The organism is Streptomyces gottesmaniae, from assembly GCF_031845845.1.
Lineage (GTDB): Bacteria > Actinomycetota > Actinomycetes > Streptomycetales > Streptomycetaceae > Streptomyces > Streptomyces akebiae.
Genome location: NZ_JAVRFJ010000019.1, coordinates 113,852 through 170,535, shown reverse-complemented (window position 1 = coordinate 170,535; position 56,684 = coordinate 113,852). Strand labels below are relative to the sequence as shown.

The 56,684-nt window shown below is 71.2% G+C and carries 51 protein-coding genes and 1 riboswitch (2 of these 52 running past the window's edge); of the genes, 20 read left to right on the top strand and 31 right to left on the bottom strand.

The features are described 5' to 3' along the window. On the bottom strand, positions 1-229 hold the 5' portion of the coding sequence (locus tag RM704_RS22595; protein ID WP_033528160.1) for a metallophosphoesterase family protein. 527 nt of this gene lie to the left of the window's left edge; 229 of the gene's 756 nt are visible here — the first part of the coding sequence; its start codon is at positions 227-229; the stop codon falls past the left edge of the window. 355 nt (positions 230-584) lie between these two features. Here RM704_RS22595 and RM704_RS22590 point away from each other — a divergent pair, with 355 nt between their 5' ends. After that, positions 585-2,381, top strand: coding sequence for an AMP-dependent synthetase/ligase (locus tag RM704_RS22590; RefSeq protein WP_033528161.1), 1,797 nt, complete (start codon positions 585-587; stop codon positions 2,379-2,381). 18 nt (positions 2,382-2,399) lie between these two features. Here the strand turns inward: RM704_RS22590 and RM704_RS22585 are convergent, their stop codons facing one another. Both RM704_RS22585 and RM704_RS22580 read right to left on the bottom strand, forming a co-directional pair. Next, positions 2,400-4,022 carry a GMC oxidoreductase gene (locus RM704_RS22585; protein ID WP_498076438.1) on the bottom strand — a complete coding sequence of 541 codons (1,623 nt, stop codon included), beginning with the start codon at positions 4,020-4,022 and terminating at the stop codon, positions 2,400-2,402. A 156-nt stretch (positions 4,023-4,178) separates the two neighbouring features. Beyond that, complete coding sequence (locus RM704_RS22580; protein ID WP_033528163.1) at positions 4,179-5,321, bottom strand: glycosyltransferase family 4 protein; 1,143 nt, start codon at positions 5,319-5,321, stop codon at positions 4,179-4,181. 143 nt (positions 5,322-5,464) lie between these two features. Between RM704_RS22580 and RM704_RS22575 the strand changes: the two genes are divergently transcribed. Next, positions 5,465-6,832, top strand: coding sequence for a glycosyltransferase 87 family protein (locus RM704_RS22575; RefSeq protein ID WP_078937182.1), 1,368 nt, complete (start codon positions 5,465-5,467; stop codon positions 6,830-6,832). Positions 6,833-6,908: 76 nt separating this feature from the next. Here RM704_RS22575 and RM704_RS22570 read toward each other — a convergent pair whose 3' ends face one another. The 5 genes from RM704_RS22570 to RM704_RS22550 all read right to left on the bottom strand — a co-directional run bounded on the left by RM704_RS22570 (position 6,909) and on the right by RM704_RS22550 (position 12,481). Further along, a complete protein-coding gene (locus RM704_RS22570) occupies positions 6,909-8,174 on the bottom strand; it encodes a Cif family virulence factor (protein WP_033528164.1) in 1,266 nt (421 codons plus the stop codon). Between the two features lie 54 nt (positions 8,175-8,228). Then, on the bottom strand, positions 8,229-9,260 hold the full coding sequence (locus RM704_RS22565) for a C40 family peptidase (protein ID WP_033528165.1): 1,032 nt from the start codon (positions 9,258-9,260) through the stop codon (positions 8,229-8,231). A 310-nt stretch (positions 9,261-9,570) separates the two neighbouring features. Further along, the gene (locus RM704_RS22560; RefSeq protein ID WP_033528166.1) at positions 9,571-10,605 is read right to left on the bottom strand and encodes a C40 family peptidase; all 1,035 of its coding nucleotides are present in this window, start codon (positions 10,603-10,605) and stop codon (positions 9,571-9,573) included. Positions 10,606-10,864: 259 nt separating this feature from the next. Continuing rightward, a complete protein-coding gene (locus RM704_RS22555; protein WP_033528167.1) occupies positions 10,865-12,208 on the bottom strand; it encodes an NYN domain-containing protein in 1,344 nt (447 codons plus the stop codon). Between the two features lie 33 nt (positions 12,209-12,241). Next, the gene (locus tag RM704_RS22550) at positions 12,242-12,481 is read right to left on the bottom strand and encodes a hypothetical protein (protein ID WP_033528168.1); all 240 of its coding nucleotides are present in this window, start codon (positions 12,479-12,481) and stop codon (positions 12,242-12,244) included. A 197-nt stretch (positions 12,482-12,678) separates the two neighbouring features. On the opposite strand from RM704_RS22550, the gene RM704_RS22545 reads away from it, so the two are divergent. The 7 genes from RM704_RS22545 to RM704_RS22515 all read left to right on the top strand — a co-directional run bounded on the left by RM704_RS22545 (position 12,679) and on the right by RM704_RS22515 (position 19,151). Next, on the top strand, positions 12,679-13,434 hold the full coding sequence (locus RM704_RS22545) for a rhomboid family intramembrane serine protease (protein WP_033528169.1): 756 nt from the start codon (positions 12,679-12,681) through the stop codon (positions 13,432-13,434). After that, the gene (locus RM704_RS22540) at positions 13,431-13,712 is read left to right on the top strand and encodes an Lrp/AsnC family transcriptional regulator (RefSeq protein WP_033528170.1); all 282 of its coding nucleotides are present in this window, start codon (positions 13,431-13,433) and stop codon (positions 13,710-13,712) included. Before RM704_RS22545 ends, RM704_RS22540 begins: the two co-directional genes overlap by 4 nt. Positions 13,713-13,795: 83 nt before the next feature. Further along, complete coding sequence (locus RM704_RS22535; protein WP_033528171.1) at positions 13,796-14,089, top strand: hypothetical protein; 294 nt, start codon at positions 13,796-13,798, stop codon at positions 14,087-14,089. After that, a complete protein-coding gene (locus RM704_RS22530; RefSeq protein WP_078937183.1) occupies positions 14,076-15,512 on the top strand; it encodes a sensor histidine kinase in 1,437 nt (478 codons plus the stop codon). The genes RM704_RS22535 and RM704_RS22530 overlap by 14 nt, the downstream gene beginning before the upstream one ends. Before the next feature lie 40 nt (positions 15,513-15,552). Next, positions 15,553-16,224, top strand: a complete 672-nt coding sequence (locus tag RM704_RS22525; protein WP_033528172.1) for a response regulator transcription factor — start codon at positions 15,553-15,555, stop codon at positions 16,222-16,224. A gap of 97 nt (positions 16,225-16,321) precedes the next feature. Further along, positions 16,322-17,737: an SLC13 family permease gene (locus RM704_RS22520; protein WP_033528173.1), complete on the top strand. Its 1,416-nt coding sequence runs from the start codon at positions 16,322-16,324 to the stop codon at positions 17,735-17,737. Positions 17,738-17,801: 64 nt separating this feature from the next. Further along, on the top strand, positions 17,802-19,151 hold the full coding sequence (locus RM704_RS22515; protein ID WP_078937184.1) for a glycerate kinase family protein: 1,350 nt from the start codon (positions 17,802-17,804) through the stop codon (positions 19,149-19,151). Here RM704_RS22515 and RM704_RS22510 read toward each other — a convergent pair. The 6 genes from RM704_RS22510 to ctaE all read right to left on the bottom strand — a co-directional run bounded on the left by RM704_RS22510 (position 19,112) and on the right by ctaE (position 26,360). After that, entirely contained in the window at positions 19,112-20,473 is a 1,362-nt protein-coding gene (locus tag RM704_RS22510; RefSeq protein ID WP_033528174.1) for an aminotransferase class V-fold PLP-dependent enzyme, read from the bottom strand. The genes RM704_RS22515 and RM704_RS22510 overlap by 40 nt on opposite strands. A 119-nt stretch (positions 20,474-20,592) precedes the next feature. Beyond that, positions 20,593-20,708: riboswitch (SAM riboswitch) on the bottom strand. Positions 20,709-20,975: 267 nt separating this feature from the next. Further along, entirely contained in the window at positions 20,976-22,040 is a 1,065-nt protein-coding gene (gene trpD / locus RM704_RS22505) for an anthranilate phosphoribosyltransferase (RefSeq protein ID WP_033528175.1), read from the bottom strand. A 101-nt stretch (positions 22,041-22,141) separates the two neighbouring features. Further along, positions 22,142-23,782 carry a cytochrome bc1 complex cytochrome b subunit gene (gene qcrB / locus RM704_RS22500; protein WP_033528176.1) on the bottom strand — a complete coding sequence of 547 codons (1,641 nt, stop codon included), beginning with the start codon at positions 23,780-23,782 and terminating at the stop codon, positions 22,142-22,144. Next, positions 23,779-24,834 carry a cytochrome bc1 complex Rieske iron-sulfur subunit gene (qcrA, locus tag RM704_RS22495; protein WP_033528177.1) on the bottom strand — a complete coding sequence of 352 codons (1,056 nt, stop codon included), beginning with the start codon at positions 24,832-24,834 and terminating at the stop codon, positions 23,779-23,781. Before qcrA ends, qcrB begins: the two co-directional genes overlap by 4 nt. Beyond that, positions 24,831-25,640 (bottom strand): cytochrome bc1 complex diheme cytochrome c subunit, encoded by an 810-nt coding sequence (qcrC, locus tag RM704_RS22490; RefSeq protein WP_033528178.1) that lies wholly within the window; start codon positions 25,638-25,640, stop codon positions 24,831-24,833. The genes qcrA and qcrC overlap by 4 nt, the downstream gene beginning before the upstream one ends. 99 nt (positions 25,641-25,739) lie before the next feature. Further along, complete coding sequence (gene ctaE, locus RM704_RS22485) at positions 25,740-26,360, bottom strand: aa3-type cytochrome oxidase subunit III (RefSeq protein WP_033528179.1); 621 nt, start codon at positions 26,358-26,360, stop codon at positions 25,740-25,742. A gap of 144 nt (positions 26,361-26,504) precedes the next feature. Between ctaE and RM704_RS22480 the strand changes: the two genes are divergently transcribed. Next, a complete protein-coding gene (locus RM704_RS22480; RefSeq protein ID WP_033528180.1) occupies positions 26,505-26,906 on the top strand; it encodes a response regulator in 402 nt (133 codons plus the stop codon). Here the strand turns inward: RM704_RS22480 and RM704_RS22475 are convergent. The 4 genes from RM704_RS22475 to ctaC form a co-directional block, all read right to left on the bottom strand. Continuing rightward, positions 26,903-28,150 carry a L,D-transpeptidase gene (locus tag RM704_RS22475; RefSeq protein WP_033528181.1) on the bottom strand — a complete coding sequence of 416 codons (1,248 nt, stop codon included), beginning with the start codon at positions 28,148-28,150 and terminating at the stop codon, positions 26,903-26,905. The genes RM704_RS22480 and RM704_RS22475 overlap by 4 nt on opposite strands. A gap of 144 nt (positions 28,151-28,294) precedes the next feature. Further along, positions 28,295-28,693: a cytochrome c oxidase subunit 4 gene (locus tag RM704_RS22470; RefSeq protein WP_033528182.1), complete on the bottom strand. Its 399-nt coding sequence runs from the start codon at positions 28,691-28,693 to the stop codon at positions 28,295-28,297. Beyond that, positions 28,690-30,432: an aa3-type cytochrome oxidase subunit I gene (gene ctaD / locus RM704_RS22465; protein ID WP_033528183.1), complete on the bottom strand. Its 1,743-nt coding sequence runs from the start codon at positions 30,430-30,432 to the stop codon at positions 28,690-28,692. Before ctaD ends, RM704_RS22470 begins: the two co-directional genes overlap by 4 nt. After that, a complete protein-coding gene (gene ctaC / locus RM704_RS22460; protein ID WP_033528184.1) occupies positions 30,429-31,388 on the bottom strand; it encodes an aa3-type cytochrome oxidase subunit II in 960 nt (319 codons plus the stop codon). Before ctaC ends, ctaD begins: the two co-directional genes overlap by 4 nt. Positions 31,389-31,670: 282 nt before the next feature. Between ctaC and RM704_RS22455 the strand changes: the two genes are divergently transcribed. After that, positions 31,671-33,053, top strand: a complete 1,383-nt coding sequence (locus RM704_RS22455) for a cysteine desulfurase/sulfurtransferase TusA family protein (RefSeq protein ID WP_033528185.1) — start codon at positions 31,671-31,673, stop codon at positions 33,051-33,053. A gap of 146 nt (positions 33,054-33,199) precedes the next feature. On the opposite strand, the gene RM704_RS22450 is transcribed toward RM704_RS22455, so the two are convergent. Continuing rightward, entirely contained in the window at positions 33,200-34,174 is a 975-nt protein-coding gene (locus RM704_RS22450) for a carbohydrate kinase family protein (RefSeq protein WP_033528186.1), read from the bottom strand. A gap of 134 nt (positions 34,175-34,308) precedes the next feature. Between RM704_RS22450 and RM704_RS22445 the strand changes: the two genes are divergently transcribed. After that, positions 34,309-34,518, top strand: a complete 210-nt coding sequence (locus tag RM704_RS22445) for a hypothetical protein (RefSeq protein WP_033528187.1) — start codon at positions 34,309-34,311, stop codon at positions 34,516-34,518. Between the two features lie 84 nt (positions 34,519-34,602). Continuing rightward, complete coding sequence (locus RM704_RS22440; RefSeq protein ID WP_033528188.1) at positions 34,603-36,459, top strand: hypothetical protein; 1,857 nt, start codon at positions 34,603-34,605, stop codon at positions 36,457-36,459. 122 nt (positions 36,460-36,581) lie between these two features. Here the strand turns inward: RM704_RS22440 and RM704_RS22435 are convergent, their stop codons facing one another. Further along, on the bottom strand, positions 36,582-36,938 hold the full coding sequence (locus tag RM704_RS22435; RefSeq protein ID WP_033528189.1) for a HesB/IscA family protein: 357 nt from the start codon (positions 36,936-36,938) through the stop codon (positions 36,582-36,584). Between the two features lie 314 nt (positions 36,939-37,252). Between RM704_RS22435 and nadA the strand changes: the two genes are divergently transcribed. Beyond that, the gene (gene nadA / locus RM704_RS22430) at positions 37,253-38,437 is read left to right on the top strand and encodes a quinolinate synthase NadA (RefSeq protein WP_033528190.1); all 1,185 of its coding nucleotides are present in this window, start codon (positions 37,253-37,255) and stop codon (positions 38,435-38,437) included. A 51-nt stretch (positions 38,438-38,488) separates the two neighbouring features. On the opposite strand, the gene RM704_RS22425 is transcribed toward nadA, so the two are convergent. The 6 genes from RM704_RS22425 to RM704_RS22400 all read right to left on the bottom strand — a co-directional run bounded on the left by RM704_RS22425 (position 38,489) and on the right by RM704_RS22400 (position 47,528). Then, a complete protein-coding gene (locus RM704_RS22425; RefSeq protein WP_033528191.1) occupies positions 38,489-40,750 on the bottom strand; it encodes a serine/threonine-protein kinase in 2,262 nt (753 codons plus the stop codon). A gap of 120 nt (positions 40,751-40,870) precedes the next feature. Next, positions 40,871-44,005, bottom strand: a complete 3,135-nt coding sequence (locus tag RM704_RS22420; protein WP_033528192.1) for an efflux RND transporter permease subunit — start codon at positions 44,003-44,005, stop codon at positions 40,871-40,873. A gap of 204 nt (positions 44,006-44,209) precedes the next feature. Then, positions 44,210-44,899: a response regulator gene (locus RM704_RS22415; RefSeq protein ID WP_033528193.1), complete on the bottom strand. Its 690-nt coding sequence runs from the start codon at positions 44,897-44,899 to the stop codon at positions 44,210-44,212. 56 nt (positions 44,900-44,955) lie between these two features. Then, positions 44,956-46,197: a sensor histidine kinase gene (locus RM704_RS22410; protein ID WP_033528194.1), complete on the bottom strand. Its 1,242-nt coding sequence runs from the start codon at positions 46,195-46,197 to the stop codon at positions 44,956-44,958. A gap of 143 nt (positions 46,198-46,340) precedes the next feature. After that, complete coding sequence (pspAA, locus tag RM704_RS22405) at positions 46,341-46,619, bottom strand: PspA-associated protein PspAA (RefSeq protein WP_033528195.1); 279 nt, start codon at positions 46,617-46,619, stop codon at positions 46,341-46,343. Positions 46,620-46,646: 27 nt separating this feature from the next. Then, positions 46,647-47,528: a PspA/IM30 family protein gene (locus RM704_RS22400; protein WP_078937185.1), complete on the bottom strand. Its 882-nt coding sequence runs from the start codon at positions 47,526-47,528 to the stop codon at positions 46,647-46,649. 294 nt (positions 47,529-47,822) lie between these two features. Here RM704_RS22400 and RM704_RS22395 point away from each other — a divergent pair, with 294 nt between their 5' ends. Beyond that, a complete protein-coding gene (locus RM704_RS22395; RefSeq protein ID WP_192829689.1) occupies positions 47,823-48,452 on the top strand; it encodes a DUF3043 domain-containing protein in 630 nt (209 codons plus the stop codon). A 158-nt stretch (positions 48,453-48,610) separates the two neighbouring features. Then, on the top strand, positions 48,611-49,246 hold the full coding sequence (locus RM704_RS22390; RefSeq protein WP_438828943.1) for a class I SAM-dependent methyltransferase: 636 nt from the start codon (positions 48,611-48,613) through the stop codon (positions 49,244-49,246). Positions 49,247-49,433: 187 nt separating this feature from the next. Here the strand turns inward: RM704_RS22390 and RM704_RS22385 are convergent, their stop codons facing one another. After that, positions 49,434-49,646, bottom strand: coding sequence for a hypothetical protein (locus RM704_RS22385; protein WP_033528198.1), 213 nt, complete (start codon positions 49,644-49,646; stop codon positions 49,434-49,436). Between the two features lie 123 nt (positions 49,647-49,769). Between RM704_RS22385 and RM704_RS22380 the strand changes: the two genes are divergently transcribed. Then, a complete protein-coding gene (locus RM704_RS22380; protein ID WP_033528199.1) occupies positions 49,770-50,972 on the top strand; it encodes a bifunctional adenosylcobinamide kinase/adenosylcobinamide-phosphate guanylyltransferase in 1,203 nt (400 codons plus the stop codon). Here RM704_RS22380 and RM704_RS22375 read toward each other — a convergent pair. Further along, entirely contained in the window at positions 50,961-51,869 is a 909-nt protein-coding gene (locus RM704_RS22375) for a class I SAM-dependent methyltransferase (protein WP_033528200.1), read from the bottom strand. The two genes, RM704_RS22380 and RM704_RS22375, sit on opposite strands and share 12 nt — an antisense overlap. A gap of 163 nt (positions 51,870-52,032) precedes the next feature. Between RM704_RS22375 and cobT the strand changes: the two genes are divergently transcribed. Next, positions 52,033-53,148, top strand: coding sequence for a nicotinate-nucleotide--dimethylbenzimidazole phosphoribosyltransferase (cobT, locus tag RM704_RS22370; RefSeq protein WP_033528201.1), 1,116 nt, complete (start codon positions 52,033-52,035; stop codon positions 53,146-53,148). A gap of 180 nt (positions 53,149-53,328) precedes the next feature. Then, entirely contained in the window at positions 53,329-54,051 is a 723-nt protein-coding gene (locus tag RM704_RS22365; protein ID WP_052146116.1) for a hypothetical protein, read from the top strand. Here RM704_RS22365 and RM704_RS22360 read toward each other — a convergent pair. Beyond that, a complete protein-coding gene (locus RM704_RS22360) occupies positions 53,991-54,758 on the bottom strand; it encodes a hypothetical protein (protein WP_033528202.1) in 768 nt (255 codons plus the stop codon). The two genes, RM704_RS22365 and RM704_RS22360, sit on opposite strands and share 61 nt — an antisense overlap. A gap of 70 nt (positions 54,759-54,828) precedes the next feature. Here RM704_RS22360 and RM704_RS22355 point away from each other — a divergent pair, with 70 nt between their 5' ends. Further along, complete coding sequence (locus RM704_RS22355; RefSeq protein ID WP_311591082.1) at positions 54,829-55,638, top strand: adenosylcobinamide-GDP ribazoletransferase; 810 nt, start codon at positions 54,829-54,831, stop codon at positions 55,636-55,638. A gap of 36 nt (positions 55,639-55,674) precedes the next feature. Here the strand turns inward: RM704_RS22355 and RM704_RS22350 are convergent, their stop codons facing one another. Beyond that, complete coding sequence (locus tag RM704_RS22350; RefSeq protein ID WP_033526482.1) at positions 55,675-56,484, bottom strand: endo alpha-1,4 polygalactosaminidase; 810 nt, start codon at positions 56,482-56,484, stop codon at positions 55,675-55,677. Then, positions 56,481-56,684: the final stretch of a spherulation-specific family 4 protein gene (locus RM704_RS22345; RefSeq protein WP_033526489.1), read on the bottom strand. 444 nt of this gene lie beyond the right edge of the window; 204 of the gene's 648 nt are visible here — the last part of the coding sequence; its start codon lies beyond the right edge, outside the window; the stop codon is at positions 56,481-56,483. Before RM704_RS22345 ends, RM704_RS22350 begins: the two co-directional genes overlap by 4 nt.

Here is a 56,684-nt window from a genome sequence, read left to right as displayed (position 1 = left end):
CGCCGGCCCAGAGCCGGGCCCCGAGTTCGCGCGCCTCCTCGAACCGCCGGGCGGTGCGCAGTTCGACGAGCCGGGTGGCGTTCTCGGCGCCGAAGAGGTCGGGGAAGATGCCGCGGGAGTGATCGGCGTAGTCGAGGAAGAGGACGAGATCGCCCAGGCACACCAGGGCGTCGGCGCCCTCACCCGCCGAGGCCAGGTCGTGCGCGTTGCCGTGCACGTCGCTGACCACGTGAATGCGCGTTCTGCCGTTACCGTCCGGTGTGCGTGCCATGACGATCAAGCGTAGGCGTGTGCGGCATACGTGAACAGAGCCGGTCGCACGTGCGGTTACTGGCCAGTCAGCAAGTGAGAGGATTATTCTTCCCGGGGAGAGCCCCCATGTGTGACGCGGAGAACATCTCACCGGACCCCCCTCGCGGAGAGGCCATACCGACGGGTAACGTCCGGGCAGTCCAGTTGTGCTCAGGTTTTCAACCAGTCAGACCCAAGGAACCACGCGGGACCTGAGCGCTCGCCCAGCCTTGGACCGCACCGTCGCAGCAACACAGAGTCGTGGCGCCGGCGCCCTATGAGGAGCAGCAGTCTTGCGCGAGTTCAGCCTTCCGGCTTTGTACGAGGTCCCGACGGACGGCAATCTGACCGACATCGTCCGCAGAAACGCCGCGCAGCATCCCGATGTCGCCGTGATCGCCCGCAAGGTGGGCGGCGCCTGGCAGGACGTGAACGCCGTCCAGTTCCTGGCGGAGGTGCGCACCGCGGCCAAGGGGCTCATCGCCGCCGGGGTCCAGCCGGGCGACCGGGTCGGCCTGATGTCCCGCACCCGTTACGAGTGGACCCTGCTGGACTTCGCGATCTGGACGGCCGGCGCGGTCACCGTGCCGATCTACGAGACCAGCTCGCCGGAGCAGGTGCAGTGGATCCTCGCCGACTCGGGCGCGACCGCCATGATCGTGGAGCTGGACGGGCACACGGCCGCCGTCGAGTCGGTGCGCGACCGGCTGCCGGCGCTGAAGCACGTCTGGCAGATCGAGGGCGGCGGGGTGGAGGAGCTGGGCCGCCTCGGCCAGGACGTCACCGACGCGGCCGTCGACGAGCGCAGTTCGCTGGCGAAGGCCGACGACCCGGCGACCATCGTCTACACCTCCGGCACCACGGGCCGCCCGAAGGGCTGCGTGCTCACCCACCGCAGCTTCTTCGCCGAGTGCGGGAACGTGGTGGAGCGGCTGCGGCCCCTGTTCCGTACGGGCGAGTGCTCGGTCCTGCTCTTCCTCCCGCTCGCGCACGTCTTCGGACGGCTCGTGCAGGTCGCGCCCATGATGGCGCCGATCAAGCTGGGCACCGTGCCGGACATCAAGAACCTCACCGACGAGCTGGCCTCCTTCCGTCCGACGCTGATCCTCGGTGTGCCGCGGGTGTTCGAGAAGGTCTACAACTCGGCGCGGGCCAAGGCGCAGGCGGACGGCAAGGGCAAGATCTTCGACAAGGCCGCGGACACGGCGATCGCGTACAGCAAGGCGCTGGACAGCGCGTCGGGCCCGGCCCTCGGCCTGAAGATCAAGCACAAGGTGTTCGACAAGCTCGTCTACAGCAAGCTGCGCGCGGTGCTGGGCGGCAAGGGCGAGTTCGCGATCTCGGGCGGCGCCCCGCTGGGCGAGCGCCTGGGCCACTTCTTCCGGGGCATCGGTTTCACGGTCCTGGAGGGCTACGGCCTCACCGAGTCCTGTGCGGCGACCGCGTTCAACCCCTGGGACCGGCAGAAGATCGGTACGGTCGGGCAGCCGCTGCCGGGATCCGTCGTCCGGATCGCGGACGACGGGGAGGTGCTGCTGCACGGCGAGCACCTGTTCAAGGAGTACTGGAACAACCCGGGCGCGACCGAGGAGGCGCTGGCCGACGGCTGGTTCCACACCGGTGACATCGGCACCCTCGACGAGGACGGCTATCTCCGGATCACCGGCCGCAAGAAGGAGATCATCGTCACCGCGGGCGGCAAGAACGTCGCCCCGGCCGTGATCGAGGACCGTATCCGCGCCCACGCGCTGGTCGCGGAGTGCATGGTGGTGGGTGACGGACGGCCGTTCGTCGGCGCGCTGGTCACCATCGACGAGGAGTTCCTGGGCCGTTGGGCCGCCGAGCACGGCAAGCCGGCGGGCTCCACCGCGGCGTCGCTGTGCGCGGACGCCGATCTGAACGCGGCCGTCCAGGCCGCGATCGACGACGGCAACGCCGCGGTGTCGAAGGCGGAATCGGTGCGGAAGTTCCGCATTCTGTCCTCCCAGTTCACGGAGGAGTCGGGCCACCTGACGCCGTCCCTGAAGCTCAAGCGCAACGTGGTGGCGAAGGACTACGCGGACGAGATCGAGGCGATCTACCAGAAGTAGTTCAGACGCGTACGACGGTCATGGCGCGGTGTCCTCCACGAGGACCCGCGCCATCGTGCGTTCCGCGAGCGCGGTGATCGTGACGAACGGGTTCACCCCGATCGAGCCGGGCACCAGCGAGCCGTCGGTGACGTACAGCTTCGAATACCCCTTCACCCTCCCGTAGCCATCGGTCGCCTTCCCCAGCACACAGCCGCCCAGCGGGTGGTACGTGAAGTCGTCGGCGAACACCTTGTTGGACGAGCCGAACAGGTCGTACCGGTACATCGTGGAGTTGGCGGAGTTGATCCGGTCGAAGAGCTTCTTGGCCATGGACGAGGAGACCGCGCTCTGGGCGGCACTCCAGCCGAGCTTCGCCGAGTCGCCGGCGGCGTCGTAGGTGAAGGAGGCGCGCTCGGTGTTCTTGGTGATCGCCAGGTAGAGGCTGACCCAGTGTTCGAGGCCGGTGGGCAGCGGGGCGATCTCGGCGAAGACGGGGTTGGCGGTGTTGGCCCAGTCGTCGATGCCCATGACCGGCATGGTCGACTGGTTCGCCCCGACCGTGTCCCACAGGTGGTTGGCCCGGCCGAGCATCACGTTGCCGTTCGGGCCCCAGCCGGCGCCGACACTCGTGTCCAGCGCGGGGAGGGTGCCCTTCGCCCGTGCGCGGACGAGGAGTTCGGTGGTGCCGACGCTGCCGGCGCCGAGGAACAGGTAGGTGCAGCCGTACTCCTTGGTCTCGACGACCGTGCCCGTGCCGTCGATACGGTCGACGGTGACGACGTACGTGCCGTCGCTCAGCCGGCGGATGCCCCTGGCCCGTTCCAGGGTGTGGAGGGTGACGTTGCCGGTGCCGAGGGCGGCGGCCAGGTACGTCTTGTCGAGGCTCTTCTTGCCGTGGTTGTTGCCGTAGATGACCTCTCCGGCGAGGGCCGACTTCGTCGCCGTGCCGGCGGCCTCGCGCTGCATGTGGCCGAAGTCGTAGACGCTGGGCACGAAGGTGGTCCTCAGGCCGGTCTTCTCGGCGTGGGCCCGGGAGATCCGGCTGAAGCGGTACCACTCGGTGGACTCGAACCACGCGGGGTCGATGGTGTTGACGCCGAGCATGGCGCGGGCGCGCGGGAAGTACGTCGAGTACATCTCGGCGGTGTCGACGGTCGGGAACTGCTCGGCGAAGTACGACCGCAGCGGGGTGACGGCCATGCTGCCGTTGACGAGGGAGCCGCCGCCGACGCCCCGGCCGAGGAAGACCGACATGTTGGCGTAGCGGACCCGGTCCAGCACGCCGGGGTGGGGGCTGATGTCCTGGTTGACGACGTCCAGCCAGAGGAACGTGGCGAGCGGGGCCTCGGTCCGGGTCTTGAACCACATGGACCGCTCGTCCGGTTCCCTGGTCGAACAGAAGATCTTGCCGTCGGAGCCGGGCGTGTTCCAGGCCTTGCCCATCTCCAGGACGAGGGTGCGGATGCCGGCCTGGCCGAGCCGGAGGGCGGCCACGGCGGCGCCGTAACCGGAACCGATGACGATCGCCGGGGCGTTGTCGACGGCGTCGGGCTCGACCGCGTGCGCGGACCGGAGATCGATGCGGGTGAGGCCGAGGGCGGCCGCGGTCTGGAGCGCGGCCATACCAAGTATGTGACGTCTCGTCAGCTGACGTTGCATCAGTTTTGCTGTCATGTGCGCAGCATGTGCGGATTTTCGGGCTCCGACTAGAGGCCGCGTCCGACCGGGAGCTCCTACCGGGGCGCCGGGTGATCCTGAAAGGCGAGTTCCGGTCGTCTTGTGGCTGGTCGCGCGGCTCCCCGCGCCCCTACGGACCTACAGCAGGGTTTTCAAAGTTTCCGCCAAGAGGTCCCAGCGCCATTTCTCCTCCACCCACTCCCGTCCCCGCTGTCCCATGCGGGCCCGGAGCTCCGGGTCGCCGAGGAGGGTGACGACGCGTTCGGCGGTGTCCGTCGAGGAGCCGCCCCGTACGACCCAGCCGGTCTCGCCGTCGAGCACGGCGTCGGGGGCGCCGCCGGAATCGCCCGCGACGACGGGCAGACCGGTGGCGGAGGCCTCCAGGTAGACGATCCCCAGCCCTTCGACGTCCAGACCGCCCCGGCGGGTGCGGCACGGCATGGCGAAGACGTCACCGGCGCCGTAGTGGGCGGGCAACTCGGACCAGGGGACGGCGCCGGTGAAGCGGACGGATCCGGCGACCCCGCTCTCGTGGGCGAGCCGGCGCAGCTCCTTCTCGTACGGTCCGCCGCCGACGATCAGGAGCACCGCCTCGGGCTCCGCCGCGAGGATGCCGGGCATCGCCCGGATCAGCGTGTCCTGCCCCTTGCGCGGCACCAGCCGGGAGACGCAGACGACGACGGGGCGGTCGGTGAGGCCCAGCCGGGCGCGGACCTCGGCGCCGCCGGAGCCCGGGTGGAAGGTCTTCTCGTCGACGCCGGGCGGCAGCTGGACCATCCGCCCGGCCGCGTCCGGTGTGAGGGCCGTGGCGATCCGGGAGCGGGTGTACTCGCCCAGGTAGGTGATCGTGTCCGTGCCCTCGCCGATGCGCCGCAGCAGCTGCCGGGCGGCGGGCAGCTGCGCCCAGCCCGCCTCGTGGCCGTGCGTGGTGGCCACCAGCCGCCGCGCGCCCGCCCGGCGCAGCGCGGGAGCCATCAGGCCGAGGGGGGCCGCCGCACCGAACCACACCGACGTACAGCCGTGCTCGCGCAGCAACGAGACCGCGCGGCGGGTGACGGCGGGTGTCGGCAGCAGCATGGTCGTCCGGTCACGGAGGACGGTGAAGGGCTGCTCGGCGTCGAAGGCGGCCGTCGCCTCCACGCCCTCCCGGCTCCGCTTCCACGTCGACGCGTAGACGACGAGGCGCTCGGGGTCCAGCCGCAGCGCCATGTTGTGCAGAAACGCCTGGATGCCGCCGGGCCGGGGCGGGAAGTCGTTGGTCACGATCAGGGTCTTGTGCATCGTCGCCGACCCTACCGAACGGCCCCCCGCCCACCCGCCCCGGCCATGCTGCACGGCGGCCTCACAGCCCGGCGGGGGATCATGTCCCTCACCAACACGAACCAGCGCGCGGACGGACAGGGACTCACGTGGCTCAGACGGACATGACGGGCTCGCGACGGCTCCCGTTCGGGCTGCTCACCCTCTGGGGCGCGACCCGGCTGCTCCTGCTGCTCTTCGTCTTCAAGGTGTTCGTGTTCCCGGGGCCGGACGTCACCGGCGACGTCTCGGTGATCTACCAGGGCTGGTACGGGACCCTGCGTGCGGGAACGTATCCCCTGGACGACGTCACCTGGCAGTACCCGCCCGCCGCCGCCCTGGCGATCCTCTCCCCCGCGCTGCTGCCCTTCCTGGACTACGCGTCGGCCTTCTTCGTCCTCGCCCTCCTCGCCGACCTGGCCGTGCTCGCCCTGCTGCTGTACGCGGGCGCGCGTCCCGGGAAGACCTGGCGCGGCGCGCGGGTGTGGGTGGCGGGCCTGCCCCTGCTGGGTCCGACCGTGTACGCCCGGTACGACGTGATGGTGACGGCGGTCGCGGTCGCGGCGCTCCTGGCCGGCAGCCGCCATCCGCGCGCGATGGGGGCGCTGACGGCCTTCGCGGCCCTGCTGAAGGTGTGGCCGGCGCTGCTGCTCCTGGGCGCCCGCCGGCGCGCCGCCTGGGCCTGGGCGGCGGCCACCGGCCTCACGCTGGCGGCCGGCTTCGCCCTGGCCATGCCCGGCGCCTTCGCCTTCCTGACCTTCCAGCGCGACCGGGGCACCGAGGTGGAGTCGCTGGGCGCGCTGGTGTTCCATGTGGCCCGGCAGTTCGGCTGGGAGGGGGAGGTACTGCTCAACTACGGCTCGGTGGAGTTCCTCGGCCCGCACGTCGACGTCGTCAGCGACGCGGCCCTGGTCCTCAGCGGGGTGGCCTTCGCCTGGCTGCTGCTGTGGCGGGTGCGGGCGCGGCGGTTCGCGCCGCACACCCTCGCGGACGCGGCGTTCGTGGGGGTCCTGATGTTCACGGCCACGAGTCGGGTGATCAGCCCTCAGTACATGGTGTGGCTGGTGGGCCTGGCCGCCGTCTGTCTCTGCTTCCGGGCGAGCCGTATGGGGCCCCCGGCGGTCATGGTCCTGGTGGCGTCCTTCGTGACCGTCCTGGAGTTCCCGATCTGGTTCGGCCACGTCGTGGCCAGCGACTGGCTGGGCGTCACGCTCCTCTTCGTCCGCAACGGCCTCCTCGTCCTGGCGGCGCTCCTGGCGGCGTTCGCATTGTGGCGGGAGACGGTGGTGGGGGGCGCGCCCCGGGGCGGGCCGAGCGTGCGAAGGAGCGGTTGGGTTCCTGAGGGTGGGGATGCGTGGGGTGCGTTGTCGGGTGCGGGTCCGGTGGGGCTTCTCGCGCAGTTCCCCGCGCCCCTGAAAAGCAGGGGCTGCGCCCCATGCTTTTCAGACCCGCAGGGCCGTCGCCTTTCAGGCCCGCGGGGCCTGGGCTTTTAGGGGCGCGGGGAACTGCGCGACCAGCCCCCACGCACCCGCACCCGACAACGCACCCAACGCACCCCCACCCCCACTCTCAACCCAGCTGCACCCGAACGTACTCCCGCCACTCCGCCGTGAACGCCTCGACCGACGTACCCAGCACCTCCTCCAAGGCACCCTCCACCGCCCCCTCCCGCTCCCCGTGCGCCCCGACCGCCCGGTAGAACTCGTCCAGGCGGACCTCACCCCAACGGTCGGCGATCAGGCGGCAGGCCAGCCAGCCGCTCTCGTAGGCCTGGGCGAGTCTCCCGGGGTCGTCGGCGAAGCCGAAGTCGGTGTCGGCCGGGAGGGCGGCCGGGAGCCGTCCCTCCGCCAGCGCACGCCGGAGCTCCGGGGCCACCTCGGAGGCCGTGCGGCCGGTGCCCCGGTAGCCGACCCAGTCCGCGTAGCCCTCGGAGAGCCACAGCGGGGTCGCGGCGTTGGTGTGGGCGCGCGTGGCGACGTGGGTCGTCTCGTGGGTGAGGACGACCTGCTTGCCGAAGTCGCCGAGGACGGCGTACGCGTCCGGGTTGACGACGATCCGGTCGGCCGGTGCCTTCGCCGAGCCCCCCGCCTCCCCGGTGGTGACCGCCGCGATCCCCCGGTACCCGGACGCGGGCGCCCCCAGCAGCCCCGCCATCTCGTCCAGCGACTCCGGTACGACGACCACGACCCGTCGTGCCCAGTCCTCGCCCCACGCCTCCGTCACGGCGGGCACGGCACGGTCCGCCAGCGCCGCGTACGCCCGCAGGAGGTCCGCCGACCGCCCGACCCCCAGCACGAGGCTCCGCTGCCCCCGTACCGCGATGATCCGCCCCTGCTCCCAGAGTTGTTCGGTGCCCTTCGTCGAGGGCTCGTCGGCGGCGACCCGCCACGTCCCGTCGGCATCCTGGACGAGGGTCAGCGTCCGTACGGCGGTGACGGGCGCCTTGTCGTAGCCGCGGATGCCGTAGCGCAGGGCCGCCTCGGCCGTGGCCCGGTCACCGGAGCGGTCGAAGGAGTTGAGCTCGTACGACCAGGAGGACAGCGGCAGACCGCGGAGGTTGGCGAACTCGGCCGCCCCGGTGGCCAGTTGACCGGCGACGGAGGAGTCCGGCGCCTCGGTGGCACGGTAGGCCGCCCCGTCCCGCTCCAGGACCGCCGCGGCCCGCCGGTCCAGCATCCGCTGGACGTCGGCGCGGGCGGCGTCCGGGGCCGCGTTGCCACCGCAGCCGACGAGGAGGGCGAGGGCGAGGGCCGAGGGGACGCCTCCGCGTCCCGGGAGCCCGCGCCGGCCCCCCGACCCGGACCGGGAACGCGTCGTGCGCCTTCGACCAGCCACGTTCCCGATCGTACGGGGGTCCGGCCGCCCTGCGGCGGCCGGGAGCCGAAGCGGTCAGGGGCGGGTGACCGAGGCGACCGGCATCATGCCGACGGGGTCGTAGCGGACCGGGGCGCCCGGGTAGGGGGCGTGGATGACCTGTCCGTTGCCGACGTACATGCCGACATGGCTGGCGTCGGGCCGGTAGGTGACCAGGTCGCCGGGCTGCGCCTGGGAGAGCGGGACCTGCGTGCCGGCGTACCGCTGGGCCTGCGAGGTACGGGGCAGACCGACACCGGCCTGCCCGTACGACCAGACCATGAGGCCGGAGCAGTCGAAGCCGTCGGGGCCGGTGGAACCCCACACGTACGGCTTGCCGAGGGCGGAGCGGGCCGCGGCGACGGCGGCGGCCGCGCGGCCGTTGGGGGCGACGGCGCCGGAGGGTTCGGGCATGTCGGTACGGCCCGAGGCGGTGGAGCGGGAGGCGCGGTCGTACTCGGCGCGCTCCTCGTCCGGGAGGGAGTTGAGCAGCTGCCGGGCCGCCGCGAGCTTGCCCTCGACGCTCCGCTTGTGCCGGGCGACGGCCTTGCGGCTCTTCTCCAGCTCGGTCAGCTTGTCGCCGGCCTCCGCGCGGTTCTGGTCGAGTTCGCGCATGGCCTGCTGGAGGTCGTGGAGTTCGCCCGCCTGGTGGGCGCTGATGCGGTCCAGGGCGGCGGCCCGGTCGAGGTAGTCGTCGGGGTTCTCGGAGAACAGCAGGGTGATCGACGGATCGACGGCGCCGGAGCGGTACTGGGCTCCGGCGAGCGAACCCAGCGACTCCCGCATGGCGTTGACGCGGTCCTGCTGCCGGGCGATCGAGTCCTGTGCGGTGCCGATCTGCTCACGCAGCGCGTCGGCGCGCTCGTCGGCCTTGTTGTACGCCTCGGTGGCCTTCTCGGCCTCCTCGTACAACCGGTCCACCTCGGCGCGGGTGTTGTCGTGCGGCGCGGCGGCGGCCTGCTGGACGGGGATGGCGCCGAGGGCGGCGGCAGCGGCGGACAGCACACCGAGGGCGGCGGCCGCGCCCCGGTCGAACCCGGACGGTACAAGGCGACTGTGGGACACCACGGGAAGCCGCACTCCCTTCGACGGTGGACAGAGACCTCCCCCGGGGCCGGGCACGCCCCCGAGGGGGTGCGCTCACGGCGAGTGAGGGAAGCGCGGCCGACAGTAGCCGCGCGACGGTGCCCCAGCCAAAGACCTTGGCGACAACACAGCGTGACGCCCGACCTGGAACCCAGGTCACCAGCGGGGGAAGGGGTCAGCACGAGGTGCGGGAATTCGCCCGTTCGGGCGGCACTGTGTCCTGATCTTGAAGAAAAACAGGGCCGATCGTCACAGAGTGTGACGATCGGCCCTGTCGGTGGCGAAACGGGTGTCAGGCGACGCGGACACCGAACTGGAAGCTGCCGATGGTGCTCATCGACTCGTAGCGGACGACCTTGCCCGGGTACGGGGCGTGCAGGACCATGCCGTTGCCCGCGTAGAGGCCGACGTGGCCGAGGTCGTTGAAGAACACCAGGTCGCCCGGCTTGAGTGCGTCACGGCCGATCTTCGTGCCGTCGTTCTGCTGGGTGTACGTGGTCCGGCTGATCGAGACACCGGCCTGGGCGTAGGCCCACTGGGTCAGCCCGGAGCAGTCGTAGGAGTTGGGGCCGCTGCCGCCGGAGACATAGGGCTTGCCGACCTGGGTGTCGGCGGCGGCGAGGGCGGCGGCACCCCAGTTGGAGGCGGGCGCCTCGTTGCCGAGGTCGACGCGTTCCCCGGCGTCGCGGCTGGCGCGGGTCTCCTGCTCGTCCAGGGCGGCCTTCTCCTCGGCCGTCAGGGTGTTGAGGAGCTTCTGCGCGGCGGCCAGCTTGCCCTGGACTTCCTTCTTCTTGTCGGCCAGGGTCTCGCGGGTGTCCGCGAGGTCCTCCAGCTTCTCCGTGGCCTCCTGGCGCTGCTGCGCGAGCGTGCGCTGCTTCTCCTGGATCTTCTTGAGCGCCTCGACCTGCTGACCGGTCAGCTGGTCGAGCGTGGCGGCCTTGTCCAGGTAGTCGTCGGGGTCGGCGGAGAGGAAGAGCTGGATCGAGGAGTCGATGCCGCCCGAGCGGTACTGGGCGCTGGCCGCCAGGCCTATGCCCTCACGCAGCTCGTTGAGCTCCTCCTGGCCCTTGGCGACGTTGTCCTGGATCGTGGAGATCTCTTTTTCGAGCTTCTCCTGCTTCTCCTCGGCCCCGTTGAGCTTGTCGGTGGCCCGCCCGGCGTCCTCGTAGAGCTTGTGGACCTTCGCCTGGACGTCGTCCTTGCTCGGCTTCTCGGCGGGCGCGGCATTGGCGGCCTGCGAGCTCAGGGCCACGGCAGCGGCGGCGGCAGAGGTGAGCACGGTCACACGCGCACGGCTCGGCTGCTTGGGTCGACGGTGGGACGCCACGGTAGGTGAACTCCTTCTTGTGAGCGACCGACCGGCGGGGACTCCGGCGACGATCACCCGTTCAGAGGTTTGAGCCCAGACCCTAGTGACCCAATGGTGATCACTTCAAATCCCCCACAGGAAAAATCCCGTCCCAGGGCGCACAATTTACACTCAACGCACATGCGGTAGCGCTCGGTTGACGCTACGTTGCGCAACAGTTCCGTCAATTCGGGCATAGCGAGCGTACGTTACCCTTGGCGCACAGGGCGCCATAAGGTCACGAAAGGCGCTTGAGGAGCACCGCGGAGGCGACCGGCCGGGCCCCCGCCTTGGCGATCCCGTCGGCCACCTCACGGTCGGTGGAGGCGACGATGACCGGCCGGCCGGGCGGTTCGGCGCGCACCAGCTGGCGGATCAACTCGTCGGCCGTGACACCCGGTTTGGAGAACAGCACCCGCACGCCGCGCGGCGGCGCGAGCAGCACGGGCGCGGCCAGCTCCGCCCCGTCGAAGACACAGGTCACCTCGGCGCCGGTCTGCGCGGCGAGCTGGGAGAGCTGCCCGAGGAGCCGGAGCCGCTGCTTCTCCAGCGGCATCTGCGGATAGCCGGTCTTGGTGACGTTGTAGCCGTCGACGACGAGATGGGCCTGCGGCAGCGCCAGCAACTGGTCCAGGATGGCCGGGTCGTTCTCCGACAGCGCGCGGGCGGCGATGTCCTTCGGGGTCATCCGGCCCGGCTCGACCGCGTCCACGGTCTCGGCGGGCCGTACGGAGATCGGCGGCAGTGCCAGCTCCCGCCGCAGGCCCTGGGCCGCGTCCAGCACGGTGTCCAGCAGCAGCCGTACCCGCATGTCCTCGACGCTGCGGCCCTCGCGGGCGGCCCGCCGGGTGGCCTCCAGGGCGGCCTCCGCCTCGCCGAGCCGGGCCTTGAGCCGCCGGGTCTCGCTCTCGGCGGCGGACACCTGGGCGTGGCCCTCGGCGCGCAGGGTCTCCATCTCGGCGTGCAGCTTGCGCAGGGCGGCCTCGCCGCGCTTGACGTCGCTGAGGGCGGCCCGGAGCTTGCGGTGCAGCGAGTCGGCGTCCTTCCTGGCCGATTCCAGCTCCGCGCGCAGCCGTTCCGTCTCGGCCTTCGTGTGGCCGCGGGCCTCGGCGAGCTGCTCGCGCAGCCGCTCCAGTTCGGCCCGGCTCTCCTCGTCGGCGCGCTCGGCGTCCGCGCGCAGGGCCTCCTCGCCGGCGGCGGCGACCAGCTTCACCCAGCCCGTGGGGCGCAGTACGTAGGCCGCGGCCGCCACGTCCAGCGGGTCCGCGGCCGGGGGCGGCGCGCCCGTGTCGAGGGCGCCGGCCAGCTCCGGGTGGGCCTCCCGGAACCGCTCCCCGATCCGCTGTCTGAAGAGCGTGTCGCTCTCCACGGCGGCCGCCATCGCGTTGCCGGCGAACTTCACCCGGCGGTTCGGGGCGAACCGGGCGTACTGCCTGAGCTGGGCGGGCAGTTCGGCGACGGTCAGCCCGCCGAAGCCGTCGGAGACGATCTGCACGACGCGCTTGCGGACACCCTCGGGCAGCGGACGGTCGAGCACCTCAGCGGCGCCGTCGCCCGGCCCCCCGCCTGAGCTCTCCACCATCCGTCACCCCAATGTCTGTGCGGAGCCACTCCCTCAGGAGCCGGCACCCGGCCTGTCCACGAGTTCCACCTGGTCCACGGCGTTGCACCAGCGGCAACGGACCGACTCGATGGTCTCACTGACCACGTTGCGCTCCTCGACCTCGGGCTTCCCGGCGAGGTCGAGGTGAACGTACTCGACGACCTTCGACGAGCGGGTCACGTCGAACCGCGTGAGGTTGCCACAGAGCGTGCAGCGCCAGCGGGTGGTGTCCGTCGGCAGGGGAACCGTCATCGTGGCTGCTCTTCCTTCTTCCAGTCTCCGTGAAGCACCGGCTCCCGGTGCGTGTGGCTCGTAACCCTACGGCCTGACCGGTCCTGGACGCCTGTTCGCCTGCGGTGGCGGCGCGGATTGCCCGCGGGGGCGGGGCCCCTCACCGTCGGCGGCGAGGCGGTCTGTGCGGGTGGGTCCTGTTACGTCATGCTCTGCTCATGATCGGCAAGTGGAGCACCTCGGCCGCCCGGGCCGTACGAAACGAGTCGGCGCCGGTGACGTACGGGCTGATCGCCGTCTGCTGTGCGATCTTCCTGGTCGGACCGGCGGCTGGCCTCAACCCCGTGTACGGCACCGGCGACGAGCTGCTCGCCGCGCAGCGGGCGTACTTCCGCCGCTGGGGCGTCGTCCCCGCCGAGCTGTTCCACGGCCCCCCGCGTGCGGCGCTCGCCCCCCTCACGGCTCTCTTCGTCCACGGCAGCTGGCTGCATCTGCTCGGCAACATGCTCTTCCTCTTCGTCTTCGGGGCGATGGCCGAAGAACGCATGGGCCATGTGGAGTTCGCCCTCTTCTACGTGGGCTGCGGCTATCTCGCGCTGGTGGCGTACGCGGCGGCGCACGCCGGGTCGCCGCAGTCGCTGGTCGGCGCGTCGGGGGCGATCTCGGCGGTCCTCGGCGCGTTTCTCTTCCTGTTCCCCCGGGCGCGGGTGACGAGCCTTCTGCCCTTCCTCTTCTTTCTTCCGTTGCGGTTCCCGGCGTGGGTGACCCTGCCGTTCTGGGTGAGCCTGCAGTGGCTGGCCGCCGGGCGGCAGACCTCGGGGCCGGGGGTCGCCTATCTCGCGCATCTGGTGGGGTTCGGACTGGGGTTCGTCTACGCGTGGGGGCGTTACGGGCGTGGGGCTAGAGTGAAAGCGCCCGTGGATGTTCCGTCGGACGTCCCAGCTCCGGCCCCCGAGGGAGAGAAACAGCCGTGATCACCGCGATCGTGCTCATCAAGACCAGCGTGGACCGGATCCCGGAGATCGCGGAGTCGATCGCCGCGCTCGAATCCGTGAGCGAGGTGTTCTCGGTGACCGGCACCTACGACCTGGTCGCCATGGTCCGGGTGAAGGCCCACGACGACCTGGCCGATGTGATCCCCGGGTCCATCAGCAAGATCCCCGGCGTGCTGGGCACCGACACGCATGTGGCGTTCCGGACGTACTCACAGCACGATCTGGAGGCCGCGTTCGCCATCGGACTGGACGGCTGAGCGCCCACAGGCCGTGCCGAGATGAAGATGTCCTCATCTCGCCCTCATCCGCGCCGACGGGTCCGCTCCGCAGGATCGTCTCCATGGTCTTCTCTCGCCGGATCGCGGCTCTCGCCGCCGTCGTGGCGATTCCGCTCGGGATCGCCGCGACCAGTTTCGCCCTGACCGACAGCCCCGAGGCGCCGAGGGTGCCGTCGAAGGTGGAGTTGGAGAGCGGGTCGCCGAGCCCCACGCCCTCGCGGCCGAAGGCGACGCCCAGTGACGAGGTCGTGTCGCGGCCCCCGGTGACCGACAGCTCCGCGAGTGACGACGATGACGATGCCTCCGAGCAGGACGGCCGGGACGACGCCGACGACGGCCCCGGTGACGACGGCTGACCGACCGCGCGGACGGGTCTCGGCGCGGGTCCGGATCCTGTTGTGGCTGCTGCTCGTGATGACCGTGGCGCTGGCCTCGGTGGCGACGACCACGCGGTCGATCCTCCTGCGGGACGTGGAGCAGCGCGTCAACGACCTGCTCGCGCAGGAGGCCGGGGAGTTCACCAACCTCCAGCAGGAGGGCGTCGATCCGGAGACCGGGCGGCCCTTCACCGAGCCGGCCCGGCTGCTGACCGTCTTCCTGCAACGGCAGAACGCGGACCTCGACGAGGAACTGATCGGGCTCGTCGGCCGCAGCGGACAGTCCCCCCGATGGCTCAGACAGCAGCGGGAGATCGCCGTCGCGCTGCCGCTGTACAAGGACGCCGACGCCCAGCAGAGGATCTTCGACTCGCCCAGCTCCTCGGGAACCCTGGAACGGTCCGCCGGGGAGATCCGCTGGGCGAAGGTGGAGGTGGCCCGGTACGGGGCCTCGGCGGACGCGGCGTTCGTCGTCGCCTTCCATCCGGCGGGCGAGAAGGAACGCGCCGACGAGGTGTTCCGGGTGCTCCTCGCCATCTCCGGGGTCGCCCTGCTGATGACGACCGGTATCGCCTGGGTGGTCGCGGGCCGGATCCTCAAGCCCGTACGGCTGGTGCGGTCCGCCGCGGCCCAGCTCACCGAGCAGGACCTCACCCGGCGCATCCCGGTGCACGGCCGGGACGACGTGGCCGCGCTCGCCGAGACGTTCAACGCGATGCTCGACCGGCTGGAACGCGCGTTCGCCGCACAGCGGGAGTTCGTCGACGACGCGGGCCACGAGCTGCGCACCCCCATCACCATCGTGCGCGGCCATCTGGAGCTGATGGGCGACGATCCCGCCGAGCGCGAGGAGACGGTCCGGCTGGTCACCGACGAACTGGACCGGATGAGCCGCATCGTCGAGGACCTGCTGCTGCTCGCCAAGGCCGAACGGCCCGACTTCGTCAGCCCCGAACCGGTCCAGCTGGCCGAACTCACCGCCGATGTCTACGTCAAGGCCCGCACCCTCGGCGACCGCGACTGGCAGCTCGCCGAAGTGGCCGATCGTGAGGCCGAGTTGGACCCCCAGCGGATCACCCAGGCGATGGTCCAGCTCGCCCAGAACGCCGTGCAGCACACCACCACCGGCCAGATCATCCGCATCGGTTCCCGCGCCGAGGGCGGGTCGATCGAGCTGTACGTCGTCGACTCGGGGCCGGGGGTGCAGCCGCAGGACACCGAGGTGATCTTCGAGCGGTTCCGGCGGGGCACGGCCCGGCGCGGCGCCCGCGGCTCCGGCGCCGGACTCGGTCTGTCGATCGTCCGCGCGATCGCCGAGGCCCACGGCGGCCGGGTCCGGCTGCACCCGACCGAGGGCGGCGGCGCCACCTTCGTCCTGACCCTGGAGGAGGCACACACATGACCACGCGCACCCGGCGCGACGACGGCGAAGGGGCCCTGCCGTGAACCGCATTCTCATCGTCGAGGACGAGGAACGCATCGCCTCGTTCGTGGAGAAGGGCCTGCGCGCGGGCGGCTTCACCACGACCGTGGTCGGCGACGGCGACGCGGCCTACGAGTACGCCCTGACCGGCGGCTTCGACCTGATCGTCCTCGACATCGGACTCCCCGGCCGCGACGGCTTCACCGTCCTGCGCGAGCTGCGCGAGGCCCGGGTGACCGTCCCGGTGATCGTGCTGACCGCCCGCGACTCCGTACGCGACACCGTGGCCGGTCTGGAGGGCGGCGCCGACGACTGGATGACCAAGCCGTTCCGCTTCGAGGAACTGCTCGCGCGGGTCCGTCTCCGGCTGCGCACGGCCGCGCGGGCGCCCGAGGTGACCATGCTGCGCAGCGGCGAGCTGACCCTGGACCTGCGGACCCGGCGGGCGCGCGCCGGGGACCGCTTGGTGGACCTGACCGCGCGGGAGTTCGTCCTGCTGGAACTGTTCCTGCGCCACCCCGGCCAGGTCCTGTCCCGGGAGCAGATCCTGTCCCATGTGTGGGGGTACGACTTCGATCCGGGTTCGAACATCGTGGACGTGTACGTACGGGCACTGAGGAAGAAGCTCGGGGCCGCACAGTTGGAGACCGTGCGGGGAATGGGCTACCGGCTGCCCGCGGCAGCCCCCTGAGGCCGCGGGCAGCCGGACGGGCAGCCGGACCACGACGTGAAGTTTCCTTCATGAACGACTCATCAAGGACTCACCCCCCGACCGAACCCTTGATGACGTGACCCTGAACCTCCGTCTCGCCGCCTCCCTCTGCGTGGCCCTCTCCCTCTGCGCCCTGCTCGCGGTGCCCGGCAATTTCGTCGGCCTGGGCGGCGAGGCCCGCCTGACCCTCGCGGTGTTCGCGCTGGCGACCTGCGCGTGGATCGGCACCGCCATCGACGACACCTACATCGCCCTCGGCGCCGGTCTCGCCCTCACCGTCACGGGAGTGATCAGCGACGACACCCTCTTCGGCACCCTCGGCGACTCGACCGTGTGGCTGCTGATCTGCGCGTTCGTCCTGGCCGCGGCGGTGACCCGGACAGGGCTCGCGGGAAGGGCCGCGGCCTTCCTGGTCAGCGGCGCGCGCACCGTACGACAGCTGACGCACCTGACGACGGCGGCACTCGTGGTGACCGCCTTCGCCGTACCCGCCACCTCGGGCCGCGCCGCCCTCGCGCTGCCCGTGTTCCTGGCCCTCGCCAAGGCGCTGGCCGACCGGAGACGACTGGTCGTGATGCTCGCGCTGCTGTTCCCCACCGTGATCCTGCTGTCCGCGGTGGCGACCCTGATCGGCGCGGGAGCACATCTGATCACCGTGTCGGTGCTGTGGGAGGCGACCGGCGACCGGATCGGTTTCACCGAGTGGCTGCTGCTGGGGCTGCCGCTGGCGATCGTGTCATCCCATCTGGCGGCCGAGGCCGTGCTGTTGACGACGACCCGGCGCGAGGACCGCCGAGGCGCCGTACGCGTCACGGTCGAGGAGATCCAGCTCCACAGCGAGCGGCCGGTGGCCGGCCCGTGGTCGCCCACGGAGTCGCGCTGCGCCCTGCTGCTGGCCACGGTCGTGGTCCTGTGGTGCAGCGAGCCGCTGCACCGGGTCCCCCCGGCCGTGGTCGCGCTGATCGGGGCGGTCGTCGCGTCCTCGCCGGCGCTGGGCACCGTGCGGCTGAAGGACGCGCTGAGGACCGTGCCCTGGTCGATGCTGCTCTTCATGGCCGCCACGATGGCGATGGGCGTGGCGCTCAGCGACTCGGGAGCGGCGAAGTGGCTGGTCTCGGGGTTGCCCTCGGGGCTCACCCCACCGGTCTTCCTGGCGGTGGTGGTGGCGCTGAGCACGGCCGCGCACCTGGTGCTGCAGTCCCGGTCGGCGCGGTCGTCGGTGCTGGTGCCGCTGGTGGTCGCGGCGGCGGTGGGGGCCGGGGTCAACCCGGTCGCCGCCGCGCTGGCCTCCACCGCCGCGGCCGGCTTCTGCCACACCCTCCCGGCCTCCGCCAAGCCGGTCGCCCTCTTCGCCGACCTCCCCGGCACGCCCACCTACACCCCGCGCGACCTGCTCCGCCTCTCCGCCGTCCTGGCGCCGCTGACCGCCGCCCTGGTCCTGCTCTTCGCGGTGGCGGTGTGGCCGCTGGTGGGCGTACCGCTGACTCCGTGACGTCCCTCCCCCGGCGCACCTCTCGATCTCACGTCCCATCGACTCCCCAGGAGCCCTGAGCAGCATGCTGAACCGAGTAGCCGTAGCCCCCAGTGGTTTCAAGGAGTCCCTGTCGGCCGAGGCCGCCGCCGACGCCATCGCGGAAGGCGTCCGCCGGGTGGTGCCCGACGCCGAGGTGGACCTCATCCCTCTGGTGGACGGCGGCGAAGGCACCGCCGCAGCGCTGGCCGCCGCCACCGGGGGCCGTCTGGTCCCCCGGCATGCCACGGGCCCGGTCGGCGAACCGGTCGAGACCCACTTCGCCCTGATCGGTTCCCGCGACCCGGCGACGACGGAGACGGCCGTGGTGGAGATGGCCGCGGTCGCGGGACTCTCCCTCGTCCCGCCCACCCTGCGCGACCCCGGCGCGACGACCACGTACGGCGTCGGCGAACTGATCCGTGCCGCGCTCGACACCGGCGTACGGCGGATCCTGGTCGGCTGCGGCGACTCCGGTACGTCGGACGGCGGGGCCGGTGCGCTCCAGGCGCTGGGGGCGCGGCTCCTGGATGCGGACGGCGTCGAACTACCGCCGGGCGGAAGGGAGTTGTCTCGACTGGACCGACTCGACCCGGCCGGCCTGGACCCCCGCCTGAAGGAAGTGGAGCTGCTCGTCGCCTGCAACCCGTTCAACGTGCTGTGCGGGGAACGGGGAGTCGCCAGGGTCTTCGGCCCGCAGAAGGGGGCTACGCCGGAACAGGTCGAGGGGCTCTCCACGGCCCTGGAGAACTGGGCTCACGTCCTCACCCGCGACCTGCCCGACACCCCGGCCGGCATCGATCTCCGGCACGGCCCCGGCACCGGCGCCTCCGGCGGTCTCGGGGCCGGACTGGCCGCCCTGGGGGCCCGGTTGCTCCCCCGCTTCGAGGTGCTGCTGGGCCATCTGGACCTCGACGCCCGGCTCGCCCGCGCCGACCTGGTCATCACCGCCGAGGGAGCCCTCGACCACCAGACACCGCGCGGCAAGGTCCCCGCCGAGGTGGCCCGCCGGGCCAAGCTGCACGGTCGCCCGGTCCTCGCCCTCGCGGGCACCCTCGGCGAGGGCGCGCACGAGGTGCCCGGCGTGGACGCGTACACCGGCATCCTGCCCGCGCCGATGGCCCTCGCCGAGGCCATGGTCCGCGCGAGCGAACTCCTCACGGACGCCACGGAACGGGCCCTACGGATGATCGTGCTGGGCGCGCGGGTGACGGCGGGCAGCCGGACGACCGACCCTCAGACGGCCGACCGTCGGACAACCGACCGTCGGACAACCGACCGTCATCCGGCCGAACGTCAGACGGCCGAACGTCAGACGGCCGAACGTCTGACGGCCGAACGTCAGACGGCCGAACGTCAGACGGCCGGGACGCAACGCCCGTCCTCCGTGCGGTAGTTCCACTTCGCGCCGTCCCGTACGAGTTCCTTCACCGCGCCGACGAACCGCTCCACGTGCTCGTCGGGGGTCCCCGCGCCGAAGCTCACCCGGATCGCGTTGAGGGAGCGCTCGCCGGGCGCGGCCTCGGGGGCGCCGCACTCTCCCTGGGTCTGCGGGTCGCTGCCGAGGAGGGTGCGGACGAGGGGGTGGGCGCAGAAGAGGCCGTCGCGTACGCCGATGCCGTACTCGGCGGAGAGGGCGGCGGCGAAGTGGGAGCTGTTCCAGCCCTCGACGACGAAGGAGATGACGCCGACGCGCGGGGCGTCGTCCCCGAAGAGGGAGAGGATCCGCACCTCGGGCACCTCGGCGAGTCCGGCGCGCACGGTGTCGATCAGGTGCCGCTCACGCGCGACCAGCGTGTCGAACCCGGCCTCGGTGAGGGCCTTGCAGGCGGAGGCGATGGAGTAGGCGCCGATGACGTTGGGCGAGCCGGCCTCGTGCCGGGCGGCGGTCTCGTGCCACTCGACGTCCAGACCGCCGTCGGTGCGGCGGGTCACCTTGCGGGAGGCGCCGCCGCCGGCGAGGTACGGCTCGGCCGTGGCGAGCCAGTCGGCGCGGCCGGCCAGCACGCCCGACCCGAAGGGCGCGTACAGCTTGTGGCCGGAGAAGGCGACCCAGTCCACGTCCAACTCCTGTACGGAGAGGGGGTGGTGGGGTGCCAGCTGGGCGGCGTCGAGAACGATGCGCGCGCCGTGCGCGTGCGCGGCCGCGGTCAGCTCACGCACCGGCCAGATCTCGCCGGTGACGTTGGAGGCACCGGTGACGCAGACCAGCGCGGGCCCGTGCGGGTCGCGTCCCGCGAGCGCGGTCTCCAGGGTGGTGACGGCCTGCTCCGGCGTCCGGGGCGCGTCCAGGTACGTCACCCGCGCCTTACGCCAGGGCAGCAGGGAGGCGTGGTGCTCGGTCTCGAAGACGAAGACCTGGCAGTCGGTGGGGAGGGCCGCGGCCAGGAGGTTCAGCGAGTCGGTGGTCGACCGGGTGAACACGACCTGGTCCTCGGCCCGGCAGTCGAGGAACTCCGCGACGGTCCTGCGGGAGTTCTCGAAGAGGTCCGTCGACAGCTGGGAGAGGTAGCCGGCACCGCGGTGGACGCTGCCGTAGTAGGGCGCGTAGGCCGCCACGTCGTCCCAGACGCGCTGCAGGGCCGGGGCACTGGCCGCGTAGTCGAGCGCGGCGTAGCTGACCTCGCCGCCGGTGACGAGCGGGACGGTGACATCCCGGCCCAGAACGGGCAGCGGGGCACAAACGGACTGGTCGGCGGCAAGGGTGGAGACAGACATGGCGGGACTCCCGTGAGGAGGCATGCGGAAGGAAGGCATGCGAAAAGAAGAGAAAAGGGTGCGCGGAGGCGGGGCTCGGCGGCCCTATCGCATTCGCTTGCTCACGGAAGACTCCCTCGAAGCCGCGCTTGCCGTAGACCTCGCTGCCTACGGCCCGGTCTTCACCCGGGGCACCCCGCCACGGAAGGAGGGTTGCCGGACAGCCAGCCGGGGCTATGGGCTGTCACTCATGACCTGAGCAGGAACGTACGTGAAGTGATCGGCGTGCCGCAACTCGTGTCCGGATCGCGGGATGGCGCCTGATAGCTCGGGGGTGCGTGTTTCGTCTGCGAGTGCGGGTCCGGTGGGGCTTCTCGCGCAGTTCCCCGCGCCCCTGAAAAGCCGGGGCTGCGCCCCGTGCTTTTCAGGCCCGCAGGGGCCTGGTCTTTTAGGGGCGCGGGGAACTGCGCGAGAAGCCCCACCGGGCCGCACCCGCCCACGCACCCGCGCCCACCCGCCGCAACTACCGGTTCGTCGCCGCGACCCACCGCTCGAGAACTCCCCGCGCCGCCCCGGAATCGATCGACTCCGCGGCCTTGGCCATCCCAGCCCGCAACTGCTCCGCCAGCGACGCGGACGACGGCTCCAACGCCACCAGCGCCGCCGCCGAGTTGAGCAGCACCGCGTCCCGCACGGGACCGGTCTCCCCGCCCAGCAGCCGCCGCGCGACATCCGCGTTGTAGGACGCGTCGGCCCCCCGCAGCGCCTCCACCGGCACGAGCTCCAAACCCACGTCACGCGGGTCGAAGCCCTCCTCGGTCACCTTGCCGTCCCGCACGACCCACACCCGCGAGGTCGCCGTGGTCGTCAGCTCGTCCAGCCCGTCGTCCCCTCGGAAGACGAGCGAGGAGTTGCCGCGCTCGGCGAAGACGCCGGCCATGATCGGTGCCATACGGGGGTCCGCGACACCGACCGCCTGGGCCCGTACCTTCGCGGGGTTGGCCAGCGGCCCGAGCGCGTTGAAGACGGTCCTGATGCCCAACTGACCGCGCGCGGCCGCCACATGACGCAGCGCCGGATGGAACTTCACCGCGAAGCAGAAGGTGATCCCGGCCTCCTCGGCGACCTCGGCGACCCGCTGCGGCGTCAGCTCCAGATTCACGCCCAGCTTCTCCAGCACATCGGACGCCCCGGAGGCCGACGACGCGGCCCGGTTGCCGTGCTTGACGACCTTCGCTCCCGTACCGGCGACGACGATCGACGACATCGTGGAGATGTTGACCGTCCTGGCGCCGTCCCCGCCCGTACCGACGATGTCGACGGTCCTCCCGGACACCTCGATCACCTTGGCGTGCTCGTACAGCGCCTCGACGAGACCGGTGATCTCCTCGACGGTCTCCCCCTTGGCCCGCAGCGCCACCACGAATCCGGCGATCTGCGCGTCCGTCGCCTCACCGCGCATGATCTGGTCCATCGCCCAGAAGGTGGCACCGGCGTCCTGGTCGTGCCCGGACAGCAGCGCGTTCAGCACGGCGGGCCAGGAACGGCCCGCCGCGGTGTCGCCTCCAGCGGGGGTCACAGCGCTCATAGCCGCTCCTGGGTGTTCTCGCGCGCGGGAGAACCGCGCGATCCGTGAGACCTGTTGGTGCGTCCACCCTATCCAGGTCGGAGCACGGCGAAGCGAAGCGATCAGTGGTGGCCGTGGCCGCTCGTGATCTCCTTGTACTCCTCGACGGTCGGCTTGGCGATCTGGCTGTCCTCGCCGTAGTAGCCCTTGCTCAGCTTGACGCGGGCCTTCTCCAGGCGCGAGACCTTGCGGACGACACCGTTCTCGTCGACCGCGGGACCGATCTCGGCCGGCTTGTACTGCTCGTGCGCCGTGAGCGTGTGCAGCTGCTCCTGGCTGAGCGGCTCGTGGACCTCGATGAACTCACCGTGCGGCAGGCGCTTGATGATGCCGGTCTCGCGACCGTGCAGGATCTTGTCCTTGTCCCGGCGCTGCAGGCCGAGGCAGATGCGCTTGGTGACGATGAACGCGAGGACCGGGGCCACGAAGAACGCGATCCGGACGAACCAGGTGATGGCGTTGATCGACAGGTGGAAGTGGGTCGCCCAGAGGTCGTTTCCACCACCGATCAGCAGGACCATGTACCAGGTGATCCACGCGACACCGAAGGCCGTACGGGTCGGCGCGTTGCGCGGGCGGTCCAGGATGTGGTGCTCGCGCTTGTCGCCGGTGACCCAGGACTCGATGAACGGGTAGACCGCGATCGCGACCAGGACCAGCGGGAAGATCACCAGCGGGATGAAGACACCCAGGACGAGCGTGTGACCCCAGAAGTTGATCTCCCAGCCCGGCATGACACGGATCAGACCCTCGGAGAAGCCCATGTACCAGTCGGGCTGGGCACCGGTGGAGACCTGGTCGGGCCGGTAGGGGCCCATGGTCCAGATCGGGTTGATCGTGGCGATCGCCGAGATGATCGCGATGACACCGAAGACCAGGAAGAAGAAGCCGCCGGCCTTCGCCATGTACACGGGGAGCAGCGGCATGCCGACGACGTTGTTGTTCGTCTTTCCGGGACCCGCGTACTGCGTGTGCTTGTGGTAGAAGACCAGGATCAGGTGCGCCACCACCAGGCCGAGCATGATGCCCGGCAGCAGCAGGATGTGGACCGAGTAGAAGCGGGCCACGAAGTCGCCGCCCGGGAACTCCCCGCCGAAGAGGAAGAACGACAGGTACGTGCCGACGATCGGCACGGACAGGACCGCGCCCTCCATGAAGCGGACACCGGTGCCGGAGAGCAGGTCGTCCGGGAGCGAGTAACCGGTGAAGCCGGTGAACATGCCGAGGACGAACAGCAGGAAGCCGAACAGCCAGTTGACCTCACGCGGCTTGCGGAACGCGCCGGTGAAGAACACACGCATCATGTGCACGAACATGCCGGCGAGGAAGACCAACGCGGCCCAGTGGTGGATCTGCCGGATCAGCAGACCACCGCGCACCTCGAAGGAGATGTGCATGGTCGAGTTGAACGCCTCGGACATCAGCTGGCCCTGCAGCGGGACGTAGCTGCCGTGGTACTCCACCTCGTTCATCGACGGGTGGAAGAACAGCGTCAGGTACACACCCGTGAGGATGATGATGATGAAGCTGTACAGGCAGATCTCGCCCAACATGAACGACCAGTGGTCGGGGAAGATCTTGCGCATGTTGGCCTTGGCCAGGGAGTAGATCCCGAGCCGGCCGTCGGCCCAGTCGGCCACGCGCTCGCCGGCCGGGGCCTTGTCACGCTTGTCGCGTGCGTCGGTGCTGGTCGTAGTGCTCATCCGCGCTCCCAGAAGGCAGGACCGACGGGCTCTTCGAAGTCGCCGACCGCTTGGAGGTAGCCGTCCTCACCGACGGTGATCCGCAGCTGCGGAAGGGCGTGACCCGCGGGGCCGAAGATGACCCGGCCGCCGTCGGCGAGGTCGAAGGTGGACTGGTGGCAGGGGCAGAGCACGTGGTGCGTCTGCTGCTCGTACAGGGAGATCGGGCATCCCACGTGGGTGCAGATCTTCGAGAACGCCACGATGCCCTCGTGGGACCACTCCAGCTCGCGCTTGTCCTTGATGTCGTCCGGCTGGATCCGGACGATCATCAGGGCGTCCTTGGCGATGTTCTTCTGGAAGTCGTGGTCGTGCTCGTCCAGGCCGTCCGGCATGGCGAAGGTCAGCGACCCGACCGCGACGTCCGAGGGGCGCAGCGGCTCGTTGGTGTTCATGTTGACGAGCTTCTTGCCCTTGGCCCACGTGGTGTGCCGCAGCTTGGTGCCGGGCGCGGGGCCGAGGCCGCCGAGCAGGAAGACACCGGAGAGCGGGAACAGGGTCAGCGCGCCGAACATCGTGTTGCGGATCAGCTTGCGGCGGCCGAGCGCGGACTCCTTGGCACCCTGCGCGAAGTCGGCGAGGACCTTCGCCTTGACCTCGGGCGAGGCCTCGATCGGGTGGCGCTCGTCGGCGACCTCCACGTCCGACATCAGCGTGCGGGCCCAGTGGACCGCGCCGGCGCCGATGCAGAACAGCGACAGGCCCAGCGTCATGCCCAGCGCGAAGTTCAGCGCGCTGATGTGACCGATCGGCCAGATGTAGACCGACTTGTCGACGTCGATCATCAGGTACGCGGCGATGAAGCCGACGGTGGCCAGCATCGACACCGTGAACAGCAGGGCGACCGTGCGCTCGGACCGCTTGGCGGCCCGCTCGTCGATGTCCTGGACCCGGTGCTCGTGGGGCGGCAGGCCGGGGTCCGCGAAGGGGTTCTTCTCGTCCGCGACCGTCACCGCGCCGTGCGTGTCCTGCTCGGTGGGCAGGTTCTCTTCTGGAATCTCTTGGCTACTCATGACTTCTTGGCCTTTGCGGTCCGAGCGGCGACCCAGACGGCGACGGCGATCAGCGCGCCGAGCCCGAACACCCAGCCGAAGAGGCCTTCGCTGACCGGGCCGAGCCCGCCGAGGCTGAGGCCACCGGGCTCCACGGTGTCGTCGCTGTTGACCGCGTCGAGGTACGCGATGATGTCCTTCTTGTTCTCCTCCGACAGCGTGGTGTCGGGGAAGGACGGCATGTTCTGCGGGCCCGTCTGCATGGCCTCGTAGATGTGCTTCGGGTCGACACCCTCAAGGGACGGCGCGTACTTGCCCTCGGACAGCGCACCACCCTTGCCGGTGAAGTTGTGGCACTGAGCGCAGTTGGTCCGGAAGAGTTCGCCGCCCTCGGCGATGTCCGCGCCCTCGGGGTCGTACTCGTTCTCGGTCGGGATCTCCGGGCCGGCGCCCAGGGAGGAGATGTACGCCGCGAGCTGGTCGATCTCGGCCTGCGAGTAGACGACCGGCTTCTTCGGGACCTGCGCGCCCGGCTGCTGGGCCGGCATACGGCCGGTGCCGACCTGGAAGTCGACGGCCGCCGCGCCCACACCCACCAGGCTGGGACCGTCGGAGGTGCCCTGACCGCCGGTGCCGTGGCAACTCGCGCAGCCGACGGCGTAGAGCTTCTTGCCCTCCTCGATGGTGAGGGTCTGCGCGGTTTCTTCGGCCACCGCCTTGTCCGCGGGTGCGAAGGCGGTGTACAGCCCCGCGCAGGCCGCCAGCGCGATGGTTAGGACGACGAGCGCCGCCAGCGGATGGCGTCGTCGTGCGGAGAGCTTTTTCACGGATTACCCCGGTGTCAGGATCTTCTGCGTCGGTGCTTCTGGAAGGGTCGTTCTCGGTACGAGGCGGGCGCGTCGGTCGGCCCGGCTCGGCCGACCGATCTACTTGATCATGTAGATCGTGGCGAAGAGGCCGATCCAGACGACATCGACGAAGTGCCAGTAGTAGGACACGACGATGGCCGCGGTCGCCTGCTCGTGGGTGAACCTCTTGGCCGCGTAGGTGCGTCCGAGGACCAGCAGGAAGGCGATGAGACCGCCCGTCACGTGCAGGCCGTGGAAGCCGGTGGTCAGGTAGAAGACCGAGCCGTACGGGTCGGACGAGAGCGACAGGCCCTCGTGCTTGACCAGCTCGGTGTACTCGAAGACCTGACCGCCGATGAAGATCGCACCCATCACGAACGTGACGATGAACCACATCCGGAGCTTCTTCACGTCCCCGCGCTCGGCGGCGAACACGCCGAGCTGGCAGGTGAGGGAGGAGAGCACCAGGATCGTGGTGTTCGTCGCCGAGAACGGGAAGTTCAGGGTGTCGGCCTTCTCCGACCAGAACTCCGGACCGGTCACCGATCGCAGGGTGAAGTACATCGCGAAGAGGGCCGCGAAGAACATCAGCTCGGAACTCAACCAGATGATGGTTCCGACGCTGGTGAGGTTCGGCCGGTTGACCGACGGGTGCGCGTGCCCGGTTTCTACTGTCGTTGCTGTCGCCACGACCGACATTATGTCGGTCGCTTATCCCGCCCTCACTCCGGGGGGTGCCGTTCGGAGTGTTGCTCCCTTCCGTACCGGTGCTGACGTGGTGTTCGAGGGAGTAGCATCCGCGCATCGGGCCTGTCCTTAAGACGCTGACGTCACGGAGGAACAATGCAGCCGACCGCCACGGTGCTGGTCTACAGCGACGACTCCAACACCCGCGAACAAGTTCGGTTGGCGACGGGGCGCCGTCCGGCACCGGACGTGCCCCAGGTGGAGTTCCTGGAGTGCGCGACCCCCGCCGCCGTCGTCAAGGAGCTGGACAAGGGCGGGATCGACGTCTGCGTCCTGGACGGCGAGGCCGTGCCCATGGGGGGCATGGGGGTGTGCCGGCAGATCAAGGACGAGATCTTCGAGTGCCCGCCGGTGCTGGTGCTGATCGGTCGGCCGCAGGACGCGTGGCTCGCGACGTGGAGCCGGGCGGACGCTGCGGTGACCCTGCCGGTGGAGCCGGTGGAGTTCGCGGCGGCGCTCGCCGCCCTGCTCCGCAGCAGGCAGGCGCTGAGCGCCTAGACCGACTCCGGCCTCAGGCGGGCCTGCACCTGGGGCCCGGGGACTTCCTTCGTGCCGCCCACCAGGGCGCTGCCCTCGCGCCAGTTCTTCCAGTCGAGGTTCCAGTCGCCGTAGCCGTTGCCGAAGGGGGCCATGGTGTCGCCGGCCGAGTTGACGACCTCGACGATGTCGCCCTCGTTGATGGTGTCGTAGAACCACTGGGCGTTGCCGGTGCTCATGCCGGTGCAGCCGTGGCTGACGTTGGCGTACCCCTGGGAGCCGGTGGACCAGGGGGCGGCGTGGACGTACTCGCCGCTGTTGGTGACCCTGACGGAGTGGTGCACGGTGAGGTCGTAGAAGTCCGACGCACCTATGCTGGCGCTGGTCATACGAACGGTACCTTCCTTGGCCAGCACCACTTTGACCCCGTTGCGGGTGTCGTAGCCGGGCATGCCGGTGGTCACCGGTATCTGCTTGATGACCTCGTCGTTCTTGTAGACGGTCATCTGGTGCGCCGAGGCGTCCGTGACGGCGACTATCTTCGCGCCGGTCGTCAGCTCGATGGGCTCGGCCCTGCCGCCCCAGAGCCGGTCGCCTATCTTGAGCCCCTCCAGGTTGCTGTGCACCCGGATGGTGGCCTCGGCGGGCCAGTACTCCTTGGGCCGGTAGTGCAGCTTCTTGTCGTCCACCCAGTGCCAGGCGCCCTCCACGGCCGGCGTCGAGTCCACCTTGAGCGCCCGTTCGACGACGGCCCGCGCGGCCTTGTCCTCGACCGGTCGGCTGAGCTCGGCGGTGACGGGCTGGCCGACGCCGTACCTGCCCTCCTTCGGTCCGAAGGTGACGTTCAGGCGCTTCTTGGTGAGCGGGCGGCCGGTGTCGAAGGCCATGGTCTCGCGGCCGGGGGCGCCGTCCTCGTCCTCGGTGCTCACGTGGACCGTGTAGCGGGCGTTGGCGGCGAGCGGTGAGGTGGAGTGCCAGCGACCCCCGTCGGCGGAGAGTTCGCCCGCCACATAGCGTCCTGCGGCGTCCACGGCGGTGACGTCGGTGATGCGTCCGTCGTCCTCGGCGGTGACTTCCAGCGGCTTGTCCGGGTCGGCCTTCTCGCCGTCGCCGGTGGGGGTGTTGAAGGAGACGTGGTCGGCCGCGTCGTAGGGCGTGCCCGAGAGGGGGTGGCCACCGGAACCGCAGGCGGTGACGCCCGCTCCCAGGGAGACCACCAGCAGGGCGCAGCCGGCGACCGTGCGGTTACGGGGTGATGTGTTCATGGGTTCAACGTAGGAACGCCCGTCGGGCGCGGCGCGCCGGGTGACCCGAGTGGGCTACGCGGGACGTGGCGAAAGGGGGAAGCCCGGACCTCCTGTCGGAGTGTCCGGGCTTCCGTACGCGCGGTGCGTGCTAGCGGCGCGGTGCTACTGGTTCTGGTTCTCGCCGCGGTAGTACTCGAAGACCCAGCCCCACAGGCCGATCAGGATGATCGGGGTCGAGAAGTACAGCAGCCACCAGCCGAAGACGACGCCCATGAAGGCGAGCGCGCCGCCCACGCCCAGGGCGAGGGGCTGCCAGCTGTGCGGGCTGAAGAAGCCCAGCTCACCGGCGTCGTCCGCGACGTCGGCCTCCTTGTCGTCCTGCGCGCCCACGTCGACCCGCCGGGCCGTGAAGGCCAGGTAGTAGCCGACCATGATGCACAGACCGAAGGCCAGGAACAGCGCCGTGGTGCCGGCCGGCTCCTTCGACCACACGCCATAGACGATCGCCATGGCGAGGACGAAGACGCTCAGCCAGATGAACATCTTGCCTTGGACCTTCACTTGCCGGCCTCCTTGCCGCTGGTCGCGAGCTCGTTGGCCGCCGGGCCGCCGTGCGCGAGCTGCTCGAGCGCGGCGATCTCCGGGTGGTGCAGGTCGAACGCCGGGGATTCACTGCGGATCCGCGGCAGGGTGAGGAAGTTGTGCCGCGGCGGCGGGCAGGAGGTCGCCCACTCCAGGGAGCGGCCGTAGCCCCACGGGTCGTCGACGCCGACGGGCTTGCCGTACTTGGCGGTCTTCCACACGTTGTAGAGGAACGGCAGGATCGACAGACCGAGCACGAACGAGGCGATCGTGGAGATCGTGTTCAGCGCGGTGAAACCGTCGGCCGCGAGGTAGTCCGCGTACCGGCGCGGCATGCCCTCGGCGCCCAGCCAGTGCTGGACGAGGAAGGTGCCGTGGAAGCCGATGAACAGCGTCCAGAAGGTGATCTTGCCGAGGCGCTCGTCGAGCATCTTGCCCGTCATCTTCGGCCACCAGAAGTGGAAGCCGGAGAACATCGCGAACACCACGGTGCCGAAGACGACGTAGTGGAAGTGCGCCACCACGAAGTACGAGTCGGAGACGTGGAAGTCCATCGGGGGCGAGGCCAGGATGACACCGGTCAGACCACCGAAGGTGAAGGTGATCAGGAAGCCGGTCGCCCAGAGCATCGGCGTCTCGAAGGACAACGAGCCCTTCCACATCGTGCCGATCCAGTTGAAGAACTTCACACCGGTCGGTACGGCGATGAGGAACGTCATGAAGGAGAAGAACGGCAGCAGTACGCCACCGGTGACGTACATGTGGTGCGCCCACACCGTGACGGAGAGGCCGGCGATCGCGATGGTCGCGCCGATCAGGCCCATGTAGCCGAACATCGGCTTGCGGGAGAAGACCGGGATGACCTCGGAGATGATGCCGAAGAACGGCAGCGCGATGATGTACACCTCTGGATGGCCGAAGAACCAGAAGAGGTGTTGCCAGAGCAGGGCGCCGCCGTTGGCCGCGTCGAAGACGTGCGCACCGAACTTGCGGTCCGCCTCCAGGGCGAACAGCGCGGCCGCGAGGACCGGGAAGGCGAGCAGGACCAGGACACCGGTCAGCAGCACGTTCCAGGTGAAGATCGGCATGCGGAACATGGTCATGCCGGGCGCGCGCATGCAGATGATCGTGGTGATGAAGTTGACCGAGCCGAGGATCGTGCCGAAGCCGGAGAAGGCCAGACCCATGATCCACATGTCGGCGCCGATGCCCGGGCTGCGGACCGCGTCCGACAGCGGGCTGTAGGCGAACCAGCCGAAGTCGGCCGCGCCCTGCGGGGTGAGGAAGCCACCGACCGCGATGAGCGAGCCGAAGAGGTACAGCCAGTACGCGAACATGTTCAGCCGCGGGAACGCCACGTCGGGCGCGCCGATCTGCAGCGGCATGATCCAGTTGGCGAATCCGGCGAACAGCGGCGTCGCGAACATCAGCAGCATGATCGTGCCGTGCATCGTGAACGCCTGGTTGAACTGCTCGTTCGACATGATCTGCGTACCCGGGCGGGCGAGCTCGGCGCGCATGAAGAGCGCCATGACGCCGCCGATGCAGAAGAACGCGAACGACGTGACCAGGTACAGCGTGCCGATCGTCTTGTGGTCGGTGGTCGTCAGCCACTTCACCACGACGTTGCCGGGCTGCTTGCGCCGTACCGGCAGCTCGTCCTCGTACGAGCCTCCGGTCTCGGCGGAAGCACCCTGGGGTTCGTTGAGGATGCTCACAGTTGGTTCGTCTCCCGGTTCTTCTCGTGGCTCGTCTGCTCAATGCCGGCCGGGACGTAACCGGTCTGACCCTTCTCCACGAGCGACTTGAGGTGCTCCTCGTAGCGCTCCTGGGAGACGACCTTCACGTTGAAGAGCATCCGAGAGTGGTCCACGCCGCAGAGTTCGGCGCACTTGCCCAGGAAGGTGCCCTCCTGGTTGGGGGTCACCTGGAAGGCGTTGGTGTGGCCCGGGATGACGTCCTGCTTCATCAGGAACGGCACCACCCAGAAGGAGTGGATGACGTCACGCGAGGTGAGGACGAAGCGGACCGTCTTGCCCTCAGGGAGCCAGAGGGTCGGGCCGGGGTTGCCGGTCTGCGGGTTCTTGTCGCCAGGAATGCCGCAGGTGTAGGCGCCGCCGGCGTTCGCCGGGAAGTCCTCCTTGAACCGGTCCGGGATGGCGGCCAGGTTCTCGTCGGTCTTCGCGTCGCCCGTGGAGCCGTCGACGTTCTCGATGTAGTTGAAGCACCAGCTCCACTGGAAGCCGACCACGTTCACCGTGAGGTCGGGCTTCTTCGACGTGTCGAGGAGCTTCGACTCGTCGCGGGCGGTGAAGTAGAAGAGCACCGAGACGATGATCAGCGGGACGACCGTGTACAGCGCCTCGATGGGCATGTTGTACCGGGTCTGTGGGGGAACTTCGACCTTGGTGCGGCTGCGCCGGTGGAAGAAAGCACTCCACAGGATCAGGCCCCACACCAGCACGCCCGTGGCGAGCGCGGCCGCCCACGACCCCTGCCACAGGGAGAGGATCCGCGGAGCCTCTTCCGTGGTCGGGGTGGGCATACCCAGGCGGGGGAAGTCCTCCCATGTGCAACCGGTGGCGGTCGCCAGGACCAGGCCTGCGGTCATTGCCTGCAGCAGCTTCCGCCGCATCGGGCGCCGCGGCGAGCGGTCGGAGCCGTTGGGACTCACGTAGCGCCTTCCCGAGAGTCTCGCCCGCGCGGTATGGCTGCGGCCTTCTCGCTGGTCGGTCGCCGCCCTGCGACGGGCAGGGGTTTGGATGTTTATGCGGACCAAACCCTACTGGACGCGTTTTGGGGTCGCGCGGGGAGGGGGTACCAACTCGCCGGGGGTCACGCCGGGTGCCTAATAGCTCGGGGGTTCGGGTGTTTTGGCGGGTGCGGGGGGTGTTGTGGTCGTTCGCGGAGTTCCCCGCACCCCTTTGTCGTCGGCCCGAGGCTTTAGCGTTGACCTGTGGCCTACTTCGACTCCGCTTCCTCCGCTCCTCTCCATCCCGTCGCCCGGCAGGCGTTGCTGGCTTCACTGGACGAGGGGTGGGCGGATCCCGCGCGGTTGTACCGGGAGGGGCGGCGGGCCCGGCTGTTGCTCGACGCGGCCCGGGAGGCCGCCGCCGAGGCCGTGGGGTGCCGGGCGGACGAACTGGTCTTCACGTCGTCCGGGACGCGGGCCGTGCATTCCGGGATCGCGGGCGTGCTGGCCGGGCGGCGGCGGACGGGAGGTCACCTGATCGTGTCGGCGGTCGAACACTCTTCGGTGCTGCACGCGGCGGAGGTGCACGAGGCGGGGGGCGGAGCGGTCACCCAGGTGGCGGTGGACCGTGCCGGGGCCGTCACCGCGTCCGCCTACGCCGAGGCCCTGCGGCCGGACACCGCGCTCGCCTGCCTCCAGTCCGCCAACCACGAGGTGGGGACCGAGCAGCCGGTGGCCGAGGTGGCGGCGGTCTGCCGGGAGGCCGGGGTGCCGCTGCTGGTGGACGCGGCACAGTCGCTGGGGTGGGGCCGGGTGCACGGGGACTGGTCGGTGTTGACCGGCAGTGCCCATAAATGGGGCGGACCGTCCGGAGTCGGGCTGTTCGTCGTCCGCAAGGGTGTGCGGTTCGCGGCGCAAGGGCCCACCGACGAGCGGGAGTCGGGGCGGGCCGCCGGCTTCGAGAACATCCCGGCGATCGTGGCGGCCGCCGCCTCACTGCGGGCCGTGCGGGCGGAGGCCGACGAGGAGGCCGTACGGCTGCGGGAGTTGACGGAGCGGATCCGGGCGCGGGTGCCGTCGCTGGTGCCGGACGTGGAGGTGGTGGGCGACCCGGAGCGCCGGCTGCCCGGAGTAGTCACCTTCTCCTGTCTCTATGTCGACGGGGAGACACTGCTGCACGAGCTGGACCGCGAGGGCTTCTCCGTCTCCTCCGGGTCCTCCTGTACGAGCAGCACGCTGACGCCGAGCCATGTGCTGCGGGCCATGGGGGTGCTGAGCGAGGGGAACGTGCGGGTCTCGCTGCCGACGGGGGCGGCGGCCGAGGACGTCGAGCGGTTCCTGTCCGTGCTGCCGGGGGCGGTCGCGGCGGTGCGCGAGAAGCTCGGGGCGCCGACGACCACCACCGTGGCGGCCGTGCGGGAGGACACCCTCGTCGTGGACGCGCTCGGCAGGCGGTGCCCGATCCCCGTCATCGAGCTGGCCAAGGTGATCGGGGACGTCCCGGTCGGCGGCACGGTCCGCGTCCTGTCGGACGACGAGGCGGCCCGCCTGGACATCCCGGCGTGGTGCGAGATGCGGGGCCAGGAGTACGTGGGCGAGGAGCCGGTGGAGCGGGGTTCGGCGTACGTGGTGCGCAGGGTGAGCTGACGCGTTCCCCGCGCCCCGGGAAACCCGGGGCGCGGGGAACCGCGCGAGCAAGCACATCGAACCGACGGCCGACGACGATCGGCCTCGGCGACCCGTGGTCGCGACGACCCCGTGGTCGCGACGACCCGGTGGTCGCGACGGCGACCTCAGCCGAGGTGAGCCTGAACCTCTTCGGCGGCGTCCTGCCCGTACGCCTTGGTGAACCGCTCCATGAAGTGCCCACGCCGCAGCTGGTACTCCTGCGTGCCGACCGTCTCGATGACCAGCGTCGCGAGCATGCAGCCGACCTGCGCGGCCCGCTCCAGCGAGACGCCCCACGCCAGCCCGGACAGGAACCCGGCCCGGAAGGCGTCGCCGACACCGGTGGGGTCGGCCTTGCGCTCCTCCTCGGCGCAGCCGACCTCGATCGGGTCGTGCCCGGCCCGCTCGACACGGACACCGCGCGCGCCGAGCGTGGTCACCCGGTGGCCCACCTTCGCGAGGATCTCCTCGTCCGACCAGCCGGTCTTGGACTCGATGAGGCCCTTCTCGTACTCGTTGGAGAACAGGTACGTGGCGCCGTCCAGCAGTATCCGGATCTCCTCCCCTCCCATACGGGCGATCTGCTGGGAGAAGTCCGCGGCGAAGGGGATGGCCCGCGAGCGGCACTCCTCCGTGTGGCGGAGCATCGCCTCCGGGTCGTCCGCGCCGATCAGGACGAGGTCGAGGCCGCCGACCCGGTCGGCGACGGTCTTCAGCTCGATGAGGCGGGCCTCGCTCATCGCGCCGGTGTAGAAGGAGCCGATCTGGTTGTGGTCGGCGTCCGTGGTGCACACGAAGCGGGCCGTGTGCAGCGTCTCGGAGATGCGCACGGAGGAGGTGTCCACTCCGTGCCGGTCGAGCCACGCGCGGTACTCGTCGAAGTCGGCACCCGCCGCGCCGACCAGGATCGGCCGCGTGCCGAGCTGCCCCATGCCGAACGCGATGTTCGCGCCGACACCGCCTCGGCGTACGTCGAGCTGGTCGACGAGGAAGGAGAGGGAGACCGTGTGCAGTTGGTCCGCGACGAGTTGGTCGGCGAAGCGGCCCGGGAAGGTCATCAGATGGTCGGTGGCGATGGAGCCGGAGACTGCGATACGCACGGCGAGGACACACTCCTGCGAAGGGAGGGGGATTGACAGTTCACGCTACCGGGTCGTCCGCGTGCACTGAAGCAGGCGAAACTACCCGATAGTAGGTCTTTCTTCGTGGGGTTTCCGATGCGTACGGTGCCGTTATGACAAACCCCAAGATCCATGGCACCGTCCCGTTCGACCCGGACGGCGGCCTCGCGGCCCTGCGTGGCGACTGCGCCCGGATGGTTCCGCACTGGGCGGCCCCCGCGAAGGTCATTACGGCTCCGGTGTCCCCTTCGCTCATTCACGGGGTGACGGTGCCGGCGACGTCCGCGCGCCTGGTCGACGCGATGCCGGAGTACGGCGACTGAGGGAACCGTCGGCTCCTCCGCCGCGTCCCATCGCTGTCCCCCGTATAGGGGAGGCGGTGTACGACTTGCCGAAGGAGCGATGCGGTGAACCCCGAGCGACCCGACAACCCCGAGAACCCGGACGAGGGCCCCGCGCCCGACGCCACCGCGGAACTCGGGGCTGCCGGGGACGACGCCCCTGCGGCCGACGCGACCGGGAACGCCGAGGAGACAGAGACGGCCGCGCGGCCGGAGAGTTCCGAGAGCGCCGAGAAGGCCGTGCAGAGCGAGAAGGCCGTGCAGAGCGAGAAGGCCGTGCAGAGCGAGAAGGCCGTGCAGAGCGAGAAGGCCGATGCGCCTGCCGAGCAGGCTCCGGCTTCCGATCCGGCTCCGGCTCCGGCGGCCACTTCGGCTACCGATCCGACTCCCGCCCCCGCCCCCGCCCCCGCTCACGAGGGTGACCCGGCCGAGCCCGAGCCCCTACGGCGTCCGCGGCGTCCCCGTTCGCGACTGGTCGTGGCGTCGGTGGCCGCCGCCGTGTTGCTGGTCGGGGGTGGCGGGGCGCTCCTCGCCTCGACCTCGTCCGGTGGGGCCGACGGCAGCGCGGGCGGCTCCGGGGCGCCCGGCGGTGACGGCACTCCCCCGCCGCTCACGCTCGACGGGTACCCCGGCGGTGGTTCGAACGGCATCGCACCCGGTGAGCCCGACCCCAACGGGGTCGTCTACCGCGCTGACGGCGACCTGCCCGACGGCCCCGACTCCGCCGCGGTCCACCTGGTCGAGGGCGAGGTGACGGCCGCGGAGGTCGCGCGGCTGGCGAAGGCACTCGGGGTGGAGGGCGAACCGACCGCCGAGGGCGAGGCCTGGCAGGTGGGGGCGGCCGGGGACGGTTCGGGGCCGGTGCTGCGGGTGAACCGGCAGGCACCGGGGACCTGGACGTTCAACCGGTACACGCCGGGCACCGACAACTGCCGGAAGGTCGACGTCTGCACGTCGGGCACCGCCGAGGGCGGGGACCCGGTGAGCGAGGCGGTCGCCAGGAAGGCGGCGGCACCCGTCCTGAAGGCCGTCGGCCAGGACGACGCCAAGCTCGACGCCGGTCAGCTCATGGGCGCCGTACGCGTGGTGAACGCCGATCCCGAGGTGGGTGGACTGCCCACGTACGGCTGGTCGACCGGTGTCCAGGTCGGCGCCGACGGCCAGGTGGTCGGCGGCAGCGGCAATCTGAAGTCGCCGGTGAAGAGCGACACGTACCCCGTCGTCGACGCCGAGCGGGCGCTGGAGCTGATGAACGGCTCGGGCCAGGGTGCCGGCACCGAGCGCGGCGGCATCGGCGGCTGCACCGGTCCCGTACCGCTGGCGGGCGAGAACGGCGCTGCCGGGGAGGGCGGGACGGTCGTGGCGGACGAGACGCCGTGCGAGCGGATGACCGCGCTGCCCAAGCCGGAGGCGGTCACCGTCGAGGACGCGGTGTTCGGCCTCGCGTCGCATCAGGTGGACGGTCACCCGGCGCTGGTGCCGTCGTGGCTGTTCGAGGTGCGGCCGACGGGAGCCCAGGACAGCTACACGGTGACGCATCCGGCGGTGGACCCGGCGTACCTGGCCGCCCCCGAGCCGCGCTCGGAGCCGACCGAGCGGCCCGGCGAGCCGGGTGACACACCGCCGACCGGATCGTCCTCGCACGAGGTGAAGGTGCAGGGCTACACGGTCGACGGCGACAAGCTGACCGTGTCCTTCTGGGGCGGCGTGTGCAGCGACTACTCGGCCTCGGTGAGCGAGGAGTCGGGCGAGGTGAAGGTCACCGTGACCGACACCCCGTGGGAGGGCAAGGTCTGCATCATGATCGCCAAGGTGGTGGAGCGGACGGTCACGCTGGACGAGCCGCTGGGTGACCGGAAGGTTGTCGGGTCGGACGGCGAGACGATCCCGGAGGGCGGGATCGCGGAGCTGCAGCCCCGGTAGGCGCCCCCGCCGCGGGCGGGACGAGGACGCATGACGGTACGACGAAGGCGGCGCCCCCCGCGGAGGGGGTCGCCGCCTTCGTCGTACCTCTGGCGCGCGTGGCGCCACCGCGCAGGCGGGGCTCAGCTGAAGGAGTCGCCGCAGGCGCAGGAACCCGTCGCATTCGGGTTGTCGATGGTGAAGCCCTGCTTCTCGATGGTGTCGACGAAGTCGATCGTGGCGCCGCCCAGGTACGGGGCGCTCATGCGGTCGGTGACGACCTTCACACCGTCGAAGTCCTTCTTCACGTCGCCGTCGAGCGAGCGCTCGTCGAAGAAGAGCTGGTAGCGCAGGCCGGAGCAGCCGCCGGGCTGAACGGCGACACGCAGGGCCAGGTCGTCACGGCCTTCCTGGTCGAGCAGGGCCTTGACCTTGGCCGCGGCGGCGTCGGTCACGATGATGCCGTCGGTGACGGTGCCGGTCTCGTCCGATACGGACATCTACATCTCTCCCGGGTTGTACGGAGACTGCTTGCCGACGATTGCAACCGCCGGGGCGCCGGATTCATTCCGGGCCGCGCGGATCCGTTCGCGTCTCTCTTCATGCTCGCACATGGCCGGTGCGGTGGGCACCGAGCGGCTCAAGGCGGTGGACAACCCCACGCCGGGATTCATGTCACATCGACGCTATGGGCATCGTCAACGTGACGTGAAGCGGTTATGATAGATAGCGTCAATTCGACGAAAAGGATAGCCCGAATGTCCCGCCGACCCTCCACCGGGCGGCGAGCCGCAGAACAGAAAGGGTGCGTGTCGTGACCACCGCCCAGACCCAGGAGCTCGACGTACAGCCGACGCCCCTCGCCCTGCTGCTGCTCGGCCGCGAGGCCGACCCGAGGAGCGAGCGCGGTGTCGAGTGCCCGGGTGACCTCCCCTCCCCGTCCGACCCCGATCTCGTGGAGCGCGCCCGCGCTGCCAAGGAGAAGCTCGGAAACAAGGTCTTCGTGCTCGGCCACCACTACCAGCGCGACGAGGTCATCCAGTTCGCGGACGTCACGGGCGACTCCTTCAAGCTGGCCCGCGACGCGGCGGCCCGCCCCGAGGCGGAGTACATCGTGTTCTGCGGTGTGCACTTCATGGCCGAGTCGGCGGACATCCTCACCGGTGACGACCAGAAGGTCGTCCTGCCGGACCTGGCCGCCGGGTGCTCCATGGCCGACATGGCCACCGCCGAGCAGGTCGCCGAGTGCTGGGACGTGCTGACCGAGGCCGGCATAGCCGAGCAGGTCGTGCCGGTCTCGTACATGAACTCCTCCGCCGACATCAAGGCCTTCACCGGCAAGCACGGCGGCACGATCTGCACCTCGTCGAACGCGAAGCGGGCGCTGGACTGGGCCTTCGAGCAGGGCGAGAAGGTCCTGTTCCTGCCGGACCAGCACCTCGGACGCAACACCGCCGTGCGGGACATGGGCATGTCGCTCGACGACTGCGTCGTCTACAACCCGCACAAGCCGGGCGGCGGCCTGACCGTCGAGCAGCTGCGGGCGGCCAAGATGATCCTGTGGCGGGGCCACTGCTCGGTGCACGGGCGCTTCAGCGTGCAGTCCGTGAACGACGTACGGGAGCGGATCCCGGGCGTCAACGTGCTGGTCCACCCCGAGTGCAAGCACGAGGTCGTGGCGGCGGCGGACCACGTCGGGTCGACCGAGTACATCATCAAGGCGCTGGAGGCCGCGCCCGCCGGTTCCAAGTGGGCGATCGGCACCGAGCTGAACCTCGTGCGGCGGCTGGCGAACCGTTTCGCGCCCGAGGGCAAGGAGGTCGTGTTCCTCGACCGCACGGTCTGCTTCTGCTCGACGATGAACCGCATCGACCTGCCCCACCTGGTGTGGACCCTGGAGTCCCTCGCCGAGGGCACCCTCGTCAACCGCATCGAGGTGGACAAGGAGACCGAGGCGTTCGCGAAGCTCGCGCTGGAGCGGATGCTGGCGCTGCCGTAGCCCTCACGCGGCCGTCCCGCGAGGGACGGCCGCCCTTCGCACGACAGGCGCTCACCCCGACGCGGCGGGTTCCCGGTCGGGGTGGGCGGGGTCGAGGGAGAAGAGCGTGCCGTCGGAGACGGCCACGACCAGCGCTCCCGCCTGGGGAATCGCCCAGGGAGCGCCCTGCACGGACCAGGACGGTGTGGCCCGGGGCAGCGTCTCCCACAGCAGGGTGCCCTTGACCCTGTCGAGCGCCGCGACCCTGCCCGTGGCGCTGGCCAGGTAGAGGGTGCCCGTCACAGCGTCGTACCCGGGCTCGCCCGGCCGTTCCAGACTGGTCCTGGTCCGCCACAGCAGCTCGCCCGTGTGCGGTGACACGGCGGTCACCTGGCCGCCGGACCGGGTGAACACCAGCACTCCGCCCGTCAGGGCCACCCGGCCCCGCCCGTTCCCACCCGGCTTCGTCATCACGCGGGCCCCGGTCTCCAGGTCCACGAGCAGGGTCGTGTCGTACGCCGGGTCGCTGCCGGGGGCCGCGTCGGTGTGCTCGGTGTCCTCCCCGACCAGGACCAGATCTCCCTGCTTCACGCCCAGGAGGACGCTCTCCAGCGGCACCTTCACGGTCCTGGCCGAGCCGTCGGCGCGGTCCACGACCAGGACCCGGGATTCCGCGTTGGCCGCCTTCGCGTCCCGGGTCACCGGGCGGCAGTGCGCGTACGTGCCCGCTCCGGCCGTGGTGACCACGCAGTGGTGGCCGGCGGGCATCGGCAGGGACCAGCGCTCGGCGCCCGTGCGCGGTGAACGGGCCGTGACCGTCCGGCCATCCGGTTCGGGGGCGAGGACGAGGTCGCCGATCAGGGCCGGGTCGATGTCGGCGGTGCCCATCCGACGGGTCCACAGCCGCTCACCGGTGTCGGCGTCGAGGGCGACGAGATCGACCGGGTCCACCACGGGTTCACCGCTGAAGACGGTCTGCTTCACGAGGACGGTGCCGTCCCGGACACCGAGGACCCCGGCGTAGTACCGGTCCCGCTCGGTGGTCGCCGGCGCGATGCTCGCGCGCCAGACCGTCCTGCCGGTACGGCCGTCGACGCGGACCGGGAGGGCTCCCGCGCCCCCGCAGTAGACGTCCTCGCCGTGCACCTGGCAGGAGGGAGCGCCGCCGTTGTTGCCGTCCTTCGCGGGCAGCGACCGGCGTGTGCCCGCCGCCGCCGTCGCGAACACCGTCGTCTGCCAGGGCTGCCAGCCGCTGGGCGGTGCCGTCCAGCGGGAGGTGGGGGACGGCGCGGGCGTCGCCGCGTCGCCGGTGCGCGCCTGGCCGGGCCCCAGCAGGTAGGCGGTCAGCCCGAGGACCAGCGCGCAGACGGTGCCGGTCGCGGCGAGCAGGGGGCGCGGACGGCGTCGGCGGGCGGGGCGCGGGTCCGGCTCCGCGTCCGCGCCGGGCCCGGTCCCCACGTGGATCTCCGTGGCGGCGGCCGCGATGTCCTCGCGCCGCGTCACCGCGGGCAGGGCCCCCGGCTCCGGCTCCGGCAGGGCCGCCTCGAACTCCCGCGCCAGTTCCTCGAGTCCGGGCCGGTCGGCGGCCTCCTTGGCCAGACAGCGCGCCAGTACGGTGCTCAGCCTCGCGTCCACCCCGTCCAGGACGGGTTCGTCGTGGATCACCCGGTAGGCCGTCAGATAGGGGCTGTCCGCGTCGAAGGGGCCTCGCCCGGTGACGGCGTACACCAGCAGCGTCCCCAGCGAGAACACGTCCGAGGCGGGGCCCGCCGTACGGGCGTCGGTGAGCTGTTCCGGGGACATGAACGGCGGGGTGCCGATCATCTGGCCGGTCTCGGTCAGGGAGAGGTTCTCCGCCGCGCGCGAGATGCCGAAGTCGATGACCCGGGGACCGTCGTCCGCCATCAGCACGTTGGCCGGCTTCAGGTCCCGGTGCACCACACCGGCCCGGTGGATCTCCCGCAGCGCCTCCACCAGCCCCAGGGCCAGGGGACGCAGTTCGCTGTCGTGGAGCGGGCCCCGGTCGCGGATCCGCTGGGCGAGCGAGCGGCCGGGCACGTACTGGGTCGCCATCCAGGGGCGCTCCGCCTCCGGGTCGGCGTCCACGACCGCCGCGGTGAAGGCACCACTGACCTTGCGGACGGCCTCGATCTCCTGGCGGAACCGGCTGCGGAAGACGGCGTCCTGCGCGTACTGGGCGTGCACCACCTTCACGGCGACCTCGCGGCCGGAGCGGGATCTCGCCCGGTAGACGACGCCCATGCCGCCGTTGCCGAGCCGGTCGACCACCCTGTACCCGCCGACCGATCTGGGGTCGTCGCTGCGCAGCGGCACGCCCTGGTCCCTCCCCCCGACAAGCAGTTGGAGGCACAGGATACGTAAGGGCGACGCACGGCGGCCGGGTCGCGGACCCTCACGGTTCCGCGACCCGGCCGACCTGGACCTCCGGGGGTGTCAGACCCCGGCGGGCTCCGGCTTCTCCGCCTCCGAGCCGGACTCCGGCTTCGTCGGGTCGGACGCGGTGCCCGCCCGCTTCAGGGCCTTCTTCTTCGCCCGGCGCTCCTTGCGGATCTCGATCATCGTGTAGAGGGTCGGGACGAGGAGGAGCGTCAGCAGCGTCGACGTGATCAGGCCGCCGATGACGACCACGGCCAGCGGCTGGGCGATGAAGCCGCCCTCACCGGTGATGCCGAGGGCCATGGGCAGCAGCGCGAAGATCGTCGCCAGCGCCGTCATCAGGATGGGACGCAGCCGGTGGCGGCCTCCCTCGATGACCGCCTCGACCGTGCCGTAGCCCTGGCGGCGGTACTGGTTGATCAGGTCGATCAGCACGATCGCGTTGGTCACCACGATGCCGATCAGCATCAGCATGCCGATCATCGCGGGAACGCCCATGGGCGTGCCGGTGACGATCAGCAGGCCGATCGCGCCGGTGGCCGCGAACGGGATCGAGACCAGCAGGATCAGCGGCTGGACCAGCGACCGGAAGGTGGCCACGAGCAGCATGAAGACGATCGCGATGGCCGCGAGCATCGCGAGGCCGAGGGAGGCGAAGGCCTCGTCCTGGTCCTCGGAGACGCCGCCGATGTCGGCGGTGGCGCCCTCGGGCAGCTTGATCGCGTCCAGCTTGGCGGTGAGGTCGGTGCTGACGGCGCCGGTGTTGTCGCCCTTCGGCTTCGCCGTGATCGTCGCGGCCCGCTGGCCGTCGATCCGGGTCATGGAGACCGGGCCGTCCACCAGCTCGACGTCCGCGATGTCGCCCAGCTTGACCGCGCCCAGCGGCAGGTCGCGCAGCTCCTCGATGGTGTCGGCGGGCTTCGCCGACTTGATGACGATGTCCCGCTCGGTGTCGTCGAGGATCGCCCGGCCGCTGGTGGTACCGCGGACGGCCTGGGCGACGGCCGCGCCGAGGGTCTGGTCGTCGAAGCCGGCCGCGGCCGCCTTGTCGGTGGCCTTCACCGAGATGCGGGGCACGCTCTGCGCGAGGTCGCTGGTGACGTCGGTGACGTTGTCCATGGTCGAGACCGCGTCGCGGACCTGCTCGGCGGCCTTGCGCAGGACGTCGCCGTCCGCGGCCTTGACGACCACGCTGAGGTCCTGGCTGCCGAAGGCGTCGCCGACCGCGACGGTGGTCGTACCGATCCCGGAGAGCCCGGCGAGGCCCTTCTCGATCGTGTCCTGGACACCGGCGGCGTCGGCCGAGTCGTCCAGCATGACGCTGTACGAGGCCTGGTTGGTGTCAGTGCCACCGCCGAAGGCGGCCATGAACCCGGAGGAGCCGACGGTGACCTGGTAGTCCTTGACCCCCTCGGTGCCGGCGAGCAGTTTCTCGACCTTCCTGGTCTGCTCGTCGGTCGCCGCGAGACTGGTGCCGGGCTTCAACTCCTGCTTGAGGCTGAGGACCTCCTGGTCGCCGGGGTCGAAGAAGTTCGTCTTCAGCAGCGGGGCCATGCCGAACGTGCCGACCAGGACGGCGGCCGCGATGGCGATGCTGGTCAGCCTGCGGCGGGTGGCGAAGCGCAGGACGGGGACGTAGAAGCGCTGGAGACGGCTCTTGGCCTCCTTCTCCTCGGCCTTGCGGCGCGCCTCGTCGGCGTCCTCGGGCGTGCCCTTCGGGGCGCGCAGGAACCAGTACGACAGCACCGGCACCACGGTCAGCGAGACCAGGAGGGAGGCCAGCAGGGCCGCCGTCACGGTCAGCGAGAAGCTGCCGAACAGCTCGCCGACCATGCCGCCGGTGAGTCCGATCGGGAGGAAGACGGCGACGGTCGTCAGGGTGGAGGAGGTGACCGCGCCGGCGACCTCACGGACCGCCTTGAGGATGGCCTCCTCGCGCTCCTCGCCGTAGCCGAGGTGGCGCTTGATGTTCTCCAGCACCACGATCGAGTCGTCGACGACCCGGCCGATGGCGATGGTCAGCGCGCCGAGGGTGAGCATGTTGAGGGAGAGGTCGCGGGTCCACAGCACGATCAGCGCCAGGACCACCGACAGCGGGATGGAGACCGCGGTGACGAGGGTCGAGCGGATCGACGCCAGGAAGACCAGGATGACCAGGACCGCGAAGACCAGACCGAGGGCGCCCTCGGTGGTCAGTCCGTCGATGGACTTGGAGACCGCCGGGCCCTGGTCGCTGACCACGGTGACGGTGGCGCCGGAGCCGAGATCGCGGCGCATGTCCGCCAGCTTGTCCTCGACGGCCTCGGAAATGGCGACCGCGCTGCCGTTCCGGTCCATGGTGACCATGACCGCGAGGCTCGGCTCACCGTTCGTGCGGGTGATGGAGTCGGCCTTGGCCTGCTCCTCCTCGACGGTGGCGACGTCCGCGAGGCGTACGGGCTTCTTGGCGCCCTCGCCGCGCACCCTCAGGTTCTCGATCTGCTCCAGCGAGGTGTAGCCGCCGCCGACCTGGACGGTGCGGTTGGCGCCGTCCTCGTCGAAGGAGCCCGCGGGGACGGTGACTCCGCCGGCCTGGAGCGCCTGCGAGAGGGCCATCGTGGTCAGGCCCGCCTTCGCCAGCTTCGCGTCGTCGGGGGTGACGGTGACCTGGAGGTCCCGTACGCCGTCGACGGTGACCTGGCCGACGCCGTCGATGCCCTCCAGCGTGGGCACCACGGTCCGGTCGAGCTGGTCGGCGAGGGCCTGCTGGTCCCGGCCCGCGGAGACGGCGAGGACGACGGTCGGCATGTCGTCCGTCGAGCCCGCGATGACCTGCGGGTCCACGTCGTCCGGCAGCTGCGCCCGGACCCGGTTGACGGCCTGCTGGACGTCGGCGACGAGCTGGTCGGTGCCGGGGCCGTAGTCGAAGGACGCCATGATCAGGGCGTTGCCCTCGCTGGCGGTGGAGGTGACGCCCGTGATGCCGTCGACGCCTTCGAGGCTGTCCTCGATGGGCTCGACGACCTGCTTCTCGACCACGTCCGGGGACGCGCCCTGGTAGGGGGCGAGCACGGACACCATGGGCAGTTCGATGGTGGGCAGCAGCTGCTGCTTGAGCTGGGGTATCGCGATCGCCCCGAAGACGAGCGCGATGATCGACATCAGACCGACGAGGGCCCGTTGTGCGAGGCTGAACCGAGACAGCCAGGACATGGGTCAGGGTCTCTCTTCTGTGGCGTGAGCGGGTGACGAACGCCCATGCCACATGCGGCTTGGATCCCCCCATGTGTCGCCCGTGTGAAGCGGTTGTGAGCGCTCACCTCATACCCTGGGCCATGGGAGGTGCCTGTTCCCTCGCTCCCCAGGGCCATTTCCTTATGCCGCGCATACTCCGAGTGGAGTAGTCCCCGGCGGCTGTCAGTCCACCTTCGGTCGTACCAGGCCCGACTCGTACGCGAAGACCACCAGTTGCGCCCGGTCGCGGGCGCCGAGCTTCGCCATGGCCCGGTTGACGTGTGTCTTCACGGTCAGCGGGCTCACCTCCAGACGCTCGGCGATCTCGTCGTTGGAGAGCCCGCCGGCGACCTGGACGAGCACTTCCCGCTCGCGACCGGTCAGGGTGGCGAGGCGCTCCGAGCGGGCGGCGGCTCCGCCCTCGCCGTCGGCCGAGTCGTCCGGCTGGGCGAGGAAGCGGGCGATCAGGCCCTTGGTGGCGGTGGGCGACAGCAGTGCCTCTCCGCCGGCGGCCACCCGGATCGCGTTCAGCAGTTCGTCCGGCTCGGAGCCCTTGCCGAGGAAGCCGGAGGCGCCGGCGCGCAGCGACTGCACGACGTAGTCGTCGACCTCGAAGGTGGTGAGGATGACGACGCGGACCTGGGCGAGCGTCGGGTCGGCGCTGATCATGCGGGTGGCGGCCAGTCCGTCCGTGCCGGGCATCCGGATGTCCATCAGCACGACGTCCGCCCGCTCCTCCTTCGCGAGCCGCACGGCCTCCGCCCCGTCCGAGGCCTCCCCCACCACCTCCATGTCCGCCTCCGAGTCGACGAGCACCCGGAACGCGCTGCGCAGCAGCGCCTGGTCGTCGGCGAGCAGGACGCGGATCGTCATAGGGGGTCCCCCGGGGCGCTGGTCACGGTCGTACGGCCGCCGCCTCGACCGTGCGGTCACGGTCGTACGGCTTCCGCGGTGGCCGTTCGGGTCTTGAGCGGCAGGATCGCATGGACACGGAAGCCGCCGCCGTAGCGGGGGCCGGTGGTGAGGGTGCCGCCGAGCGCGGCGACGCGTTCGCGCATGCCGAGGAGACCGTGCCCGCCGCCCTCGCGGTTCTCGTCGTCCTGGTTGTCCGCCGCCGGCTGTCCGGTGCCGTCGTCGAGGACGGTGATCTCCACGTTCGGGCCGACGCGTACGACGCTGACCTCGGCTTTCGCCTCCTCGCCCGCGTGCTTGTGCACATTGGTGAGGGCTTCCTGGATGACGCGGTACGCGACGAGGTCGACGGCGGCGGGGAGGTTCACGCCCTCGTCGGCGCGGACCACCTCGACGGCGAGGCCCGCGCTGTGGAAGGTGCCGACGAGTTCGTCGAGCCGGACCAGGCCCGGGGCGGGTTCGGTGGGCGCCTCGGGGTCGCCGGACTGGCGCAACAGGCCGACCGTGGCGCGGAGTTCACCCAGCGCGGAGCGGCTGGCCTCGCGGACGTGGGCGAGGGCCTCCTTGGCCTGGTCGGGCCGTTTGTCCATGACGTGCGCGGCGACCCCGGCCTGCACATTGACGAGGGCGATGTGGTGGGCGACGACATCGTGCAGGTCACGGGCGATCCGCAGGCGTTCCTCGGCGACCCGGCGACGGGCCTCCTCCTCACGCGTCCGCTCGGCCCGTTCGGCGCGCTCCCTGATGGCGTCCACGAAGGCGCGGCGGCTGCGGACCGCGTCCCCCGCCGTCGCGGCCATGCCGGTCCAGGCGAAGATGCCGATGTTCTCCTGGGCGTACCAGGGGAGCGGGCCGGCGAGCATGGCGGTGCCCGTCAGCACGGTCATCGTGAGCAGGCCGACGCGCCAGGTGGTGGGGCGGTCGGTGGCGGAGGCGACGGTGTAGAGGGCGATGACGGCGGACATCGCCACGGGGGCGCGCGGGTCGCCCGTCACCAGTTCGGTGAGGGTGAGGGCGCAGGTCGCGGCCAGCACGGCCATGGGGGCGCGGCGGCGGGCGACGAGGACGGCGGCGGCCGGCACCATGAGCGCGATGCTGAGGGCGTCGGGGGTGCGGGCGCCCCATTTCTCACCGTGGGCGGCGTTCGGATCGACGAAGGCGCCGGCGACCATCGCGACGAGGACGCCGAGGGCGAGGGCGGCGTCCAGCGCGAGGGGATGCGCGGTCAGCCAGGTCCTGGCCCGCTGGAGGGTGCTCACGACTGTTTACGGTACGGGGCGGTCGCCGGGGGCGGAACCGGTGGTGGTGGCGGCGCCTTGGGGGTGGGCGGAGCTGGTCGCCCCCGCCGCCCGTGCCCGTCCGACAAGAGGCCTGCGGCCCTTTCGAGGCTGTCCGGCTGTCGTCACCCCGGGATCAGACCGTCGTCGCTCAGCATCTGCCTGACCTCCTCCAGCGTCGCGTCCGGCGCCGGGAGGATCAGTTCGGACGGTTCCAGGGAGTCGTCGGGCAGGGGCGTGCCCAGTTCGCGGACCTTGTCCAGGAGGGCGTGGAGGGTGTGGCGGAAGCCCGGGCCGTCGCCGCCCTCCATCTCCGCCAGGAGTACGTCGTCCAGCTTGTTCAGTTCGGCGAAGTGGACGTCGTCCAGCCTCACCTGCCCCTCCCCCATGATCCGTACGATCATGTCGCCCTCCTCGGGGACGAGAGCCCCTTACTTGTCGAAGCGCGGGGTGTCCTGGTGCTGGGACTGCTGCTGCTGCGGCGCCGACTGGCCGGTGCCGCCCTCGATGGCCTGCTGCTGCGCGGACGGGCCGCCCGCCAGCTCCGCCTTCATGCGCTGGAGCTCCAGCTCGACGTCCGTACCACCGGAGAGGCGGTCCAGCTCGGCCTGGATGTCGTCCTTGTGCATCCCGGACGGGTCGTCGAGGGCGCCGGAGGCGAGCAGTTCGTCGATGGCGCCGGCCCGGGCCTGGAGCTGGGCCGTCTTGTCCTCGGCGCGCTGGATCGCGAGACCGACGTCGCCCATCTCCTCGGAGATGCCGGAGAACGCCTCGCCGATCCTGGTCTGGGCCTGGGCGGCGGTGTACGTGGCCTTGATCGTCTCCTTCTTCGTACGGAAGGCGTCGACCTTGGCCTGCAGGCGCTGCGCGGCGAGGGTGAGCTTCTCCTCCTCGCCCTGGAGGGTGGAGTGCTGCGTCTCCAGGTCCGTCACCTGCTGCTGGAGCGCGGCACGGCGCGAGAGGGCCTCGCGGGCCAGGTCCTCGCGACCGAGCGCGAGCGCCTTGCGGCCCTGGTCCTCCAGCTTCGAGGACTGGGACTGGAGCTGGTTGAGCTGAAGCTCCAGGCGCTTGCGGGACGTGGCGACGTCGGCCACGCCTCGGCGCACCTTCTGGAGCAGCTCCAGCTGCTTCTGATACGAGTAATCGAGGGTTTCGCGCGGGTCCTCGGCCCGGTCAAGGGCCTTGTTCGCCTTCGCGCGGAAGATCATCCCCATACGCTTCATGACACCGCTCATGGGCTTCGCGCGCCCCCTTCTGACGGACTCCAGCTCACAGGTCTGCGACAGAACCCACAGTACGGGCCCTGCATCCATTACCGCACTGTTCGCGGGTGGATGCGGTCATCCCCAAGGACGACTGTGTGCGGCTCCGATCCGGCGTAGGGAGTAGGTGTCTCCCGGGGTCATGTACGGGCCGACCCCCGGAATACCTCAGCCCGCTACGGACGAACCTTCACCGCGTTCCCCCTTTTCCGACTCTCTTCGGCTTCCTTCGGCCTTCTCCGGCCGTCTCCGGCTTTACGGGTCTCCCCGTCCACCATCGCCCCGGCTCTGTCTCCAGTACGGACGCCGGGTGTTGCCGGATCGTTCCCCACCGGGCTGGGGTCCATGCCCCGGCACCCCGTACCCTTGGGTTTTGTGTTCCGTAGCCGCGCGAAGAGCGAGAAGGAATCGGCCGCCGACAAGGCGCTGGTGACCGACTCCAAGCAGACCCGTGACCCGCAGGCCCCCAAGGGGCGCCCCACTCCGAAACGGAGTGTGGCCCAGGGGCAGCGCCGAAGCGTCGCCAATACCCCGACGACGCGCAAGGAGGCCGCCAAGCGCTCGCGCGACGAGCGCCGTGCCGCGATGGAGAAGCAGCGCCAGGCGCTGGCGACCGGTGACGAGCGGTATCTGCCGGCACGGGACAAGGGTCCGGTCCGCAGGTTCGCCCGCGACTTCGTGGACTCGCGATTCCACATCGCGGAGTTCTTCCTGCCGCTGGCCGTGATCATCCTCGTGTTGAGCATGGTGCAGGTGGCCTCGATGCAGAACGTCGCGCTGCTGCTGTGGCTCTTCGTGATCGTGTTGATCGTGGTCGACTCGATCGGCCTCGGGTTCCGCCTGAAGAAGCAGCTCAACGCCCGCTTCCCGGACGCGAACAAGAAGGGCGCCGTGGCCTACGCCCTGATGCGCACGCTCCAGATGCGTCGCCTTCGGCTGCCCAAGCCGCAGGTCAAGCGCGGAGAGCGGCCCTGAGTACGACCCCTTTCTCCGAAGGTGCCACGCAGGCATGGCTGGACCGACTGGGCACCCTGCGTGAGGTCGTACGACAGGAGCTGGTCTCCCGGCAGGTCGACGAGCAGATAGCCGGACGCTTCCCGGTCGGGCAGCGGCTCCGGGTGCTCGACGTGGGCATGGGGCAGGGCACGCAGGCACTGCGGCTGGCCCGGGCCGGACACGCGGTGACCGGGATCGAGCGGGAGTCGAAGCTGATCGCGGTGGCCCGGGAGGCGCTCGCCGCCGAGCCCGAGGGCATCCGCGGGCGGATGCGGATCGTGGAGGGCGACGGCCGGGACACCGGGGTGCACTTCCTGCCGGGCAGTTTCGACGTGGTGCTTTGTCACGGGGTTCTGATGTACGTCGAGGAGCCCGACGCCCTGCTGGCCGGGTTGGCGCGGATGCTGGCGCAGGGTGGGCTGCTGTCCCTGCTCGTCCGCAACGGCGACGCGCTCGCGATGCGGGCCGGGCTCGCCGGGGACTGGGCCGGGGCGCTGGCCGCCTTCGACACCACGGCGTACCGCAATCGGCTCGGGCTGGAGGTGCGGGCGGATCGGCGGGGGACGTTGACGGACGCGCTCGCGGGGATCGGGGCGCCGTTGCACGCCTGGTACGGGGTGCGGGTGTTCACGGATCTGGCCGCGGACGACGCGGCGCTGCCCGAGGGGGACGGGGATCTCGATGCGCTCCTCGCGGCGGAGGAGCGGGCCGGGCGGACGGATCCTTATCGGCAGGTGGCGGCGTTGCTGCACCTGTGCGGTGTGCGCGGCTGAGTTCTTCTCGCCCCCGCCGCCCCTACCCGTCCCATCCAGCAGGGGCTGCGCCCCTTCGACCCCCTTGGCGCGTTGTCGGGTGCGGGGCCGGTGGGGGCTGGTCGCGCAGTTCCCCGCGCCCCTGAAACGCAGGGGCGCGGGGATCGGGGCGGAGCCCCGGGCAGGGGCCCCGTCCCGTCGCGGAGCGCTACGCGTCCTGGGCGTGCAGGCTCATCGGGCCGTAGATCTCCGTCGTGTCCTCGAAGAGACGGACCTGGTCGGCCCCGCCTTCGAGGAGCGCTTTCCAGTGTTCTCCGATCCACGACTCGGCATCCCCCTGGGTCGTGAACTCCTCGGGCTGGACCGCGGGCTGGACCTCCGTCCCGTCGGCCTTCTCGAAACGCCACGTCCATGCCGCCATGTGAGCCTCCGTAAGTACCGGCCCGGCACCGCACACGGCACCGAGCAAGATCCGGTTCCCCCTGAGCCTAGTCGGACGCGCAAGACCTGCGGGTGTTCATCCGGACGCGGGAAAATGGTCCCTGTGGAACTGACATTGCTCGGCACCGGCGCCCCCGCGGGACTCCCCCGCCCCGACTGTCCGTGCGCGGTGTGCGCGACCGCGCTCGGTGTGGCCGCGCGCGGGGCGACCGCGCTGCTCGTGGACGGCACACTGCTGCTCGACCTCACTCCGGGCGCCGCCCTCGCGGCCGCGCGCGCCGGGCGCACGCTCACCGGGGTGCGGCAGGTGCTGCTGTCGCATCCGCATGACGGGCCCGCCGTGGAGGTGCCGGCGGGGTTGCCGCAGCCGGTGCGCGTACCGGACGGGCGGGAGCTGGCGCTGCTGACCGGGCACCGGGTGCGGGCCCAGGCCCTGGACGCCCCCGGCACCGGGTACGCGGTGACCGGTCCGGGCGGCCAGCGGTTGCTGTACCTGCCGCCGGGGGGCGCGCCCGCCGGTGTGGAGGAGCGGTCGGAGCCGTACGACATGGTCCTCCTCGACGTGCTGGGGCGGCCGGACGCGCTGGCGCGGCTGCGCGCGGCGGGGGCCGTGGGCCCGACGACGGACGTCGTCGCCGTGCACATCGACCACGACGTGCCGCCGGACGGCGAGTTGCCGCGCCGGCTCGCGGCGGCGGGCGCGCGCACCGTGCCGGACGGGACGACGCTGGCGGTCGGCGCCTACGAGGACGTCCCCGATGTGCCGCGCCGCACGCTGGTGCTCGGCGGGGCACGGTCCGGGAAGTCGGTGGAGGCCGAGCGGCGGCTGGAGGCGTTCCCCGACGTCCTGTACGTGGCGACCGGCGGGCTGCGGGGCGGCGACGGGGAGTGGGCCGAGCGGGTCGCCGCCCACCGTGAGCGGCGGCCCGGGTCCTGGCGCACGGTCGAGACCTGCGACCTCGTCCCGCTGTTGAAGGACGACGACGGGGCGCCGCTGCTCGTGGACTGTCTCTCGCTGTGGCTGACGGACGCCATGGACGCGGTGGGGGCGTGGGACGACGCGGAGTGGGCCGGCGGCGGGGAGCGCGCGCTCCGGGCGCGTATCACCGAACTCACCGAAGCCGTACGGCACACGCGCCGCACCCTCGTCGCCGTCTCCAACGAGGTCGGCTCCGGCATCGTCCCCGCCACCGCCTCCGGCCGCCGCTACCGCGATGAACTCGGCCGCCTGAACGCGGCCTTCGCGAAGGAGTGCGAGCACGTCCTGCTGGTGGTGGCGGGGCAGGCCCTGCCGCTACGGGGTTGAGCGGTCCGCCCGTTCGGCCGTCGGCGCTCGGGATGTTGTGGGGGCGCTCGGTGGTGTGGTGCGGCGCGCGAGGATGCGGTGCGCGCGGGGCGGGAGAGGGGTGCACGGCCGGGCCGCGAGGATCTCGAAGTCCAGGGAGCGCAGTTCGGCGAGCAGGTTGCGCAGGGGCACGAGGTGCAGGGGGCGGGGGCGGTCGCGCGGCTTCCACAGGCGTCGGTTCCTGGCGGGCAGGGCGCCCAACGGGCGGGCCGGGTCCAGGACTTCGAGGAGGAGATGACCGCCGGGGCGCAGCACCGCGCGGGCGGCACGGAGCTCCTCGCGGGGGTCGGCGGTGTGTTCGAGGTGGTGAAACATGCTCACCACCTCGTAGCGGGCACGCAGCCGCGCCATGATCCCGGGGTCGGTGAGCAGGCCCCGGTACGCCTCCTCCACGCGCCCGGCCTCCCATGCCAGGTCGACGCGCGGGGTCGGGTCGAGGCCGTCGAAGGAGGTGTACGGGTGGATCTCGCGCGCGGCCTCCGGGAAGTGGCCGTGCCCGGTGCCGACGTCGAGCCAGCTCTCCGGTTCGAGGTGCGGTGGCAGCGCGCGGGCGGCGCCCCGCAGGTGCCGGTGGCGCCGTCGCCCGACGGGGTCCGGGTCGAGGTCGTCCTCGACGGCGTGCCGGCGGTACCTGAGCAGCAGGCCGTCCGCCGTGGGCCGGGGGTTCTGGAAGGCGTGCGAGCAGTCCCGGCACTCGTCCACCACGAACGTGCCCGGCGTGCGCCGCCGCCCCTCCGGCGCGCGCACCCGCGTACGCAACTGCCGCGAGCCGCACCACGGACAGTCGTCCCGGCGCGGTTCGTGGAAGGGGTCGACTCCCGCGAGTGGGCCGGGCTCCGGCCACGGGGTGGGGGACATGGCGGCTCCTGTGCGCGACATGGGGACATTGGCCCCAAAAAGGTACGTACGGGGGCCTGGTCCCCGGTGCAATGACGTGCCGGTGGCGCTATGGGACGTTCGTGCGTCGCGGGGTCACGGTGTGGCGCCGTCGTGTTCGATCCCTGCCGGTACTGTTCGGCGAATGAGCTCGCTTAATCTCGACGACTTCACCGATCTGATCGAGCGCCCCGACGGTGGGGTGCGCCGCGACGCCGAGGCGCGGCGGGAGAAGCAGATCGTGCCGCCCGGGGCGCTGGGCCGCCTCGACGAACTGGGTGAGTGGTTGGCGGCGGCGCAGTCGGCCGTGCCGGTGCGGCCGATCGAACGGCCCCGGGTGCTGCTGTTCGCGGGCGACCACGGGATCGCCGAACTCGGCGTCTCCGCGCGGGCCGCGGGCACCGCGGACCAGCTGGTGCGGGGCGTCCTCGACGGCAGCAGTCCGGTGGCGGTGCTGGCCCGGCAGCTCGGCGTGCCCGTCCGCGTGGTGGACCTCGCGCTCGACTGCGACCCGGAGGCGTTGCCCGCCGAGGTCGTAGGGCATCGGGTGCGGCGCGGGTCCGGGCGTATCGACGTCGAGGACGCGCTGACGGCGGAGGAGGCGGAGGCCGCCTTCCGGGTGGGTGTCGCCCTCGCGGACGAGGAGGCGGACTCCGGGACCGACCTCGTCGTCCTCGGTGATGTGAGTGTCGGCGGGACCACGGCGGCGGCGGTCCTCGTCGCCGGGCTGTGCGGGACCGACGCGTCCGTCGTGACCGGGCGGGGCGGGCGCGCGATCGACGATCTGGCGTGGATGCGCAAGTGCGCGGCCGTACGGGACTCCCTGCGGCGGGCCCGGCCGGTGCTCGGCGACCAGTTGCAGTTGCTGGCGACCGTGGGCGGTGCGGATCTCGCCGCCATGACCGGGTTCCTGCTGCAGAGCGCGGTGCGCAAGACGCCGGTGATCCTGGACGGCGTGGTGTCGGCGGCGTGTGCGCTGGTCGCCCAGCGGGTCGCGTTCCGGGCACCGGACTGGTGGCTGGCCGGGCAGAGCAGCGGGGAGCCGGCGCAGGCCAAGGCGTTGGACCGGATGGCGATCGAACCGCTGCTCGACCATGGGGTGAAGGTCGGCGAAGGGGCGGGCGCCCTGCTGGCGTTGCCGCTGGTGCGGGCCGCGGCCGCGTTGGCGGCGGAGCTGCCCGAGCGGGAGGCCGTGGCGGCGGAGCCGGCGAAGCCGGGGGGTGAGGAGAAGAACCTCGGGGAGGAGTACGACGCGACCTAGGGTCGCCCGGCCCCCGGGGTGCGTTGTCGGGTGCGGGTCCGGTGGGGCTGGTCGCGCAGTTTCCCGCGCCCCTTCAGGGCGCGACGAGCGACCACCCAGCCGCACCCGACAGCACACCGCAGAGATCGGGATCACTCGGGCATCGCTCAACTTCCCCGTCCCCCGCTCGGTCTTCGCACCGTGAGGACGAACCGGACGCATGCGGGCCGGGCCCCCCGACGGGTCCGCGCCGAGTGGGGGCTGCTGTGCGCCACCGTGGGCCCACCCCTGGTCCGCCGTCGGCTGCGGGCGATCCCGATGACGGTCGCCGCCGTCTGTCTCGCGTCCGTCGTCCACCTCACGCGCCAGCAGTCCTGGGGCTACCGGTTCGTCGAGAACGCCGGTGCCGTACGGGCGGAGGACCCGCTCTGGACGGCCCTGGCCCGGACGCCGCTGTCCCTCTTCGTACCGGCGCTGGACCTGCCGGTGTGGGGCGCGCTGGCGCAGATCCTGATCGTGTTCGGCATCGCGGAGCTCTGCCTGGGCCGGCGGCGGACCCTGGTGATCGCCCTCCTGGCCACCCTGGCCGGCACGCTGTACGCGCGCGTGGGCGTCGCACTCGGCCCGGACGTCCCCCTGCTGGGGCTGCCCACCTCGGACGCGCGGGTCGTGGACACCGGTCCGTCGGCGGCCGTGGTCGGGCTCGCGGTGTACGTCGGATGGCGGTACCGGGCGTATGTCACGGCGGGCGCGGTGGTCCTGGCGATGGTCGTCGAGGTGCTGGGGAAGGAGAACCTCGCGGGCAAGGAGCATCTGGCGGCCATCGCGGCCGTACTGGTGGTGTGCGCGGCGGAGGCCGTCCGTCAGCGGCGCTCCGGGGTCGTGTCCGGGGTCGCGTCGGGGGTGCCGCCGATCCACTCCTGAACACGGCGGCTGGGGCCCGCCCAGCGGCGGTCGTGATGGTAGGAACGCTTCCACGCCCGGGCGCGGGCGCGCGGTCTGCGGCGGTAGAAGCGGCGGGCCCAGGGGGAGGTGGGGCGGGCCAGCCGGATGGCGCCGACGACGGCGACGATCGGGATGACGACGCCGAAGATCGCGGTGCGGGCCTTGCCCTTGGCGAGGGCGACCAGGGCGATGAGGAAGTTCGTCCCCATGCTGAGCATGACGGCCCCCCGGCCCTGGAGTTCCTCCTCGTCGAGGTCGTTGACGCCGAAGGGCAGGAAGCCGACCAGCATCAGTCCCACCAGGGCGGCCGTCAGCACGACCACCTCGACGCTCTTGCGGCCGGCCTCGCTCCAGTACACGTCGTCGAGGTGCAGGATCAGCGCGAACTCGTCCAGCACCAGACCCGCGCCCATGCCGAAGAGCACGGCGGAGATCAGCGCGCCGAAACCGTGCCCGTCACTGGCCACCGAGCCGAAGCCGCCGACGACGGTGAGCACCACACCGGGGACCACATGGTGGATGTGGACGCCGCCGCTGCCGCTGATGTTGCGGAACGGTCCCTTGCCCGCGCGGATCATACGGGTGACGACCCGGGTGATCAGGAACGTCAGGACGAACGCGGAGAGTGCGAGCAGCAGCGGGAGTTTGCCCGGCTCGATGACGTTCCGTTCCCACCAGTGACCCATATGCGAACTTTATCCAGGACTGCTCCCGGGCGCCGCCGAGCCGGTCAGCCCCGGCGGGTAGCCTGCGCCGGTGTCCACGCCACCCGAGCCCCCCGCCCCGTCCGGCCCGACGCCCGCCGACGGTCTGCGCTTCGCCTTCGGCACCCTGACCGTGCTGCCGGTGACCGTGCGCCGCTGGGACCGTGAGGCGGCGCGCGTCGGGATGCTGTGCGCGCCCGTCGCCGGGCTGGTCGTCGGCCTGGGTTCGGCGCTGCTCGGCGGTCTCCTGCTGCTCCTGGGGGCCGGGCCGCTGCTGGCCGCGGTGGCCTCCGTCGCGGTACCGGCCGCCCTCACCCGGGGCCTCCACCTGGACGGGCTCGCCGACACCGCCGACGGTCTCGGCAGCGGCAGGCCCGCCGAGGACGCGCTGCGGATCATGAAGCAGTCGGACATCGGGCCGTTCGGTGTCATCACCCTCGTCCTCGTCCTGCTGGCCCAGGTCGCCGCGCTCACCGAGGCGTACGCCGAGTCATGGGCGCTGGGCGCGCTCGCCGCGGCCGTCGGCGCGACCACCGCCCGGCTGGCCCTGACGCTGGCCGCGCGGGCCGGCGTGCCCGCCGCCCGGCCGGAGGGACTGGGCGCGGCGGTGGCCGGGGTCGTGCCGGTGCGCGGCGCGCTGCTCGCGGCCGCCCTGACCGGGTGCGCGGCGGCGGGCGCGGGGGCGTTCTTCGGGCCGTACGACATCGGCCGTGCGGTCCTCGCGATCGTCCTCGCCTGCGGGGCCGCCGAGCTGCTCCTGCGCCACTGCGTACGGCGGTTCGGCGGCGTCACCGGTGATGTGTTCGGCGGGCTCGCGGAGACGGCGGCGACGGCCGCGCTGGTGGTGTTCACCCTCGGCTGAGCTCCCCGCCCACCTCCCCCGCCCCTCCCGCAAGGGTCAGCAGGCCTCCCGCCAGACCCCCAGCTCCCACTTCTTCAGCAGTGAGCTGAGCTTCAGACGGCGGGTCTCGGGGCAGAAGTCGCCCGTCTCCCTCTCGTACTCGACGTGGAAGACGGCCTTGCCGGCCTCGATGAACGGCGTGAGGTCCTCGCACTCCTCGTACTGGGCGCACTGTTCGTTGACGGCGAAGTCGAAGTCGTCGACCAGTTCGGGTATCTGGTCGAGGTCGTTCTTCAAGCCGACCGCCAGGCCCCGCTCGTGGGCGAGGCGGGCGATCAGGCGGTTGTAGCGGAGCTGGTCTGCGGCCGTGAGCGGGAAGCCGGTCTCGTTGCGGTAGCCGTCCATGTTGTCGGGCTCGACCGCGTCGAAGCCCTTCTCCGCGCACATGTCGATACGGGCGGCCATCAGGGGTTCGAGGACGTCGGTCGCCCGGATGTCGAGCCAGCGTTCGCCCTCCCAGCCGTTGCCCTTGCCCACGACCGACTTCGGGAAGTCGTCGGCGTCCGGACGCCAGTCCTCCCAGGCCCCGGTGGAGAGATAGCAGATGACCTTGCGACCGTCGTCGTGCAGCTCGGCGACCGTGCCGGCCGACTGGTCGAAACCGTCGATGTCGTACACCGGGACGTCGACGGAGGTGTCCAGTCGCCCGCTGAGCTGCCACTGCCACCCGGTGCCCGGCTCCGGTCGCCAGCGGGCGGCCTCGCCCGTCCCGCGTCCGCTGTCCGGCCGGTCGTCGCAAGCGCCCGTGCACCCCGCCACCAGCAGGAGGAGGGGCAGCAGGGCACTGCGGGCGAGGACACGGCTCATCGTCGGGGCTCCAGGGCGTGCGGCAACGTACCCCAGGGATGATCCCCCACGCCGGGTACCGCGCAGTGCACGGAGGCACCCCGGGCACGGGCGACACCTCCGACGTCGGTGCCCGGCGGCACCCCGTGCACCAGATGGCACACCCGCGCCCCGAGGCCGCCGCTGCCGCCGGGCCAGGGCTCGGGCGGCTGGTCGCGGTA

Bases quoted from the DNA above. Each gene is read 5' to 3' on its own strand.
- RM704_RS22585 (WP_498076438.1), bottom strand. From the start codon at position 4,022: ATGCAACGTCAGCTGACGAGACGTCACATACTTGGTATGGCCGCGCTC.
- RM704_RS22580 (WP_033528163.1), bottom strand. From the start codon at position 5,321: ATGCACAAGACCCTGATCGTGACCAACGACTTCCCGCCCCGGCCCGGC.
- RM704_RS22575 (WP_078937182.1), top strand. From the start codon at position 5,465: ATGACGGGCTCGCGACGGCTCCCGTTCGGGCTGCTCACCCTCTGGGGC.
- RM704_RS22555 (WP_033528167.1), bottom strand. From the start codon at position 12,208: ATGGTGGAGAGCTCAGGCGGGGGGCCGGGCGACGGCGCCGCTGAGGTG.
- RM704_RS22550 (WP_033528168.1), bottom strand. From the start codon at position 12,481: ATGACGGTTCCCCTGCCGACGGACACCACCCGCTGGCGCTGCACGCTC.
- RM704_RS22545 (WP_033528169.1), top strand. From the start codon at position 12,679: ATGATCGGCAAGTGGAGCACCTCGGCCGCCCGGGCCGTACGAAACGAG.
- RM704_RS22535 (WP_033528171.1), top strand. From the start codon at position 13,796: ATGGTCTTCTCTCGCCGGATCGCGGCTCTCGCCGCCGTCGTGGCGATT.
- RM704_RS22515 (WP_078937184.1), top strand. From the start codon at position 17,802: ATGCTGAACCGAGTAGCCGTAGCCCCCAGTGGTTTCAAGGAGTCCCTG.
- RM704_RS22510 (WP_033528174.1), bottom strand. From the start codon at position 20,473: ATGTCTGTCTCCACCCTTGCCGCCGACCAGTCCGTTTGTGCCCCGCTG.
- trpD (WP_033528175.1), bottom strand. From the start codon at position 22,040: ATGAGCGCTGTGACCCCCGCTGGAGGCGACACCGCGGCGGGCCGTTCC.
- qcrB (WP_033528176.1), bottom strand. From the start codon at position 23,782: ATGAGCACTACGACCAGCACCGACGCACGCGACAAGCGTGACAAGGCC.
- qcrA (WP_033528177.1), bottom strand. From the start codon at position 24,834: ATGAGTAGCCAAGAGATTCCAGAAGAGAACCTGCCCACCGAGCAGGAC.
- ctaE (WP_033528179.1), bottom strand. From the start codon at position 26,360: ATGTCGGTCGTGGCGACAGCAACGACAGTAGAAACCGGGCACGCGCAC.
- RM704_RS22480 (WP_033528180.1), top strand. From the start codon at position 26,505: ATGCAGCCGACCGCCACGGTGCTGGTCTACAGCGACGACTCCAACACC.
- RM704_RS22475 (WP_033528181.1), bottom strand. From the start codon at position 28,150: ATGAACACATCACCCCGTAACCGCACGGTCGCCGGCTGCGCCCTGCTG.
- RM704_RS22445 (WP_033528187.1), top strand. From the start codon at position 34,309: ATGACAAACCCCAAGATCCATGGCACCGTCCCGTTCGACCCGGACGGC.
- RM704_RS22435 (WP_033528189.1), bottom strand. From the start codon at position 36,938: ATGTCCGTATCGGACGAGACCGGCACCGTCACCGACGGCATCATCGTG.
- RM704_RS22420 (WP_033528192.1), bottom strand. From the start codon at position 44,005: ATGTCCTGGCTGTCTCGGTTCAGCCTCGCACAACGGGCCCTCGTCGGT.
- RM704_RS22415 (WP_033528193.1), bottom strand. From the start codon at position 44,899: ATGACGATCCGCGTCCTGCTCGCCGACGACCAGGCGCTGCTGCGCAGC.
- pspAA (WP_033528195.1), bottom strand. From the start codon at position 46,619: ATGATCGTACGGATCATGGGGGAGGGGCAGGTGAGGCTGGACGACGTC.
- RM704_RS22400 (WP_078937185.1), bottom strand. From the start codon at position 47,528: ATGGATGCAGGGCCCGTACTGTGGGTTCTGTCGCAGACCTGTGAGCTG.
- RM704_RS22395 (WP_192829689.1), top strand. From the start codon at position 47,823: ATGCCCCGGCACCCCGTACCCTTGGGTTTTGTGTTCCGTAGCCGCGCG.
- RM704_RS22390 (WP_438828943.1), top strand. From the start codon at position 48,611: ATGGGGCAGGGCACGCAGGCACTGCGGCTGGCCCGGGCCGGACACGCG.
- RM704_RS22385 (WP_033528198.1), bottom strand. From the start codon at position 49,646: ATGGCGGCATGGACGTGGCGTTTCGAGAAGGCCGACGGGACGGAGGTC.
- RM704_RS22375 (WP_033528200.1), bottom strand. From the start codon at position 51,869: ATGTCCCCCACCCCGTGGCCGGAGCCCGGCCCACTCGCGGGAGTCGAC.
- cobT (WP_033528201.1), top strand. From the start codon at position 52,033: ATGAGCTCGCTTAATCTCGACGACTTCACCGATCTGATCGAGCGCCCC.
- RM704_RS22360 (WP_033528202.1), bottom strand. From the start codon at position 54,758: ATGGGTCACTGGTGGGAACGGAACGTCATCGAGCCGGGCAAACTCCCG.
- RM704_RS22350 (WP_033526482.1), bottom strand. From the start codon at position 56,484: ATGAGCCGTGTCCTCGCCCGCAGTGCCCTGCTGCCCCTCCTCCTGCTG.